Genomic DNA, 57,671 nt, shown 5'->3' on the forward strand with positions numbered 1-57,671 from the left:
ATTGAATGAAATAAAGCCAATGCTGGTAAAGAATTAGTTTTTGTAATTGTAACATTATCGAGTGCTGAATTACCTAAGCAAATGGAAGAAAGTTTTAACGAATATAAAATTTTTATAAAAAACGCAAATTTAAAAATAGAGAGAATTGAAAGTCCTTCAAACTTGAAAAGAACGGCAAAAGTTGATAAAAACTATGAATTTTTTGCCACACCTGATTCAGTTTTTATTATGGGTGGAGCATCTTTTAAATCAAATTCTATTTTACGTGAACAAGGATCAATTGAAGCATTTTTGTCTGAAATTAAACGAAAAGGGCAAATTCTTATTTATATAAGGGACGAGGCTCATATTGGTTCTGATATTAAAATTACTTCAAAAGACCAAAAGTTTGAAGAAAAAATGCAACTAAATGCATCATTTATATTGAAAATGACAGCAACCCCAAAAACTGATTTGCCATTAGTTCACCTATCTGAAAAGGATTTAAGTCAAGATGACGCTCAACTTTTAAAAACCAAAAAAAATCATAATCTTGACTTAGAAATAGGTAAAGATTATGACGATGAAGAAATTTTGGAAATAGCTTGTAAAAAATTTAACGAAATTAAAAAACAATATAATGATAATATTAAAGAGCCAGGTTTAGAGGGTATTAACCCCGCAATGCTAATTCAAATTGATAATAGTAGTGAAAAAGATGCCCAAAAAGCGGAAAAATTTGATGAAAATATTAAAAAAATAATTAAAATACTCGAAAAGCATAATCTTAGTTGGGTTAAATATTTTGATCAAAATAAAAAAGAAAGTAATTTGCGTCAAAAATCTAATTTTACATTACGTGATATTTCTAGAAATATGTCTTCAGTTGATGTAATAATTTTTAAAATTGGACCTGCAACAGGATGAAATATTCCAAGAGCATGCATGTTAGTCCAACTTAGAAATATTTCATCTTTTAATTTAAGTATTCAAACAATTGGTAGAATAAAAAGAAATCCTTGTCCTACGTATAATTTAAGACATAATTCCATTGCTCATGAATATTTTATTTATAGTAATGTTGACCCTAAAGATAAAAATGTGCTTAAACTTTTTTTGAAGAAAGAATATAAAAATGACATATTTATATCAGGACAAATCGAACTTCCTGGAACACCTGTTGAAAATAGAAGTAAAATAATTAATGATGAACAATATTGAAAAAATTTTAAACATGAATTTGACAATGGTGCTAAGAAGAAAGATGTTAAAAGAACTTTTGAAAAACGTTTGGGAGAATATGAAGAAGACTATAATGCCAATAAATTTATTTCTATCGACACTGAAGAATATGGTTCAGCAAGATTAATTAAATCAAAAATTTCCAACATTATTGAATTAGAATTAGCAATTATTAGACTTAAAAATAATTTAAAAAAGTATTTTACTTCTAAAATTTGAGACTTTTTTGCCCAAATGAAACAAGAATTTTTAGGAGATAAACAAAAAAATGAACAAATTTTAGATTTAATTATTTTGTTAAAATACGGTCAAGAACTTGCTAGAATTTATAAAAAAACGATTAAAGATCAAGTTGAAAACGCTCAGTATAAACTTATTTTTGAAGAACGTTTGCCTAAAGAAATTGAATTTAGTAGTTCTGAAAACGATAAATTGGTGAAAACTAATGATTCTTTTGCCTATGAAAAAATTGATGACAAAACATCAAAAGATAATCTTCCGTTAGATTCAGAAGCAGAAGAGTTTTTTGCAAAAGAATTAATAAGAATTAGTAAAACAAAGCAAAATATTCGTTTTTGAGCTAAAAACCCAGTCCATACTAAATTAGGTTTTCAATACATTAAGGGAAATGAAATTGCAAAATCATATCCTGATTTTTTGGTTAGCAAAAATGAAAATTATTTTTATTTTGAAATCAAAAATTATAAAGATTATGATTCTAAAAAAACCCAATTATTAATAAGTAGTTATAATCAATATTTCAAAGAAAATCAAATAAATCCAAAAAATTTAACCTTAGCTGTTTGCTGAGTTAAACCTGACGAGGGAAAACTTTATTTTGCTGGATCTTCTAATTTAGAGGAAATTCGAGATAAAATTGATTTTAATAAAATAACAAATAGCGATATTAACGACATTAACAATGAAGAATTTGAAAAAAATAGAGATCTTATTCCGTGAATGGATTTAACCGAGATCATAAAATAAATAATAAATGATCTTTCTTAATAATCAAAAAAACCTATAATTCATAGGTTTTTTTGTGTTTTCAAACAAAAAAATCTTAAATATTTTTTATTCTTCAAATATTAATTAAAACCATTTTCAAATTTGAAAGTAATTTGAAAATGGCTAAATTTATCTAACTTTGTGTAGAAATTTATTTTTAGGTTATTTTTTTTAAAAAAGATAAAAACCTGAAATTATAAAGACAAAAGAAAACACAAAAAATATAAAAATTACAAGTCTTATTATCTCTTTTTTAAAATCTGATCAGTTTTGATTGCGTTTCTTTTGGTAAAATCAAAGAAAAATAGCAATCAAAAACAGGAAAATGGCAATTAAAATTGAAAAAATTAAATATAAAATCATAAGATTTTATGATAATTCAAGGTAAAAAAGCACTTTTTGGATAATTTTTTCAATTCCTTTTTGATTAATTTTTCTAACGTCATAACTTTTAGGATTTTCTTGAAAATATTTTTCAACTTCATTAGAAAAACTAACTAAAAGGTCGGTGCCAACATTAATTTTGTTAATTCCAAAATTGATTGCTTTTTTAATTTCTTCTAGAGAAAGGCCGCTGGTTCCGTGCATAACAAGCGGGATTTTATAGTCTTTTTTAAAGTTTTTAACTAAGTCCCAATCTAAATTAGCCTTTTTTTTGTAAATTCCGTGCGCGGTTCCAAAAGCAATTGCAAGAAGATCTGGCTCTGTTTTTTGGTAGAATTTTTTAACACTATCAATTTCAACAATTTGTTCAGCATTTTCTTGATGACCAATTTCTTTGCCGCCAATTTGACCTATTTCTAGCTCAAGAAAAACATTTTTTTTATCAGCAATCGATTTAGCTTTTAGTGATTTTTCGATATTTTCATTAATTGGAAAATTTGAACCATCAAACATTGCAGAATTAAAACCAAATTCAAGGTATTTTTCAAAAAGATTTAAATCATCACAGTGATCAAGGTGAAAAATAAATTTACCAGTGGAATTTTGAATCGCCGATAAAATCATAGGCGCTAAAATTTCAATGCGTGAATATTTTATTGCCCCTTGGCTTACCTGAATAATTAAAGGTTTTTGGGAAATTTCCCCTGCTTTAATTACGGCCAAAAGTGTTTCTAAATTTAAAACATTAAAAGCAAAAATTGCTTTATTTTCTGCATTTAGTTTCAAAAATACAGATCTTGGATCAATAAGTGCCATTATTTTCCTATTATTTTGCGCACGTGATCGGCAACAAATTCAACATCAGTGCCAACTATAATTTGTAAACCTTTATTGCCAACACGAACGATTCCTCGACCACCAGCTGCAAGAATTTTTGCATCTAACTGTTCATCTTTTTTATTATCTTTAACAATAAGTCGCAATCTTGTTGCACAATTTGAGACTTCTTCAATGTTTTCTTTGCCTATAATTTCAATAAAGTTTAGCGCCATTTTTTCATACTGGTCACTAATTTTATCTTTGTTTTGCGTCATATTTTCATTATGCGGGTCTGTTTTTTTAGTGCTGTTAGTTTCTAAATTTTCATTATTAGTGCTTATTTCGGTTTCAATTTTGTCTTCGCGACCTAAGGTTTTAATATCAAACTTTTTAATGAAAAAGTAAAAACTTGAGCCTTGAATTAAAAACATTATTGCTGAAAATGCCCAAATTCATAGTGGATTTGCCATAATTCCAGCACTTTTTGCAAAGGCTCAAGAACGTGGGAAAGAGACAATATAGTCAATAAATCCGGCACTAAATCCAATTCCGATACTCATTCCAGTTCATGTTACGAACATATAAATTAATGAAGTAAGAAGAGCATTTAAAAGTCATAAAAGTGGTGAAATAAAAATAAAAGTAAAAATTAGGGGTTCATCAATTCCAGTAAGAAAACTTACAAGTGTTGCGCCTGCCAAAAAAGTAGTAATTGTTTTCCGATTTTCCCGTTTTGCGGCAAAAATCATTGCCACGGCAGCACCAGGAAGTCCACCTAAATATAAAGGAAAAAATCCGGTTGTAAATCCGCCAGAACCAATAATTCCGGCATTAAATGCAGTTATATCTCCATTTACAGTATGAATATCGCCAACATTTGCAATTGTATTTCCCACTGAATCAATAACAGGACTAATTAATACACCTTCAATTGGTAATTGGAATCAAACAAAAGTATTTAAAATATGATGAAGTCCAAAAGGCTGCAAAAGTCGATTAAGAAATGCATAAACTGAGACATAAAATCCCCGGGCATAACGATTGGCGCTTTGATCTGAAAGGGCTGAGCCAATTTTAATTAGTCCATATTGAGCCCAGGGTCAAATAATTGCAAAAAATAAACCAAGCGGAATTATTGATAAAATTCCTAACATTGGCACAAATCTTCTGCCACCGAAAAATGAAAGTGTCTGTGGTAATTTAACGTTTTTGTACTTATTGTACAAAAACGCAACAACAATTCCGACAACAATTCCGCCAATAACTCCCGAATCTAATTGGTAGACAGGCTTGCCAGCTTTTAGGAAATACAAAAGTTGTGTTAAACCTTTAAGTTCACCTGATTCGGCAACCAAAACTTTTGAATAAATTGCCTCAGCAAGTTGATTTTGTTTTAAAAGTGCCGTCATTCCGTATCAAACAACGGCTCCAACAAGCGCGGCTTCACCGCGATTATCTTTGGCAAAACCAAATGAGATCCCGATTGCAAAAATAATTGCCAAATTGTCAAAAACAATTCCACCTGGAGTTGAAATTAGTCGCCCGATAAATTTTTGTGCTTCCGAAATTCCGATAGAACCATTTGCCGAAGGATCTTGAATTAATGCGCCAATTCTTAATAAAAGTGCAGCAATTGGCAAAACTGCAATTGGAAACATAAGTGATTTTCCAAGTCGTTGTAATTGGTTTAAAATCCGATTAAAAACCGAATTTTCTGATTTATGTGATTTTTGTTTTGGAGTAATTTTTTTAATTTTACCAGAAAATTTAACGGTCATTTAACACCTTTCAATTTTTTTTAGTAAAAAATTGCTTTATCAAGTGTTTCTTTTGATAATTTAGAGGCAGCTTCTTTGTCTAAAATGAAAATACAATTTGGATGCAATTGTAAAAAAGAAGCAGTAATTTCTGAATTAGGCTTTTCTTCTAACATTTGTTTTGTAACGTTTGCTTTATGCAAACCAAAAGAAACCATAATTGCTTTTTTTGTGTGTTTTAAAATTGTTTGAACTCCCATTGTCATTGCTTGTTTTGGACACTGGTCAAAATTGGAAAATTTCCCTTTTTTAACCATATCAATAATTGTTTCATCTGTTAAATTAGTAACATGAGTTGTTGAATTAAAAGGTGTTCCAGGTTCATTATAGGCCATATGACCGTTAATTCCGATACTAATATATTGCAAATCAATCGGATTTTCAGCGATTTTTTGCTCATAAAGCTTTACTTCTTGTTCAAGATCGCTCGCTTTTGAGTTAGGAATATTAATCTGGGAAACTGGAACATTAACATGGTCAAATAAATTAGTTTTCATTTGTTTGATAAATGCTTCAGGATGATCTTGGTCAATTCCGACAAATTCATCAAGATTAAATGTTGTAATTTTATCCCAGGAAGTCCCGTTTTGGCGATGATCTTCAATTAAAAGTTTATAAGTTTCAATTGGCGAAACTCCGGTTGCAAAACCTAAAACTGAATTAGGTTTTGTTTTAATTTGTTCAATAAAAAGGTCTGCACAATATTTGTGTAGGTCGCTCAATTTTTCAAAAATTAATATTTTCATTTTAATGTCCTCCAGTTTAAAATAGCAAATAAAGGTTGTTATTATTATTTTGCTCTATTCTAATTTTATCAAATTTTAAACTCGGACAAAAAAACTTCCCTATAAATTTAATAAATTAGTAGAAAAAATTCAAGCAACTAGTTTTTTATCAGTGATTTTGATTTAGACACTTTTGTTAATTTTTCTACTAATTTTTTAAATAATGATACAATTATTTAAAAAATTCAAGTATTTTTAAAAATAACTTAAAAATAAAGGTAAATTTAAAAAATGTTATACAAAAATTTAAGAATTATAAGTCATTCAGAAGAATTTTTTGGCTGAATTGAGTTAGATGAGAGCGGCACTATTGTCAATTTAGGCCGTGGAAATACCGATTTTGAAGGTATTGATTGCAAAAATAACATTTTGTTACCAGCTTTTATCGATTCGCACACTCATGGTGGTTATGGTTTTTCATTTGATGATTTTTCTAGCTCAGATTGAGAAAAAAATTTTCTAGAATACAAAGAAAAATTACATAAATTTGAAGGCGTAGCAGCTATTTTTGGTGCAACAGTTACTCAATCTTGGTCTAAAATTCAACAGAACTCTGAATTTTTTAGTTTTTTATTTAAAAAACATCCATATTTTTTGCTAAATTGATATTTAGAAGGACCTTTTATTTCTATTGAAAAAAAGGGTGCTCATGATCCAAACCTAATTATTCCGGCTAAAAATTTTCATTTTGAATTTTTAGCAAAAAAATTTGCTAAAAAAATTACAGTTGTAATTGCCCCTGAAAGAAACTCGGCAAAATTAATTGATTTTTATCATAAATCAATTAATTTTGCAATTGGCCATTCAAATTGTTTTAACTTTGAAAAAGATCATGAATTAAAAAACTACCGCAGATTTACTCACTTTTTTAATGGCAGTTCTAACTTTGACCACAGAAGTCAATCACTTACTAACTTAATTTTTGAATCAAAATTACCTAGAAATTTTCTAGTTGAGCTAATTACCGACGGACTTCATATTAGAAATTCTACATTAAAATTCACAATAAAAAATCTTAAAAAGGAAAATTGAATTGCTGTTTCAGATTCACTTGCCCAAAAAGGACTTAAAGACGGATTTTATAATTTAGGAAACTTAGAAACTGAGAAAAAAGGCGATTTATTTTATTTGAAAAATTCAGAACAAATTGCAGGGAGCGGCATGAGTTATCTTAGTATTCTCAAAAATTTAAAGAAAAATCTTAAACTTTCATGACAAGAAATTGTTTTCTGCTCTTCGTATAACGTTGCAAAAGCCAACAATCTTTTAGATTATTTTGGGATAATTAAAGTAGGACAAAAGGCGAATTTTGTTATTATTGATGATGATTTTAATTTAAAAATGGTGGTAATTTTTGGACAAATTTACAGCCATTTTTAAAAAATCCGAGTTTCCCAGTTTGAGTGCAAACTTAGGAAAAATAACTATCAAAACAAAAACACTGAATTTTAAATCTAACACTCGCGAAAGAAAAACCTATTTATTAACCAAAAAAGCAAGCTAAAAAGCAAAATTATGAAATTTTTAAACTGCCTTTTTAGTTAAAAACCTAACAAAAATCATAAAAAAATACAACTACTATTTAAACTCAATGCAAATAGAAAACTCGTTTTTATTTGCGGCGAGCCTAAAAAAACATATGAAGTTTTGAAAGAACAATAACCAAAAGCCCTAAATTTATAGATTTCTAAACGGTCAAATTTAAGGTATTCCATCATATTTAAAAATACAATGGAAAATTCGCACTATTTGATTTTTTTATGACAAAAACATAACTAATTCCCCCTTAATTCAATATCAAAATTTATTAATTATTCTTAAGTGATGTTAATTATAACACAACTTCATTTTAGGCCAAGCATTTTTTTTTTTTTTTTGCAAAAGGTAGATTTTAAAATAATAAAAATTAAGGTTTGACCGTCAAAAAACCCGTATTTACTTGTGTTTTTGCATATTTGTATTCACTAAAAAGTGAATTTTTGCCATCAAGCTGCCAAACTCAGGAAAAATTGTAGTAATTTTTGGACAAATTTACAGTCATTTTTAAAACTTTTTACTTAAGAATAAATTTAGAGATAAAGAATTTAAATTTGATTTTAGAATTTTTAACTTTTTCTTTCTTAGAAATCAAAAAAACCTATGGATTCATAGGTTTTTTTGATTAACTTTAATAAAAACTATTTTTTAATGTAGGCGTCAATAAATGCATCAACTATTTCTTGACGAGCACTAGAGGTTTTACCATTTGTAAAATCAGGATGATCAAAAACAGCAAAAGCTTTTAATGTAATTGTAGATTGAGATTTGCTCTCAAGCGCTGGTTCTTTTGGAGTTGTAGGCGCTGGTTCTTTTGGAGTTGTAGGCGCTGGTTCTTTTGGAGTTGTAGGCGCTGGTTCTTTTGGAGTTGTAGGCGCTGGTTCTTTTGGAGTTGTAGGCGCTGGTTCTTTTGGAGTTGTAGGCGCTGGTTCTTTTGGAGTTGTAGGCGCTGGTTCAGCTGGTCCTATTTGATCTCAATCTAAATTAAAGTAGTTTGGGAAAGGATTTCAAGTTTTTGAAGGGTCGATATTATAAATAACATCGCCAACTTCTTTGTAATTTTTAGGATCCTGACTGTTTGAAGAATATAAACTTAAGGTTATTGAAAAAGGGGTTTTTATTATTTCTAATAAAAGATTTGCATCTTCTTCAATTAAATTTTTATTTTTTTCAATATCAGTTTCTTCTTTTGGTGAGTAAAAAGATTGGGTAAAATAGACGTTATTTGCAGTGTCATTTATTGTTGGAACTGTTGGTTTGGTTGTTTTGTCAACAAAAATCTCGGTTTTTTCAAAAAATATTTTTGGGGTTGGACTAGGGAATAAACCAAGTCCGTCTCATGAATCGTACAAGTATGAAGAAGGTTTTAATTGCGGATTAGTAGAACGGTTACTTCCGGTTGTAGTTTTGTTTCTAGAAATTCCTGATGTAACTAGAACTTGTTGTTTGTCAAGAGTTTTTAATAATTCAGCATAACCACCAAAAATTGACTGAAATGCGCTAAATTTGCCTTGTTTGCTGCCAAATTGTTGTTTTAAATAAACATAATTTGAAAGCTGTTTATAATCCATTCCGATGACATAAACCGGTTTTTGACCCTCACTTGAATCAAGTTTTTGGATAAAAATTCCTTTTCCGTCTTTGTCTGATAAAAGATAGTGTTGTTTTCCATCAGAAATACCTTTGGCGCTAAAAGCTAAATAAACCGCACCTGAATCAACACGTGAAAATGGTTTTGGAGTCACCGTTGGTTTAGCCGCTACTGTTTTTGTAGCTTCTGGTTTTGTGACAACAGGTTTTGTGGCTTCTGTTTTTGATGCTTCAGGTTTTGAAGCCACTGGTTTGGTTGCTACTGGCTTAGTCGCCTCAGTTTTTGTTGCTTCTGTTTTTGTCGCTTCAGCTCGAGTATTTTGTCATTTTAAAGGTTTTGTAAGCTCAAGTCCAGAAGTGGTTCTTCTTGCTTTTTCAGATTGGAAAGCTAATCTTCTGTTTTCAGGGTCAAATAAATTAACTTTACCATCTTTTTCATTAATTTCTAAACTAACTGGATCTAAAAATAAGGAAGGGTTATATTTTTTAATAATATCATAAGCTGATTTATCAGAATTAATAACATTATTAACAACCATTTTGGAAGAAGCAAGAACTTTTGATTCATCATTAGTTGAAACTAATTTAAAGTTAAAAACTAATTGGTGATCTTCTTGAGCTTTAATTTGGTATTCAACTTTTGCATCATTAAGACCATAAATTGAAGCTGTGTTTATTGTTGTCCAAACATTAGTCCCAATTTTTGCTGAATCAGGGGTTGAATTAGGAGTTGCAGTAGGTGCTGATTCAGAAGTTGTAGTTGAAGCTGAATCACCAGTACCTGAACCAGTAGCTGCAGTTGTAGTTTGTCCTTCTTCAGCAAAATTAGAAACATTTACAGATTGTGTGCTACTTGAATTAGCTTTTGATTTAGCTTCTTGTATTACTTTTTTAAGTTCTTCTTTTGATTTTGCAATTTCAGTACTTGTTGGGTATCTACCATTGTCAAGTAAAAATACATTTGTAACAACTTCATCGCTAGGATTTTCTAAATTGGTAGTAGTTTTTGCTAGCTCAAAAAGTTTGTCAACTATATCCGTAATTTCATTAGTTGAAAGTGTTCGTGAGCCGGTTTGATTTTTAAGGCTAAATTGTTGAACTGAATTAACTGATCCAAGAAGTTGCCCTAAGGCTTGCTCGTATTTATTTAAATCAACAACTACATCAAGATAAACACTTGTTTTTTGTGCTAATTCGTTGCCTTGACGACTAAAGTCAATATCAAATTCAAAGCGAACTTTTTTATCTTTAAGAAGTGTTTGTTGATCTGCTTGGCTAATTTTGGTTGTATCTAAAAGTTTTGGTTCTATTTTGCTAAGTTCAAAAGTCCCAAATTTTGTTCTTGGATTTAAGTGGCTTAAGTCAATTTCAAAAAGTTCACTAACTGGTTTTTTAATAACACTTGCAGTATTTGTTCCTGATTTTTGATTGTATAAAAAATCAACTAATGTGGTTTTGTCTTTGATTAGCGCTTCTTGAAGAGCTTTTTTCATTTTAATGTTTGAACTAAAATGATCTTGAAGTCAAGTCATAAGGGTTGATTTGAACTCTTCAGGATCAATTAAACCACGGATTTCAAGACTTAATTTTTTAGTTTTGTTATCTTTTTTATTAACTAAATTAAGTTCTAAAAATAATTTTTTATCTTTTTGTGAAAAAGATAATTGACTTTTAGAATCAACAACAACTTCAAGACTATAATCACTATCCAAGAAAATTGGCTCATCTAAAGAATTATAAAGACTAAGACTAGCTCCAGAAGAAGCCAGTGTGCTTTCAAGTTTTGAAAAATTATTGGAAATACTTGTTGAGTTTTGGAAATTTGTTGCTAATTTATTTTGGAATTCTGATTGTAAAAGATTGCTTCTTGATACATCAATAAAAGATTTTGATTCATCAACTTGAAATTTATCAAGATCACCACTAGCTTGATCGCTAGCTGCAAAACCTTTGAGTTCAATTTGTCTTGAGTAAGTTATTTGGTCTTTTTCTGAACGGGCAAAAACTACAACATTTTTAATTGAATTACCTTCAGCAACCGCATTTTCAAAATTAAAACTAATTTGATAGTTTTTTGATTTTAGATCGCCAAAATCAAAACTTGAACTTAAGTCAAATTGATAAAGTCTACTTTTGGCTGCTGCAAGAGCAGTTTTTGCGGAAATATTAGCAACATTTGGGTTAATTTTTAAATTTGCGACAATTGTATTAAATTGTTCGTTTGAAACACTACCTGTACTTGCAAGTGTGTGCTCGGTTGGACTTTCATTTAAAAATGAATAATAAGAATTATTATACGCTTTTAGACCTAATGGGATCCCAATAACAGCGCTTAATGCAATTGCTGATCCTAAAATTGTTGATACTAATCAAAAAGGCTTCTTTAATAGTTTCATTTTGTTCTCCTATTTTGAAAATTATTTAGCTGCTGCTACTGACAGTTGGTGTTGTTGTTGAAGCGGTAGTTTCAGATTTATTAATAGTAATTCTAACTTTTAGAGTTGATCTGTGTTGAGTACCTGTTGAAGATGAAGATGAAGATGAACTTGCGCCCGTACCAGAACCATCTTTTACTAAAACAAAAAGTAGACTTTTAGTAGTTTTGTCAAATGAGTCAGTAATTGATTCAACTAGGGTTTTATAATTTTTATCTTTAAAATGGGTTGAGAGGTATTGGTCAACTTGTTTTCCTAATTCAGGAAGATAACTTGTAAGGCTATTTGTGTCATCAGCTTTGCCTTGATTTTGCGCACCTTCAACTTTTTTACCTTGGTTTTGTGCTCCTTCGGCTTTTTTGCCTTGGTTTTGTGCTCCTTCGGCTTTTTTGCCTTGGTTTTGTGCTCCTTCGGCTTTTTTGCCTTGGTTTTGTGCTCCTTCGGCTTTTTTGCCTTGGTTTTGTGCTCCTTCAACTTTTTTACCTTGGTTTTGAGAACCTTCAGCTTTTTTTGGAAAAGTTAAACTTGAATAAGTACTTGAGTTAAGACTAGTTTCTCTAAATTGGCTTTGAAGTTGAACAACAGCTTTATCTAGTTCGTTAATTTCTTTTTTATTTTTATAGATTTCGTCATTCTCGAGTTCTAGAAATACTTTTATATCTGGAGTTTTAACATTTAATATACTTCCGTCGTTGGATTCGAGTTTGAAGCTAAATTTAACAGGTAAAACTTGCTCTTTTTTACCTTGATTCTGTGCCCCTTCAGCTTTTTTGCCTTGGTTTTGTGCCCCTTCAGCTTTTTTACCTTGGTTTTGTGCACCTTCTGCTTTTTTACCTTGGTTTTGTGCTCCCTCAGCTTTTTTGCCTTGGTTCTGAGCTCCCTCAGCTTTTTTACCTTGGTTCTGTGCACCTTCTGCTTTTTTGCCTTGGTTTGGAGTCCCTTCAGCTTTTTTACCTAATTCTTCAATTTGTTTAGAAACTGCATCTTTTTCTTGTTCAGCTTCTTTGGTAAATTCAAGTGTATATTTTAAATTGTCATCAAGTTTTGCTCAAGCCTTAAAGTTGTCAAACTGACCAGCTTTTAGGAAAAATGCTAATAAAACATCGCCAAATTTTTCAAATTTTGCATAATTTTCTGTATTAGTTGTAGACTCATTTGATTTAGTCATTACTTTTTGACTTTTTAGATAGTCAAAAATTGATGAGTCATCTTTTTTGTTTCCAAGTTCATTTTTAATACTTGTTGGCAGAACCAAAGTTCCATAAAAACCGATACCTTCGGTATCTCTTCATAAACTATTGAATGAAAGTTTTTTGATTTCGCCTGGAGTTGAAGTTAAACTAATTTTATTTGCTTCTTCAAAAATATTGTCTTTAGAATTTAAAAGACTTTGAGGTATTTGACTTTCTTCATCAATAAGCCCTCATCTTTTGGTTAGTTCAAAAACTGTTTCAAGGAGTGTTTTTCTATTTTTTGTTAGTAAATCTTGGAAAAAACTAGCAACTTGGTGTCCGTCACGGAAAAAATTACGAGATTCTATACTTGAAACTCCCGCAGTTCTAGTTGATTGAGTCTCGTCTTTAGTTAGTCTTTGAATGTCTGATAAACTTGGGTGTTTAATTTTTCCAACTCAAGAGTCTAATAAAGAAACATAAGATCCAAAGTCTAAATCGTAATTACTTTCTAAAATGTTGCGAATTTCATTGGTTTTTGGACTGGTTCCAAAAAGAGCTTCAATTTCTTCTTTTGCAACTTTACGTGAAGATGATCTGATTCCTAGTCCATATTGATCAAAAACTGCTTGTTTTTGTTTGTTTTCTTTTCCAAGTCCTTCTAAATAGCGATTTTTAAAAATATCGCTATTTAATTGACCTAAGTTTTCTAATTGTTTAAGTCCGCTAATTTCTAGAGTTCCAGTTTTTTGACTAATTTCGAGAGGAGTATTGCTTGGCATGAAAAATTGATTATTAACTGAAATTGAATAAGGAATTAAAACTTTAGTCTTATCAGTTGCATCAATTTTTGCTTCTAAAGGATCAAAAGAAACTTTAAGAGTGTCACTTGTGTTGTGGTTTTTAAATTTTTGACCAAACTTTCCAAAATCAAAAGGAATTTTTTTGTCAGTTAAAAGTTCTAAAATTTCTGACTTTGCACTTTCTGAGCGCTGAGTTGGATCACTAAAAAATCCAGATTTAATTTTGGCTAAAAACTCAACGGCAAGCTTGTTGCCCATAGTTGATTTTAAGTCAGTTTTTGTTAAATTTTTCAAATTTAAATTATCAAAAAAATCTGAGTAATCTAAAAAATAAGAACCATTATTGCTTTTTTCTAATTTAACTGCACTTACAACCGGTGTAAAACTTGAACTTGAGTCAAGCATTTGTCTAGCAGTTGAAGTAAGAGTTGCTTGTAAAAAGAATGAAGGAACTTGATTTTGAAGGCTAACAAATTGACCATTTGACCTATCACGTGCAAAATCAAAATCAAAAATTGTATCAATTGAATTTGGAAGTTTGTTTTCTTGTGAACTTTTGAGTTGAACTAATAAATTAGTAAGTGAAGGAAAATATGAGCTAATTTTTGCGCCAAATTCTTTTGAGTCTTTTGATTTATTTAAGTCATGTTGAAAATCAACTGGTCTAATTATGCTAGGATCTGTAGGATTTGAAGTAGTTAAATTTTGGTCGCTAAAATTTGAGACTCTAGCAGAAACTAAATTTTTAACTTGCTCACTAAGTCTGTTGGTAATTTGTTGTAAGGAAAAATTAAATTCGGCAATTAAAATAGTTGATTCTTTGACAAAAGAAACAACTTGTTCATAAATGTCAGATTTTGCAACATCGCCATTTTGTAATTTTTGAGTAGCTTGAAATTTGACTTTAAAATTTTGGTTAGCATCATCTGGGAGAATTTCTAGAATTTGGTAACTAATTTTTGCATCAGAAAATTCTGAGTCAGAAAAGTCTAGTTTTTCTAAATTCCCATCCTTTTTCTCAAAAAAAGAAAAGGATTCAAGAGCATTTTCGGCATTTTTAATTTTATTGTTTCCATCTAAAAGTGTTGTTTTTACAGCATTATAATCTGAGTCAGAGTGAAAAGCACCTAAATTAAAGGCCAAATTTGAAACTCGAGATGCAAACTGATTTACTTGAGTTCTTGGATTTTCGGCATTATATTTTATATTTAATGTAAGACCGATTGTCAGTCCGATAACACCAATTCCAATAAGTCCCGAAGTCCCCACCAGCAAAAGGGTCTTGGATTTTGATAATTTGTTCATAGAAACCTCCTATGTTGTGCTAAAAATAAAAAAACAAATAGTTTAAATTAAAAACTAAGTTTATTTTTATAATAGTATATAGTAATTATACTAATTTTCACCAAAAAAAATAAAAAAAGATAAAAACTAGAAAAAATCACGTTCTAGCTTTTATCTTTTTTTCCTGGTTTTGACAGTTTGATAGCAAAAATTCACTTTTTAGTGAATACAAATATGCAAAAATACCGCTAAATCCGTGTTTTTTGTACTAAAATCTTAATTTTTATTAATTTAAATTAACCTTTTGCAAAAAAAAAAAAAAAATGCTTGGTCTAAGAAAAAATTCTGTTATAATATGACTCACTAAGAATAATTAATAAATTTTGTATTGAATTAAGGAGGAATTAGTTATGTTTTTTGGCTAAAAATTAGATATTGCGAATTTTCCATTATGTTTTTAAATATGATGGAATGCCATAAATTTGACCGTTTAGAAATCTACAAATTTATGGCTTTTAATTATGGCTCTTTCAAAACTTCACATATTTTTTTAGGCTCAATTTAAATAAAAACGAGTTTTCTATTTAAATTGAGTTTAAATAGTAGTTGTTTTTTTGTTTTTTTATGATTTTTGTTAGTGTTTTAAACTAAAAAGTAGTTTAAAAATTTCATAATTTTACTTTTTAAGTTAAAATTTTAGCTTTTATCTTTTTTTGACAATATGCAAAAATTAAACGTCAATTTTTGCATATTGGGCATTTTCTTCGATAAAAATTTTACGCAAAGTTACATCTGTGCCCATTAGGGAGTCAAAAATTTGGGCTACTTCTTGGATATTATGAATTTGAACTTGTGTCATTCGACGGGTTTTTGGATCCATTGTTGTTTCTCAAAGTTGTTCAGGATTCATTTCTCCAAGCCCTTTGTATCTTTGTATATTAAATTTAGGATTTTCGCCACTAATTTTACTTAAAATAGCTTCTTTTTCGGCATCATTATAGGCATATTCGATCTTTTTATTGTAAGAAATTTTATATAAAGGTGGAATTGCAATATATACAAAGCCATATTCAATTAACTTTTTAAAATAACGGAACAAAAATGTCAAAAGCAATGAACGAATATGAGATCCATCTGAATCAGCATCAGTCATTATTATAATTTTTTGGTATCTAATTTTACTAATATTAAATTCAGGACCAACCCCAGTACCAAAAGCGGTGATCATTGAAATAATTTCTTCATTGCGCAAAACTTTTTCAAGTTGAAAACGTTGTGAGTTAATCACTTTTCCTCGCAAAGGTAAAATTGCTTGAAAATTACGATCGCGACCCATTTTGGCACTCCCACCAGCTGAGTTCCCCTCAACTATATATAATTCGGCAATTTGGGGATCTTTTGTTGAACAGTCAGCAAGTTTTCCTGGCAGCGTTCCTACATCAAAGGCTGATTTACGCTTTACTGCTTCGCGAGCAGACTTAGCTGCCCGCGCTGCTTTTTGAGCTAGCAGATTTCTTTTAATGATTTTATCGGCATTTTCTGGATTTTCGGCTAAAAACCGTTCAAGAACAGTGCTTAGAGTTTTGTTTACAAGTGGACGAACTTCTTTGTTATTTAGTTTTGCTTTTGTTTGACCCTCAAAAATAGGGTTTGTATGTTTAACAGAAATAATTGCAATTAGACCGTCTTTTATATCTTGTTTGTCGAATTTGTCCGCTTCAGATTTAATAAATTTATTATTAATTGCATAATTATTTAAAATTCTTAAAAGTGAGTCTGATAGTCCCAGTTCGTGAGTTCCACCTTCGATATTGTGAATATTATTTGTGTATGATTTAATTTGTTCGTGATCTTCACTTATATAATTTAGGGCAACTTCGACTTTAATAATTTCATCATTGTGCTCAAATTCACCTTCAGCATAAATTATTTTGTCACTAACTTTTTCAAAATCCTTGCTAAGATCAGAAACATAATCACGAATTCCGCCATTATAGCAAAAACTTTGATTAAATCCGTTTCTTTTGTCGTTAATTACAAACTCAATTCCTTGAGTCAAGTAGGCTGTGTTTTTAATACGATTTACGATTGTTAAAAGTTGAAAATTGTTTTTTTCCAAAATTTCAAAGTCGGGCTGGAAAATAATAGTTGTTCCTGTTTCATTTTTTTCTAAGTCAGCAATTGGGCTTAAGTCAGCAAGTTTTTGGCCACCATTTACATATTCTTGAAACCACAACTTGCCATCACGTTTAATATAAACTTTTAAATTTTTAGCTAAAGCATTAACAACAGAGGCACCAACTCCATGTAGTCCACCTGAAACTTTATAGGATTTTCCGTCAAATTTTCCACCTGAATGAAGAACGGTAAAAACAACTTCAGCAGCCGAAACACCGTGTTTTGGGTGAATTCCAACCGGAATTCCACGCCCGTTATCCTCAACGCTTATTGTATTATCATCTATAATTGTTAAGATGATTTTAGATGCAAAACCAGCAAGTGCTTCATCAACAGCATTGTCAACGACTTCTCAAACTAAATGGTGCAATTCGTTAATTCCAGTTCCACCAATATACATTCCAGGTCGTTTGCGAACAGCTTCTAAACCTTCTAAAACAACAATATTTTCAGCTTGATAATCTTTTGACATTATATTTTTTCTCCGACAAGTTACGTTAAAATTTTACCATAAAAAGCAAAAAACGTAAGTTTTTTTAACCTACTTTTTAATTAAAAATTTTAAAAATAGGTTAAAAAATAAGAAAAAATAGTATCAAAATCAGCTTAAAAATTCAAATTTAACTATAAAAAGAGGTGGGTACAATTAATGCTAAGCATACCACTTTTTATTTCAAAAGTTTGTAAAAATCTTGTATAAATATACAAAATCACTGAATTTTTCAGCGCTGAGACCAAAAAATTCAATGATTTTATCAGCGGAAATTCCTAAATTTAGATGCAAAGAAACATAATCAAAATAAGGATTATTGTACCTAACTCATTCGAAATCAATAAAATAAAGATTTGTTTTAGAAACAATAATATTTTTAAACTGTAAATCATTATGACAAATTACTTGAGGATCAAATTGATATTTTTGGACTAGTTTTTTGTATTTTTCATCGTTAATTTCGTTAATTTGTCAGTCAAATTTCGTAATTTTTTGATTGTTTTGTTGATGAAACTTTGAAAGTTCAGTAAATAACTTTTTAATATAAAAATCTAAGTTTTCTGAGTCTAAAATTTGTCCTTCAATCCATTTTTTAATGTAATTTCCCTTTTGATAAAAAAGAAAATTTGGATCATTTTGAATGAAATTTTTTTCATTTTGTCAATCAACAAAATTATTTTTTGCTATTCGAATTTGTACTTTTTGGCCTTGATAAAAAGCAATAAAAGTACAATTATGTAAACCACAGTAAATCAAGGTTGGATTTTTTATCAATGCAGTAATATTTTGTGGAAAAACGCTGAAATTCATAGGTTTTTTTGATTAATTAGAAAAAATTGACCTATTTTAATCATTATCAGATTCGCTTAATTCAAGGTCAAAATAAACCATTGTATGGTCTGAAATTCCCCTAATTCTATTTATATCTTTTGGATCGTCAAGTTTATATTTTACTGATCTGCCATCTTGCTTGCGCATTTTGTCATATTCTTCTAAATTGACTGTATTTTTCTCAAAAATTGAATACAATTCGTATTTTTGTGCATTTTTTGTTTTTAAATCGCCTTTATAAAAAATTTTGTCATAAGAATTTGCATATTCACCAAAATCTTTAGAAGATAAACTTGTTTTTTCATCTTTATCAAGGAGCAAACGGTATGACACTAATGTTGATTTAAATAATTTATCGGTGTTTTCAGTGCGAATGTTTGTGTCGCCCATGAAGATTATCTCATTATTTGGTCCATCTTTTTCGTCGATTTGAGCTAAAACATTAACTAAATCACGAGCTTCATTTGCTTCTTGTTCTCCTTGATTACGAGCTTCAGAATCGGCTTTTTCATTACGATTACTACTTGCTCCTGGGGCATCAAAATGACCGATTGCTAAAGTAAAATCATTTTTAATATTAGTTTTAGTTTGAAATTTAACAGCGGCAACTGGCCGAGCTCATGTCAAATTTTTTCCATCTTGAATTAAGTAAGGGTTAGAACTTCCCTCAAAATTTATTGTTTCAAGAAGCGAGGACTTATATAAAAAAGTGTATTTTTCTTGTTGGTTTGGTTTCCCATATTTGTCAGTAGTTATTTGTTTTCAACCAGCAGAGGGATTTAATTTTTCAAGTTCTTTTGCAATATCAGTCCCATCACCAGTTGAAGTAATTTCGGCAAGACCAACAACATCACTTCCGGAGGAATTTATAACATTAGCAAGAGCATAAGTTTTGGCGGTATTTGTATTTTTTTTTGATTTATTTGTGTAATTTAAAACGTTTCAAAAACCAACGCGAATTGATTGGATATTATCTTTTGCCTGATTTTTTTCAGGTTCTTGGGTTTTTTCTTGATTTTGGTTTTGTTTTTGTGTGTCATCAGTCGAAGTTGATAAGCCTTTTTGAGGTGATGTTTGATCACTATTTATAATAATTCCGGTTCCATTTTGATCTCCGGTAGATGAAGTATAAATAAAATATGCACCAGTACCAATAGCAGCGGCCGATCCTACAAGAATAAGCGGCAATAAAACAGTTTTTTTCATTTTAGATTAAATTTTTATTAATTAATTTCCTCTTTAGATAATTCAATTAGAACATCACTAACTTTTTTTAACTCAAGTTCATTTAAAATGTTTAGTAAATCAGGACAAATTTTGATATTTAAATTTTGAAGAATATCAAAATTAAATTTAGCACCATCATTCAATCTAATAAAATCTTTAAAAAACAATATTTTGTCCCTTTTTTCCTCGATTTGTCTTGATAATTTTGTAATAATTTTATCAAGATTTTCCAAAATGTTATCTACATTTTTATATTTTCTACTAATTTACTTGATAAAAAGCAATAAAAGTACAATTATGTAAACCACAATAAATTAAGTTTGGATTTTTTATCAATGCACTAATATTTGGACGAAAAACGCTAAAATTCATAGGTTTTTTTGATTAATTTTGAAAAAATTGATCTATTTTAATTTTTGTCAGATTCACTTAATTCAAGGTCAAAATAAACCATTGTATGATCTGAAATTCCCTTAATTCTTTTTACATCTTTTGGATCGCCAGATTTATAATTCATTAATCTTTTATCCTGCTCTCGCATTTGGTCATATCTTTCTAAATCAACTATATTTTTCTCAAAAATTGGAAATAAGTCGTATTTTTGTGCATTTTTTGTCTTTAAATCGCCTTTATAAAAAATTTTGTCAAAAGAATTTGCATATTTACCAAACTCAGAAGATAAGCTTGTTTTTTCATCTTTATGAAGAAGCGATTGGTATGACTCTAATGTTGACTTAAATAATTTTTCGGTGTTTTTACCATAAATATTTGTGTCACCCATGAAGATTATTTCATTATTTGGTCCATCTTTTTGGTCAATTTGGGTTAAAACATTAACTAAATCACGAGCTTCATTTGCTTCTTGTTCGCCTTGATTAGAAGCTTCAGAATCAGCTTTTTCATTACGCTTTTTATTAGACTTTTTATTATATGCACCTGGGGCATCAAAATGACCAACTGCTAAAGTAAAATCGTTTTTAATATTGGTTTTAGTTTGAAATTTAACAGCCGCAACCGGTCGCGCTCATTCCTTTAAGTTTATACCTTCTTGAATTAAGTAAGGGTTAGAATTTCCCTCAAAATTTATTGTTTCAAGAAGTGAAGACTTATATAAAAAAGTGTATTTTTCTTGTTGGTTTGCTTTACCATACTTGCCAGTAGTTATTTGTTTTCAACTAGCAGAGGGATTTAATTCTTCAAGTTCTTTTATAATATCAGTCCCATCACCGGATAGAGCAATTTCAGCAAGACCGACAATATCACTTCCAGAAGAATTTATAACAGCGGCAAGAGCATAAGTTTTGGCGCTATTTGGATCTTTTCCTTTATTTGTGTATTTTAGAATGTTTCAAAAACCTACGCGAATTGATTGGTTATTATCTTTTTGCAAATTTTTTTCAGGTTCTTGACTTTGTTCTTGATTTTGCTCTTGCTTTTGAGTCTCGTCGATCGGGGTCGACAATTCTTTTTCTACATTTTTTTCAGGTTGTTGACTTTGTTCTTGATTTTGCTCTTGCTTTTGAGTCTCATCAACCGAAGCGGTCAAGTTTTTTCCTACATTTTTTTCAGGTTCTTGGGTTTTTTCTTGATTTTGGTTCTGTTTTTGAGCCTCATTAACCGAAGTGGTCAAATCTTTTCCCAGATTTTTTTCAGGTTCTTGGGTTTTTTCTTGATTTTGGTCTTGCTTTTGAACCTCTTCAACCGAATCAGACAAGTCTGTTTCTACATTTTTTTCAGGTTCTTGGCTTCTTTCTTGATTTTGCTCTTGCTTTTGAGTCTCATCAACCGAAGCGGTCAAGTTTTTTTCTACATTTTTTTCAGGTTCTTGACTTTGTTCTTGATTTTGATTTTGAGCCTCATCAGTTGAAGCTGGCAAGTCTTTTTGAGGTGGAGTTTCACTTTTATTTATAATAATTCCCGTTCCATTTTGTTCTCCGGTAGATGAACTATAAATAAAATATGTACCAGCACCAACAGCTGCCGCCGATCCTGCGAAAATAAGTGGGAATAAAATAGCTTTTTTCATTTTAGATTAAATTTTTTTGTTAATTAATTTCCTTTTTCGATAATTCAATTAGAGCATCACTAACTTTTTTTAACTCAAGTTCATTTAAAATGTTTAGTAAATCAGGACAAATTTTGATATTTAAATTTTCAAAAATATCAAAATTAAATTTAGCACCATCATTCAATCTAATAAAATCTTTAAAAAACAATATTTTGTCCCTTTTTTCCTCGATTTGTTTTGATAATTTTGTACTTATTTTATCAAGATTTTCCAAAATGTTATCTACATTTTTATATTTTTCAAGTAATTTTATTGCGCCTTTTGCTCCTAGGCCATCAATTATCTTAATATTATCAGAACTATCACCCGCTAAAACTTTAAAATCAACAATTTGGTCGGGGTTAATCCCAAAATTTTGTTGAAAATTTTTCAAATTAATTGCATTAATAGAATTATTTTTAATTTTATTAATAATAGTTGTTTTTTTATCAACTAATTGTAGTAAATCTTGATCTGAACTAAAAATGAAAATTTCTATTTCAGGATCGGTATTTCTGATTATTTTTTGCATAGATGCAATTAAATCATCAGCCTCAAATTCGCTGTCCTGTGATCAAAAAAACCCTGATAAACTAAGGATTTTTTTGATTATATCTATTTGGAGAAATAAAGATTCAGGCGGTTTTTGTCTACCTTTTTTGTAATCAGGATAGCTTTGGTGACGATTTGTTGTTGAGCCAAAATCAAAGGCAAAATAGATATTGTTTGGCTCAACAAGTTTAATTAATTTAAAAACACTATTAAAAAAAATATGAACTGCAAAAGTCATATCACCTTTAGAATTAATTAGCTGATTCCCGTAGTATCCAGCAAAAAATGACTTAAAAGCAAGTCAATTTCCATCAATTAGCAAAATTTTTTTATTCATAATTGTCAACTTTATTCTTCAATTTATTTTATTATTTTATATTTTCCCTTATCTGTTAGAAATAATTTAAATTTATAATTTTTTCCTAACTCAAGGGAAGAATAATCTGGGTTGCTTGAATAGGCCACAATTGTCGTTTCTCCATCTGTTAGAGTTAGATAATAAAGTGTAAAGGCGTTATTTATAAGGCGTTCTTTTACTTTTTTCAACTCAAGATATAATAAATATTCATTATTAGGTCTTAAATCTTTAAGTGGAATTTGATTTGTAACAACTTGTGTCTGTTTTTTTTCAATAAAAGACATTCCCAGATATTTTATTTCATTTTTGTAGTTTTCATCTTCATTATAAGGTAGTTTTTCAAGCAAATTTGATTCAGTTTCGCTATTATTTTCAAGCGCAACCAAATTTCCGTCTTTGTCAGTTAAGACTAAAGTGGCATGATTTCAAAGTAAATCTAAATTATGAGCTAATGTTTCTTGATTTGCAAATTCTTTTAGTGAATTTGCAAAAATTAATTTTTCAATTGCAACTTTTGAAAAATTAATTATTTTCATTCGTCTTATAAAATCAAGGAAAGACTTATATTTTCCATTTTTTTGGCGTTCGTCAATAATTGATTTAATTGCGATTGTTCCAAGACCTTTTATCATTAAAAGTGGGAGGTAAATCGTGTTATTTTGTTCAGAATAAGTCGCCATGTGGGACGAAAAGTTAATATTTGGCTGCAAAATCTGAATTCCAAAATTTTGTGCTTCTTGGGCATATTTTTTAATATTTGCGTGAGCACCATTTTCATTTGAAATAAGTTCGGCAAAAAAATAAAGGGGAAATTTAGCTTTTAAATAAGCCATTTTATAGGCTAAATTTGCATAGGCAACCGCGTGGGCTTTATTAAAACCATAGTCAGCAAATTCATAAATTTTATCATAAATTTCAGAGACTAATTTAGGATCACGGCCTAATTTAGCACCTCCTTCAAGGAAGTGTTTCTTAATTTGTTCCAGTTTTGATTCATCTTTTTTGGAAATAGCAACGCGAATTATATCTGCCTGAGCCAAATCAAAACCTGCAACAACTTGACAAATTTCCATAATTTGCTCTTGGTAAATAATAACTCCAAAAGTTGACTCAAGAATTTTGTCATATTCCGGGAAAAACTTAGGTCAATTTCCACTTTCTTTGTTTTTTGCATAGGTCGGAATTTGCTTAATTGGACCAGGACGATAAAGTGAGATTATCGCAACAACGTCATCAATTGAATTTACGCCGATTTTTTTAATGCTTGTTGTCATTCCGGGCGATTCTAGTTGGAAAATTCCGCTTGTTTTTCCTTCAGATAAAAGCTTATTTGCGCTTTTATCATAGATCGGAAGCTGGTTAAATTGCAAATTGCGACCTTTTTTATTAATTTTGGCAAGAATATTTGCCACAATAGTTAAATTTTTTAAACCTAAAAGGTCAATTTTCAAAAGTGAAAAATCTTCAATAAATTCAGCAGAATACTGAATCTGATTAAGATTTTCCTTTGAATAATGAAGCGGCACTAGCTGAGATATTGGTGTTTTTGAAAGCACAATTCCTGCTGCATGAGTTGAGGACTGACGGGGCATTCCTTCCAAAAAGACACTGATTTCATAGATTTTTTTGTAAATTGCACTGTTGTCTTGGCCTTGAAAATTGTCGCCTTTTTGAATTAGTTTGTAAAATTCGGACTTAGTATTTTGATAAAGTTGAGCCAGTGTCATATTTGCACTAATTAATTTAGCATTTTTATTAATTTGAGCCTCTGGAATACCAAAGCCTTTTGAAATATCGCGAAAAATACTTTTGGCCGCAAGTGTCGAAAAAGTGATAATTGTCGCACAATGTTCAGGGCCGTATTTTTGGAAAAGATAATCAATTACCTCATTTCGACGAGTATCTTGAATATCAATATCAATATCGGGCATTGAAATTCGTTTAGGATTCAAAAACCTTTCAAAAATTAGGTTGTATTTTAAAGGATTAACGGCGGTAATATCTAATAAATAAGCAATAAGCGATCCAGAAGCCGAACCTCGACCTGGCCCAATTAGAATATTATTTTCTCTAGCTCATTTAAGTAAATCTCAAATTATCAAAAAATAGTTACTGAATTTAAGCTCACAAATTATTTTATATTCATACTGTAGTCTTGAGGATCAGTTGTAATTTTCAAGTTCGGATCTTTTTTTGTTTATTCCTTCTATTAAAACATTTTTTAAAATAATATCAGGATCACTTTGGCCTGTTGGATCTAAATTTGGCAAATTAATTCCAGATTTAGGAAATTCAATTTTAATATTTTCAACTAGGGCGTTTGTTCTCTTGATAATTTCAGGCTCAATCTCAACTTCTCAGTCATTAAAATCGTACAATTTTTGGCCAGTATCAAAAATTTCGCCTTTAATTTTGTAAAGCGCTTCTAGATAAATTTTCTCTGATGCATAAAGCACATTTCGCTCTTGGACATAAATTGCATTGCTAATTTTGGGATTATTTTCGACAATATAGTAGTTTTTTAAATTACTTTGTCCTAAAAGTGTTGATAATTGGACCTTTTTTTGACAGTAAAAACCTTTTTTGGGGTGGTCAATAATGATTAAATCATCTTGATTTTGTAAGTCCCCAAGAAAAATGTTCTCATTTTTTGTTTTTTTAGTCGAGATTTTTGACAAAAAAACATAACCTGAATAGTTTTTTGCAAGCAAAATAAAATGAAATTTTTCAATTTCAATTTCAAGACCAATTACAGGATTAATCCCATTTTCCTTGCATAATTTGTAAAACTTTGGAACCCCAAACATTGTGTTAAAATCTGTTAGCACCAATGTTTTTAAGTTATTTTTGAGCGCAAAATCAATTAGTGAGTCTAATTTGATCGTTGATGATAAAAATGTATATTCGCTTCTTGTGTGTAAATTTATTAGATTCATATTTAAAGTAATTTTATTTTAAATTTAAAAAAATTCATTTATTTTTTGAAAAAATGTCAAAAAATAAATGAATGTTCTTTGAAAAACTTTTTAAAATAGATAGTCCTGAGTTTGCCGGTTTAATGACAAAAATTCATTTTTAGTGGATATAAATACGTAAAAATACCGGTAAATCCGTGTTTTTTGACCTAAAATCTTAATTTTTATTATCTTAAAATTAACCTTTTTTTAAAAAAAAAAAAAAAATGCTTGGTTTAAAAAAATTTTGAGTTATAATAAGTCTCACTAAGAATAATTAATAAATTTTGATATTGAATTAAGGGGGAATTAGTTATGTTTTTGGCACAATAAACTTAGATAATGCCATTTTTTCCATTATGGCTTTAAATATTAATGGAATGCCTTAAATTTGACCGTTTAGAAATCTACAAATTTATGGCTTTTAGTTATTGTTCTTTCAAAACTTCATATATTTTTTTAGGCTCAATTTAAATAAAAACGAGTTTTCTATTTACATTGAGTTTAAATAGTAGTTGTATTTTTTTATGGTTTTTGTTATTTTATCCTTGAATTGATTTTTGCCAGTGTTTTAACTAAAAAAGCAGTTTAAATATTTTATATTCACTGAAAAATTTTTAAAATAGTTAGTTTTTGTCGTTACTTTCATCTTCAGATTTAATTCTGGCAAAAATTTTGTCCATTTCATCGACACGTTTTGCAACAGGATCGAGTTTAAAGTGTAATTCTGGAACTTTAAAGCCTTCAAGTTGATTTCCAAATTTGAGTCTTATAAATTTTTCAGCTTTAATAATTTCGGCTAGAAACTTATCTTCATCATATTCAAACTCTAAATAGACAAAAAGATGAGAATTATCACCTGAAAGACGGACTCAATTTACAGCAATTGGCATTCTTTCAGAAAAATTTGAGTCGATAATTTTTGAAATCAACTGGTGATAATAAGTTTGCCGTTTTTCATGACTAACAGACATAATTTTCTCCTTTAATTATCAATTTCAACTTCAATAAAAGATTTAAGTTCATCACCTATTTCGATGTCATCAAATTTGTAGATGTGTGTTCCAAATTCATTTCCAATTGTTACCTCTTTTACAGGATTTTTATCACGCTGAAGTGATTCAATTTTTCCTGAGTGAATTAATTTGGAATTTCTTCACAATTCAATTTTGCAATTTTCAACAAATTTTCCACTAACAACGCTACATCCGGCAATTGAACCGACTTTTGAGAATCAAAATTTAGCAATGATTTTAGCAGTACCAATATGTTGAAGTTCGTATTTGATTTCACGCATACTTCGAACTTGCTTTTTAATTTCATCAACTATTTTATAAATAATAGTGTGCTCACGAATTTCGACTTGAGCTTGTTTAGCTTGCGCTTTTATTGCTGGCGGAACTTGGAGGTTAAAAGTGTAAATAGTTGAATTTGAAGTTTGGGCTAGCAAAATATCAGCTTTGTTAATAATCCCAACTCCAGAGTGTAAAATGTGAATATGAACATGTTTTGAAGCAAGTTGTTCAATTGTTGAATGCAAAGCTTGAGCAATTCCAGTTACATCGGCTTTGATTATAATATTTAAGGTTTTTTCTTTTGTTTGTTGACTAGTTTGGGCTTTTGTTTTTGAAAGTTTTTCAGATTGTCTTCTTTCTAATGCAAGTTGTTTGGCAAATTTTTCCTCATGGAAGCCAAAAAATTTATCACCAGCTTCAGGAACATAATTTAGACCTGTGACAATAACCGGAGTTCCCGGAGGAGCAAATTTAATTGGCTTACCATTTGTGTCTTCAAGTGAACGAATTCGACCGTATTGACAACCAGCAACAATGAAATCTCGAACCATCAAAGTTCCATTTTGCACCATTAGAGTTGCAATTGTTCCTTTATTATGGTGAAGTTTTGCTTCAATAACGGTTCCAATTGGGTAGCGATTTTTGTTCGCCTTTAGTTCAAGTATTTCAGCAACTAGTAAAATAGACCGAAAAAGTTCATCAATTCCTTGTCCAGTTAGAGCCGAACCGTAGACAAAAATATTGTTTCCCCCTCATTCTTCGGTGACAATATTTAATGCTGAAAGTTCATTTTTGATTCGATCAATGTCTTTGTTAGGTTTGTCCATTTTATTAACAAAAACAATAATAGGCACATTTGCAGCAGTAGCATGACTGATAGCTTCTTTAGTTTGAGGCATAACTCCATCATCAGCAGCAACAACAAGCACGATAATATCGGTAACTTTTGCCCCGCGCGCGCGCATTTGTGTAAAGGCTTCATGACCTGGTGTGTCAATAAAATTGATAATATTGTCTTCAAAATTAACTTGATAAGCACCGGTGTGTTGGGTTATTCCGCCGCGCTCATTTTTTGCAACATTAGTTTTTCTAATAAAATCAAGAAGTGTTGTTTTTCCGTGATCGACATGACCCATAACCGTAATAATTGGAGGGCGGTGGCTGAGATGATCAGAATCGTCTTTAATACTTACTTCTTCCATGAAATTTGATGCATCAATTTGGACTTCTTTTTTAAAATCAAGTCCAAATTCAAGACAAACTTCGGCAATTTCATCTTCAGATAGACTATGATTTAAATTATACATTTTTGCTTGTTTGAAAAAATAAGTAATAATTTCATTAACAGAGACATTAATTTTTTCTGAAAGTTCGCTAATTGTCATTATTCCCGAAAAGAGAAAAACGCCGTTGTGAACTTTAGTTTCAACATTTTTTAGTTGAGCCTTAATGTCGCCTACATTTGAGATTCGTTTTTGCGGTTTTTTCATAAGTTTTCTACCTCGATTGCTAAATTTTGGTAAGCAAAAGGGGAAATATTTGTTTTAAAAGCGCGATTAAAAAGTTTTCTTTTAATCGCAAATTGAATTTTTTCATAATCATTGAAAATGTAAGCGCCCCTGCCACCAATTTTTTTATCAAAATGTTTATCAATAATTAATTTTTGATTAATATAAGTGAACCTAATTAAATTATTTATAGGATAAACTTTTTGATCAACTATACATTTTCTTGTGTGATTTTTCATTTTGCTACCTTAAAAGTCAAAATCGTCAATATCAATATCATCAACACCGGTGTATTTTACAAGATCATCATCTGATTTGAAATTTTTAATCTGTTTTTCATTTTCGATATATGATTCACTGTTTTCTTCGGTTTGAGAATTAACTTGTACTTTTGGAGTTTTTTGGTCTTGTTTTTTACCTTCTTCTTCTTCTAAATGTTGTTTGTCGATTAATTCATTTTCGCTAATTGCTTCATTAACGGCTGAATCAAACAAAGAATCGGCATCAAAAAATTTTTTTTGATTTACATTTGAAAAAGAATATGAATTTTCTACTGAATCTGATTGATAATTTGAGTAATTTGGTTTATTTTCTTGTTTATTAACGCCTTTGTTTGAAGGTTTATTTTTAGTTGCTGGTTGTTTCAAAGGACTAGCGGGTTTAGCAATTTCTGGCTGAATTTTAGTAGATTTTACTTTATTTCTAGGTATAAATTCATTCTCAACCCCATAAGGTTTTTCAAGTTCGAGAATATCAGATTCAAATTGCTGCAAAATTGAGTCAAAACTATTATTAGGTCGACTATATGAATTTCACTTATTTTGATATGCGCGACTTTGTTGACGTTGCATATATTCGTTTTTGAGATCGATTAGTTCTTGATGATCTTTGACATTTCCGTTTCACTCAATTTGGAAATTATTGTCTTTTAGAACTGCAGAATAAGGCAAAATTTGAAGTTGACTACGAGTTAAATCGGCTGTTAATTTTACATTTGAACCGTTTTTCCCAATAGCAAGACTATGTTGAAAATCAGGCACAACTACGGTAAAACGCCGTAATTTATGACTTATTTTGAACTCTTTTACGCAAATAACTTTTGAAGGTGACATTGCATTTACAATGAATTGAATTATATTGTCATCATATTTAATAACTTCAATTTTTTCGCCATCAAGTTCTTGGGTAATTGCAAAAATTCTTGAACCGGTTTCGCCAACAACTGAGCCAATTTCTGAAATGTCATTTGCTTCAGCATCATCAGTTTTTCGGATTGCAACCTTACATTTTTCACCAGGAATTCGCGCTATTGAAGCTATTTCAAGATATTTAGATTGTAATTCAGGAATTGCATCAATTATTTTTTTCTTAACAAGTTGAACTGATTTTGATGAAACGACAACTTGAGACTGTTTTGTATTTTTAGTTACATTTTCAATAACAACTTCATGACGTGAACCAATTTTTAAATTATTTCCAGTTGCATAATGACTTGGCATAAAAGCAGAAACTTTGTCATCATCAATTTCAAAAATGTAACCAGCTGAAATTTTGTTTGTTATTGTCGCAGAGACAACCTGATTTTTTAATAAAGAATATTTATTAAAAACATTATTACGAACAATTTCAGAAATTTTTTGTTTAAAAGTATGCATGATTGCTGTAAAAAGTCATTGTTCAAAAGCTGTAAGGTCAAGTTCAATTGAAAAAATGTCATCAACACGTGCATTTTCGTCGACCTTTTTTGCATCAGAAACTAAAATAAATGAAATAGATTCATTAATTTTTTCTTCATTTGTCAGCTCATCAAAATAAGTATCTTCAACAACAATTCCGTTTGTATTAAAAACTTTAAAATTTGAATCTTCCAGATTAGCTTCAATTACAATATGCGCGTCAGGGTCGATTTTTCGTGATATAACAAATTCAATAGCTTCTTGGAAAATATCAACAACTCTATCTAGCGATAACTCGCTGTTTTTAGCAACCTCCTTAATTGATTGAACAATTAATCTTGCATTATCTCTTGGGTTAATTTTAGTAACTTTTTCTTTTTTCCTATTCATCTTGGTAATCCTGCCCTCTTGAAAGCACTTCTAAAATAAAATTTTTTTCACTAGACTCAATTTTATCAATAAATTCAGAAATTTTTACAGAAATCTCTTCAACTTGATCAAGCGAATTATAATTTGTAACAATTCTTAAATAGTTCAGCCCGTCTTCTAAAACAAAATTAATTGACAAAATATCATTAAATTCATTTTTTAACCTTTGTATTAAATTCAAATTATCTCCTTTTTTTCGAATGTTTTCAATAAAGTTTGTTGGGTTTAAAACAAAAAAGTCGTCACAAGGACAACCTTTTATTGAAATGTTAATTTTATAAAGGTTAAAATAATTATACAACGTTTAAATTTTTTTAAAATAAAAAATTAAAAGTAAATGATTTTTAGCTGTTATGTTATAATTTAAAAATATGTTTTTTTAGCTCATTTATAGAAGTTTTGTATTTTTTCAACATAAGTATTATAACAACTTCTAGATTTATCGTTTATTTTAGCACTTTTTTGGGTTTTTATAGTAAATATGTTTATTAATTATGATACTGCTTTAATTAGAAAAAATTCGCGCGGTGAATCGTATTGAGGACCGCTAGGCTTAATTTTTAATTCAAACCGTTTTGAATTTTATTTATGATCACCTGATGCAACGCGGGTTCACTTTGCAATTTATGAAAATTTTCAAGACACAAATCCAACCGAAATAATCGCAATGACAAAGCGATCTGATGTTTGGTTTTGTGAAATTGACGAAAAATTTCACGGATATCTTTATAATTTACTAATTGAGCACCGTGATTCAAAAATAACCGAAGCGCTTGACCCTTATTCTTACAGCATTTGTCCTTTTGATTGAACTAAAAATGAAGTTCCAAAAAGTTATTTAATTGATATTTATTCACCTCAAGCTGGCACAAGTCCTTTAGAATTATCATTTCAAACCAAAAATCCGCTGAGTGATGCGCTAATTTATGAATTAAATATTCGTGATTTTAGTTCAAAAAATTCAAACATAGCAAATCCAGGAACTTTTCTTGGGGCTCTAGATCAGAAAATTTTTGATTATCTGTCTGACTTAAATTTTAATTTTTTGCAATTATTGCCAGTTCATTCTTGTTACACTTTTAGTCAAAAAAATATTTCAATTCTTAAAAAAGGTCAAGGAAAAGGTCATTTTACAAACTATAATTGGGGCTATGATCCACTTGGTTTTTTTTCAATTAATTCAAGTTATTCGTCAAACCCGGTTGACCCGTATTTAAAAATAAAAGAATTTAAGGCATTTATTGACTCAGCTCATAAAAAAAATATCGGAATTATTCTTGATGTTGCTTTTAGTCAAACTTTTCGAAAATCTATTTTAGATGATGTTGCTCGAGGTTATTTTTATCGCGATGAGGCTTTGTCTTTTCCTTCCCAATTTCCGCCTCTTGATTCACAAAAGCCAATGGCATTTAGGTTAATTTTAGACTCGCTTATTTTCTTTGTTAAATACTATAAAGTTGATGGATTTCGCTTTGATGCAGCTTCGTATTTTGATAAAAAATCGCTTGAAATTATAAGTATTGAACTGAAAAAAATAAATCCTAACATTATCTTGTTTGGTAAATTTTGTAAAAAAACTGATTTACAACATAAAAATCGAACGGAAAAAACTAGTCGTTCTAATAATTTTAATTTTGCTTATTTAAATAACGGGCTTTCTAATGTCATTCGCGGATCTAATGTTCCTGGTGATAAAGGTCTAATTTTGTCAAAAAATAGTTCAAAATTTGCTTCATATGTCTCATTAATTCCAGGTGGTATTTTTGATTTTAATTTTGGCGATTTTTTTCACTCAAGTAGAAGAGATGACCTTTTTGCAAACGATATTAGTATAAATGTTTCTTATATAACTTCATATGATGGTCCTACTTTGGCTGACAAAATTTTAACAACTGCTTCAGGGCTAACGAAAAACGCCTTTATCGAAACTTACCGTCAAGCATTAATGATGGTTTTATTTGTTCAAGGAAAAGTTCTTTTAAGTTCAGGAACTGAGTTTGGCTTTTCAAAAGTGTGTGATTTTTCGGGCGCTAGTTATTCAAATTGTCATCTTAATTTAAATTCAACAAAACCACCTTTTCCATTTCAGGCCAATAAATTTCTTGATTTTTATTCAAATAAAACTACTGATTTTACTAATGGTCTTGATTTTAGCCTTCTTGAAATTAACGAAATCAAAGCTAAAATTTTTAATTTTTTAGCAAAAATTAATGAATTTCGTCAAAAAACCCAGTTTTTTAGATTGCCAGATAATCAAGCAATTTGTGATTCTATAAAATTCGAAACTGTTGATAATAAAAAAGGACTAATAATTTTTAACATCCAAATTAAAAACGAAATTATTAAAGTGATTCATAATTTTTCAAGCAATTCTTATGACTATAATTTTGAAGATTTTGATGTAATTTTTAATTCTAAATTACAATTTAGTCAAAATATTATTCAAAAACGACAGTCAATCTTACTTATGAAAAAACACTAAAAAATTTAGCATTAGAATTTGCCTTGAATTTTAAAAAAACTAAAAAAACCAGATAAAACTGGTTTTTTTAGTCAATTTTTGAGGCAAAAACTTTATTTTTTATTGTAATTTAGGCCTAGTGCATTTAAAATTACTTGGATCACAAAATTAAATGGCTTATTGTAATGAGGCAAGAAGTAAAAATCTGAAAGAGCAATTTCTGGTAATTTTAGACCTTTTTGAATTGCTAGTGAAAGGAAATAAATTACTTCAGTGTGGTTATATTCTTTTCCATATGAACCAATTTGAGCACCAATTAATTTTAGACTTGGTTTGTCATAAGCAATTTTGATTCATACTTTAGATTTATTTTGCATAAATTCTGGGCGATCTCAGTCCTCGAGATATTCAACACCAACATTATCCAAGCCCATTTTTGGACAAGCATTTTCACAATATCCAGTTGAGGCATAATTAAATCCAAAAACAGAAATTGCATTTGTTCCAACATAACCTGGGAAAGGAATATCTTCACGTCCTGCAATGTGGAAGGCAGCAACTATCCCTGATTTTACGGCATTTGTTGCAAGTGCAATGTGAGCGTGTTGTTTAGTTACATTGTGAACCATTGAAGCTGAATCACCAATTACATAAAGATCTTTATCGCTTAAGCAACGTTGGAATTCATCAACTTTGACTGCACCATTAGCAGTTTTTTCAACGTCTGTTAAGATTTTAGTGTTTGGTGAAAATCCAATAGCTAAAATTACTAAATCAGCAGCATATTTACCTTTGTCTGTCTCAACAAAAGCAACTTTTTTTCCACTTTCATCGGCAATAAAGCGAACAACTTTTTGATTAAATTGTAAATTAATACCTTCTTCAACGATTTTATCCTCAATTTTTTGAGTAAATTCCTTATCAAAATAATTAGGGATAATTCTATCTTGCATGTCAATTAGTGTTGTTTTTTTGCCATATTTGTGAAAAGCTTCAAGTAATTCAATACCGATGTAACCACCACCGATAATAATTACATTTTTAATTGTTGGATCAACAGCTTTTGCTTTAATTTCTTGTGCGTGAGTAAATGTTTTTGAAACTAAAATGTTTTCAAGATTAATCCCCTCAAAAGGTGGAATAATCGGCCAAGTTCCGCCGGCAAAAACTAATTTATCATAGCTGTCTTTAAAAATTTCGCCACTAACTAAATTTTTAACGGTAATAATTTTATTTTCACGGTCAATTTCGAGAACATCATGCTGTAAATGAACATCGATTCCCATTGATTTTAATTGTTCAGGACTTGAATAAAAAAGTCCAGATGGATCACTAAATTCATCAGAAACTCAAAGTGCAATTCCGCAACCTAAAAAAGAAATGTCAGTATTTCTATCATATGAGACAAGTTCTGCTTGTGGGTAAATAGTTTTTAGGGTTCTTAAAAATGAAGTTCCGGCATGGTTAGTTCCAATTGATATTATTTTCATAAAATCTCCTATTTTTTGTTTTTTCGGGAGTAAAAAAAATTAAATTTAATTTTAATAAATTATACAATGTTTTTCCAATTTTTTATTAAAATTACGTTATAATTTACAAAGTAAAGATTAAGATAAAGGGTTGCTAAAAAGCATTAAAATAAAAAATCTTCGAAATTTTAGAAAAAACCGCTAAATTTCGAAGATTTTTCCACTTTTTTGCTAAAAAATTAATCATTTATGCATTTGCTTAATAAAAAAATAGCGGCTGTTTCAGAACGTAAAATTCTTTTGCCTAAAGACACAACTTCAAAATCAAATTTTTGGGCTAAATCTATCTCTGATTGGTCAAAACCACCTTCAGGACCGATTATTATAATTGTATCATTTTGTGATTGGTCTATTTTTGTCTGGTTTTTTTGGCCTTCAAAGGCGATTAATTTTTGACTAAAATTACTAGAATTTTTCAAAATATCACTGTAATTTATAGGTAAATTTATTTTTGGAATCAAATTTCGAAAACTCTGTTGTGCGCTGTGGAGACAAATTTGCTCTCATCTTTTTAATTTTTTTCTTAAGTCTCCTTCTAATTTTTGACTTACATTTTTACTAAAAAACGGTCAAATTTCACTGACTCCAATTTCAACAGCCTTTTGAATTGCAAATTCAAAGGATTTTGTCTTTAGAATTGCAAGTGCTAAAATAACCTTGTTTTTAGGTTCATTATTTATTTCAAGTTTTTCAATAATTTCAGCTTTGTTTGAATTTTGAACTAATTTTGTAAGATAAAATTCACCTTTGTAAACACAGATAAAATTTTCGTTTTTAATTCGCACAACTTTAATATGATTTAAATTTAAATCATCAAGAATAAAAAAATTTTCTTGTTTTTCACTAACAAAAAAACGGAACATAGATAAAATTTTATTATAAAATTTTACAAATCCTAAAAATTAAGTAAAATTATTATTATAAGGATATAACAAATGAAAAAATTATCAGCTAATGAAGTTCGTCAACTTTGATTTGATTTTTTTCAACTAAAAAATCATCTTCTTATAGAATCTAAACCCCTTGTTCCCCAAAATGATGATTCGCTTCTTTGAATTAATTCAGGAGTTGCGGCATTAAAAGATTATTTTATTGGTAAAAAAATTCCACCTTCAAAACGACTTGTTAATTCGCAAAAAGCACTAAGAACTAATGATATTGAAAATGTTGGTCAAACTTCAAGACATCATACTTTGTTTGAAATGTTAGGAAATTTTTCAATTGGTGACTATTTTAAACTTGAAGCGATTGATTTTGCCTTTGAATTTTTGACTAAATGATTAGAATTAGACCCTGAAAAACTTTATATAACATATTATGATAGTGATCTTGAGACTTTAAATAAATGGAAAAGTTTAGGTTTTCCTGAAAATAGGCTCATTCCTGGTGGAAAAAAAACTAATTTTTGAGACTTAGGTCAAGGTCCTTGTGGTCCATGTACCGAAATTTATTTTGACCGTGGTGAAAAATTTGATGCTCGTGGTGATGAATTAATAAGAAATGACATCGAAAATGACCGTTTTATTGAAATTTGAAACATTGTTTTTTCAGAATTTAATAACGACGGTGCGCAAAATTATTCACCATTAATGTCAAAAAATATTGATACTGGTGCAGGTTTTGAAAGAATCGTCTCAATTTTGCAAAATGGTCCAACTAATTATGACACAGATCTTTTTTTGCCAATTATTGCAGAAATTCAAAAGTACACTGATTTTAAATACGATATTGAAAATTATTTTAAAAAAGATGCAAAACAAGCACAAATTAATAAAAGTTTTAGACTAATTGCTGACCACATTCGCGCAATAAGTGCCGCAGTAAATGATGGAGTTATGCCATCAAATTTACACCGAGGCTATATAATTAGGCGTTTAATCAGAAGAGCCTATTGAAACGGGAAAAAATTAGGAATTTCAGAAGAGTTTTTACACAAATTAGTTCCAATTGTGGCTAAAACACTAAACTCTAATTTTGACATCGAAAAAATTGAGTCTGTGATTTATCATGAAGAGAAAAATTTTATAAAAACTCTTGAAATTGGTCATGAACTGTTAGAAAATGAGATAAAAAAAACTGAAGGTCAAATTTCTCCAGAAATTGTTTTTAAACTTTTTGTTACTTACGGTTTTCCTCCTGAACTAACTCAGGAAATCCTTCAAGAAAAAAATATTAGTTTTGACCTTAAATCATTAGAAGAATATCGCGAAAAACACGCTCAAATTTCCCGGGCAAATATTAAAAAAGGCATGGGAAAGGTTATTGATTCTTTAAATCAAGTTACATCACAAATTTCAGAATTTATAGGTTATGAATTTCACAAAACAGAAACAAAAATTGCTTTTTTAGCAAATCAATTTAGTGAAATTGACCAAAGTAACGAAGGTGAAATTTCATATGCAATTTTTGAAAAAACTCCATTTTATGCAACAGCAGGTGGTCAAAAACATGATCAAGGATATATAATTCAAAATGGCAAAAAAATTGAAATTATTGATGTTTTTAAGGATAAATTTTTAAACAATGTCCATGTTTTTGAAGGTGAACTATCAAAAAATTTACCGGTAATTTTAGAACTAAATTCAGACAATCGCTTAAAATTAGAGCGAAACCATTCGGCAACTCACCTTTTATTTGCTTCACTTCGGGCAGAATTTGGTCCTCAAATTAAACAACTTGGTTCTGATAATAACGAAGAAAGATTGACTTTTGACTTTCCTTGTGCTCAAAAACCTTCAAAAGAAGAAATAAAATCTGTTGAAAACCGTGTAAATTCATATATAAGTCAACAAGTTCAGCGTGAATATTTGGTAACAAACCTAGAAAAAGCCCAAAAACTAAATGCAATTATGACATTAGAAGAATCAGAATACATGGATCCTAATGCGCTTCGGCTTGTGGTTTTTCCTGGAATTACAACAGATTTATGCGGTGGAACTCATATTCAAAACACTAAATTATTAGAAAAATTCACAATTTTATCATGCCAAACTAAGGGTTCAGGAATTTACCGAATTCGTGCTGTTAGTTCTTTTGCCAAAAATGTTGAGTTTTTAGAACAAAATATTGAACTTTTGAAGTTTCAAATTACTTCATTAGTTAATAAAATTGCAAAAATTAGTCAAGATTTTACCTTTGATTTTCCAAGTTTTACTGATTTAGATTCAGAATTTGAGCACTTGACAAAAATTGAAGAAGACCTTAAAGAACAATATAAAAAAATCTTAAAAAATCAAGACATCTCTCAGTCATTAGAATTAAATTCAGAAAATTTTGTTGACATTAACCAAAATAAGTTTTACATTGATTTAGAATTTAATTCCAAAAACTTAAAACAATCAGCAGCTACTTTTAGGCAAAAAAACCCAAAATCAACATTTATTTTAGCTACAAATCTCGAAGATGAAAATCATTTAATTACAGTTGCATCTTTTAACTTAGAATCAAATATCATTCTTGAAAAAATTCTAGAAATTTACGATGGTGCAGGAGGTGGAAATTCTAAAATAGCTCAGGCAAAAATCAAGAAAAAACCTATAAAAGACGATATAATTAAGCTTTTATGAGCATTAGACCCAGAGTTTTAGCACTTGATTTAGGGGTTAAGTCTTGCGGCTTTGCAATTTCTGATTCAGATTGGAAAATTTCACTACCCCTTGAGCAATATAATTTTAATAGGTATGATTTTGCAAGAGTTATCGCGCGAATTGGTTTTTGATTGGATCAATATTCTATTTCTACTCTTGTTTTAGGTTATCCTTTAACTTTATCAGGTAAAATTTCTCCAAGAACAATTATGGTCGAAGAATTCGCCCAATTAATAAAAAAACACTATCAAATACAACTTTTTTTTCAAGATGAGCGACTTTCTTCCAAGGAGGCCAACTCAATTTTAATTGACTCAGGTTTGTCCTTTAAAAAAAGGCAAAAAATTATTGACAAATTAGCAGCTCAAATTATACTTGAAAGATTTTTACAAACACAAAATGCATATGAAAAATAAAAAAACTTTAACTCAAGAACCAATAAACCTTTCAGATCCACAGCGAGTAATAATCGCAAAAGAAATTTCAAATTCAACAAATCCGGGTTACGAAAAACTTTATTCACTTTTCTATACTGAATTTGAAGATTTAAGAATTTTTTCTGTTGTTTTTGATGAGAAAAAAAATATTCTTGCCTTTGAAATTGATAGAAATACTTGAGAAACTACAAAAACTTTTGTTGAATTTGACGACCAAACAATTGAAATTCTAGAGATGCAAATTAATGAATTTTTTGATACAAATAAGTTCATATTTGAAGGCAAGCCAATTGATCCTTTTACTTTTTTTAATAATTTCTCGCCTGAAACCGAATATGATGATATAATTGAGGAACTTAGTGATAAAGAAGCAATTAGAGTTCCTGAAGTAAAAAATAAAACAAAAAAAGCTATAAAATCAAAGGTAAATTAAGATGAAACTAATTGTTGGACTTGGTAATCCAGGTGAAAAATATGCTCAAACAAAACATAATGTTGGATTTTGAGTTCTTGATTTGTTAGCTGAAAAACTCGGATTGACCTTTGATCAAAAAACTGAAAATGGCGTTTTTTGTAAAACAAGTGATTTTATTCTTGCAAAACCAACAACATATATGAATAAATCAGGTGATTTTGTCTTTGAATTAGTTCAATTTTACAAAATTAATATTTTGGATGTGATAATTGTTTATGATGATATGAATTTTGAAATTGGCCAGGCACTAATTAGAGCAACAGGAAGCGCAGGCGGGCAGAGAGGTATGGAAAATATTATTGAAAAATGTGGTACTAAAGATATAAAAAGACTTAAAATTGGTATTTCCCGTGCCGAAAATTCTAAAGAATACGTGCTTAGTCCTTTTGAAAATCAAGCCAAAATTAAAGTTAAACAAGTTATTGACCAAGCTGCTGACATTCTTATTTTTTATTTATCAAATAGTTTTATGACTACGGTTCAAAAATTTAATGCTAACAAAAACAAAGCCTAAAGAAAAATTTTTAATTGCAGTTTCTGGCGGCTCTGATTCAATGTTTTTGCTTGACAAATATAAAAATAAAGATATAATTGTTGTTCATGTCAATTATAATTTGAGGCCACAGGCTATTTTTGAAACTTTATTAGTTGCAAAATTTTGCCAAAAATATAATTTAATGCTTAAAATTTTATCCTTTGATAGTTTTTCTGTTTCGGGAAATTTGCAGGCAAATTTAAGAAAGGTTCGTTACGAGTTTTTTTACCGAGTTTATACACATTTTAAATGTACTAAGTTACTTGTAGCTCATCACTGAAATGATTTTGTTGAAACAATTTTTTTGCAAAAAGAACAAAAAAAGCTAGTAACATTTTGGGGAATTCGCAAACAAAATTTCCTTTTTGGAATGCAAATCTCAAGACCACTTTTGTATTTTTACACAAAAAAAAGAATTCTTAATAGTTGTAAAAAAAGAAAAATCCCTTATCTTGATGATGATTCAAATTTCACAGACAAATATAGAAGGAACGCGATTCGCTTTAAATTACAAAAATTAAGCACTTTTTCTTTGTTTTTTACTTTTTCTGTTCATTTCATTGCAAATTTTTTTAAATTAATAGAACTAAAAAAAAATTATAAAACTCTTGAAAAGTGAAAAAAAACAGAATACCATGCTTATTTTTTCCAAAAAGTTCGAAAAAAACCAGAAATTATCTTTTTATATTTGCACCAAAATTTTGACAATATTAAATTATCAAAGGGAAAAATCAATTCAATAATTGACTTTATTAGTTCTAAAACACCCAATGGATCGTTTTTAATAAAAAAAAATAACTATATAATTAAAAAAAAACTAAAAATATATGCAAAATCTAGTAAAATTTAGTAAGATTTGTTGAACTAGAAAGGAAAATCATGCAAGTAAAACAAAAAAGGAAAGCATCGGCCGGTTGAATTGTTCTTTTAATTTTGGCTTTAGCAGGAATTGCTTATCTTATGTATTATTATTTGCAACCCAGGCTTACTGTTAAAAGCTTATCTCATTTCGAAGAACAGCTAATTAAAAATGCCCAAAGCACAACCGATAATAATTTCTTTTACTCAATTATTTTTGATATTAATGCTTATCGAATTCGTGTAGTTGAATCTGAAGGAGGAAACGCAATTGCTTATTCGGTAATAGCAAATCCTGCTGTTATTACAAAATTCCAATCTGGTGCTGCTGAACTTAGCCCCGTGATTAAAAATCAACTTCAAAATTCGAATATTACAACATATTCAGAATTAGTTTCACTTTCAGTTAAAACAGCTGCGTCAAATTATACAAATCTTACAGATGCAACAAAGAGTCTTCTTAATAGTCTTTATAATTCAATTGGCGCAACAGTACCCGATAATAATATCTATTTGCCTTCTTTTTCTTCAGCCGATAGACCATCTACAACAGTTTTACAATATATTCTCTCATTTCTCCCAGCACTTTTACCAGTTTTATTATTTGCTTTTTTATTTTTCCGTGTGAACAAAAATTCTCAAGGAGGTTCAGGATTTTTCAATCCAGGGAAAAATCAAGCAATCCGTATTAAATCTGATAAAAAATACACTGATGTTGCAGGAAATGTCGAGGCCAAAGAGGAAATTTCTGAATTTATCGACTACTTAAAAAATCCTGGGCGTTATTCTAGCGCTGGTGCAAAAATTCCACGTGGAATTTTGCTAGGAGGTCCTCCGGGAACAGGAAAAACATTACTTGCAAAAGCAACCGCAGGTGAGGCAAATGTACCTTTTTTCTTCATTTCTGCATCTAATTTTGTGGAATTATATGTTGGAGTTGGAGCAAAAAGAGTGCGTGAATTATTTAGAGATGCACGAAATGACTCTCCGGCGATAATTTTTATTGATGAGCTTGATGCAATTGGACGCTCCCGTGGTTCTGGAATTGGCGGGGGTAATGACGAAAGAGAACAAACACTAAATCAACTTCTAGTTGAAATGGACGGTATGGTTGAAAATACCGGACTTTTAGTAATAGCAGCAACAAATAGAACCGATGTTCTTGATCCAGCCCTCTTACGTCCAGGTCGTTTTGACCGTTCAATAATTGTTGGACTTCCTGACGTTAGAGAACGTGAAGAAATTTTAAGATTGCATGCAAAAGGCAAAAGAATTTCTAAAAATATCACACTTGCAAATATTGCCAAAAGAACTCCTGGATTTTCAGGAGCCCAATTAGAAAATGTTATAAATGAAGCAACACTTTTATCAGTTCGTGAAAAAACTCAAGTCATTACAAGTGAGCAAATTGACGAGGCAATTGATCGAGTAATTGGTGGACCTGCCAAGAAAAATCGCGTAATAACTGAAAAAGAAAGAATAATGGTTGCTTATCACGAAGCTGGTCATGCCGTTGTTGGTTTAAAATTAAGATCCGGAGTAAAAGTCCAAAAAATTACAATTGTTCCTCGCGGAAATACCGGTGGTTATAATTTAATGCTTCCTGAAGAAGAAAAATATAACAGTACAAAATCAGAACTTTTAGCAACAATTGCGGCATTTATGGGTGGTCGAGCAGCTGAAGAAATAAAATATGGCGAACAAGAAATTTCTACTGGTGCTGGTAATGATATTGAAAAAGCTACAAAAATTGCCCGTAAAATGGTTACCGAACTTGGAATGTCATCACTTGGACCAATTCAGTATGAGCAAGATCAATCATCGCCATTTTTAGGAAGAGATTATATAAAAAACACATCATTTTCTTCAAAAGTTGGGCATGAAATTGACATTGAAATTCGCCAAATTATTTCTAATGCTTATAAACAAGCTTCTGAGACAATTAAAAATAATTTAGATTTACTTGAATTAATCAAGGATACTTTATTAGAAAAAGAGACAATTGTTTATGAAGAAATTCAACAACTAGCCGAAACTCTTGAGCCGCTTCCAAAATCAGACCCAGTTCAAACTAGTGCTGTAAAACCTTCTGATATTTTGAATGAACTTTTATCAGTAGACCCAGATCCTGAAGAAAATTCAGAAAATCTTCAACAAAATTCAGAGCAAAATTCTGAACAGAAATCAGAAGAAAATCTTGAACAGAAATCAGAAAAAACCCCTGAACAAAACCCTGAACAAAACCCTGAACAAAATCAAGAAGAAAATTCAGACTCTACCCCAAATCAAGACTAATTAAAATTTTCTTCATTTTTATTTAAAATTTAGAAATACTGAAAATAGTTTCAGAATTAAATTGACGTTTTAAGGAATAAGACTATGTCAAAATTAAACGACCAACAACAATTTCGCCTTGAAAAACTTAAAAATTTACAATCCAAAGGATTTAATTATCCAAAATCAATTTTCTTGCATGATAATTTGGAAGAAATAATTAAACAATATCAAGAAAAAAACCATGATTTTTTTGTTGAAAACCAAATTAAAGTCGCTTTTGCAGGTCGTCTTATTCGCCAACGCTCCCCGTTTTTCATTATTTATAGTCAATCATTAGAATTTCAAGTGTATGCAAATAAGGATTTTCAAACACAAAATCAGTTTATTTTTTCAAATTTAGACCTTGGTGACATAGTTGAAATTTCTGGATATTTATTTAAAACTAAAACAAATCAAATAAGTCTTAAAGCAGAAACTTTTTCAATTTTAGCAAAATCACTCCACCCATTGCCTGATCAATATTATGGAATTGAAAATGCTGATGATAAATATCGTAAGCGATATTTGGATTTATTAGTAAATGAAAAATCAAGGCAAACTTTTATTGTTAGAAGCAAAATTATCTCCTTAATTCGTAAGTTTTTTGACTTACAAGGATTTTTAGAAGTTGACACTCCTGTTTTGCAACCAGTTTTAGGTGGCGCTTCGGCTAAGCCGTTTGTAACATTTTATAATTCATTAAGTCAAAATTTTTACTTACGAATTGCAACTGAATTGCCGTTAAAAAAATTGTTAGTTGGCGGAATTGATGCTGTTTATGAAATTGGCAAAATTTTTCGTAATGAAGGTTTTGATACAACTCATAATCCCGAATTTACCTCAATTGAATTTTACCAGGCCTATTCAGATTTAAACAGGATAATGGATCAAACTGAGAATTTAATTCGTTTTTTGTTTGAAGAACTTGGATTAAATCAATCAGATCACTCATATGGTGAAAATAAAATTGATTTTTCACAAAAATTTGCCCGATATGATATGGTTCAAATTACCTCTGAAAAAATGGGCTTTGATCTAAAAAGTGCAAATTTTTCTGAACTTGTTGAATTAGCTAAAAAAAATGCTATAAAAATCGAGCCCTTTTTTACAAAAGGACACTTAATTAACGAATTTTTTGAAAAATTTGTTGAACCTACACTAATAAATCCAACTTTTATAACCGGTCATCCTATTGAAATTTCGCCTCTGGCAAAATCTGATCCAAAAAATCCAAATTTCACACTCAGAGCCGAGCTGTTTATTGCTACAAAGGAATTTGCAAATATGTTTGACGAATTAAATGACCCTATTGACCAACTAAGCCGTTTTCGTGCTCAAATGGCTGAAAAAGAACAAGGAAATAATGAAGCTAGTGAAATTGACTATGAATTTGTTCAAGCCCTTGAACATGGAATGCCTCCTGCGGCTGGGTGTGGAATTGGAATTGATCGTCTTGTAATGCTTTTGACAAACAATGTGTCTATTCGCTCTGTAATTTTATTCCCGCAACTAAAATCTAAAAAGGACTAAAATGAAACTATTTTTTGCTTTTGATCTTGATGGCACACTTTTGCGTTATGACAATACAATTCACCCTGAAAATGTTAAAATGCTAAAAAAACTCTATGAATTAGGGCATATTTTGGTTGTTGCAACTGGAAGAGGACTTTCAGCCTGCATAGATTTAGCAAAACAATATCCATATTTTCACTACCTAGTTTCGAATAATGGAACATTAGTTTATGATCTTGCAACTAAAAAAACAATAAATAACGGGACACTAAAAAAGCAAGTTGTCTTTGATTTATTTCAAGATTGTCAAGAATCTAATTCAATTTGTGCATTTTCTACCCCACATCGTCTTTTTGAATATTCTTCGCAAAAAAGTTATGACTGGCTAAAAAATCAACATATAATGGATTTGAATTATTACACTAAAGTAAATAATTTTGAAATTTTAGAAATTATTGAAACTGATCCCATAACTCAAATTGCTTTTCGAAATGATGAAAAATTAATAAAAGATTTGTATAAAAAATGGTCTAAAAAACTGGAAAATCATTATAAAGTAACAATAACTAACAGAATTTTTCTTGATATAAACCCATTGAACGTTGATAAAGCAAGTGCAATTTCAGATTTATTAGTTAAAAATGATCTAACAACTGACCATTTAGTTGCTTTTGGCGATAGTTCAAATGATTTTCAAATGATAAAACTAGCCCGATACGGTTTTGCTATGCAAGATGCAACTCCTGATTTAATTGAGGTAGCCTCGAGAAAAATTGGCAGTTGTAAATCTGACACAATCGCAAGAACTATCGATATTCTTTTAGAAAATCAAGACAAATTATTTTCTGCCTAAAATTTATGAAATTAAAAAAAAGCTTCTTGAATTAATTAACAAGAAGCTTTTTTTTAAATAGAGTTTAAATTCTTAGTTAATTTCTTTGCGAATTTTATCAACAAAAAATTTAGTGATAACATAAGGTCGAGTTATCATCGAACCAACAACGACTGAATGTGCGCCTATTTTAAAAGCATCAATTACATTTTGAGGCTCATTAAAGCCACCTTCAGCAACAACTTCTATACCGGTATTGCGCACTTTTTGAACCATTCAGCGTAAAAACTCGTAATTATTTTCAATATTATTGTGGTTTTTTGTTGCTTCTGTATAACCGCGTAAAGTTGGGGCAACATAGTCAAATTTTAATCTAATTGCATTTTCAACATCTTCATAGTCAGCACAATCTGCAAGTAAATATTGGTTCTTTTTTCGATTTTTATGAAAAAAATCAACAATTTCATCAAGATTTTCTGCCGGTCTATCGCGCAAAGTTGCATCAATTGCTATTATTTGGTTGTCAAATTGCATTAATTCTTTGAGTTCACTCAAAGTTGGAGTAATAAAAACGCTTGAATTTGTGTATGTTTTTTTAATTAAGGAAATTAACGGTACTTTTTGGTTTAACTCAAAAAAATCTTTGACATTGTCAATTTGTGAAGTTCTAATACCATCAGCCCCACCTAAAAGCGCAGCTTTCATCATTTTTTGCATTATTTTTGCCCCAAAAAGCGGCTCATCTTCGAGCGCTTGACATGAGACAATAAAACTATTTTTTAAAAGACGCATTTTTTTACCTTTTAATTAGTGATTTTTGCTAATTTTTCTTTTATTTTTTCATATTCATCTAATTTTTTATCTTGAACTTTTTGAATTTGAGAAAATTCTTGATTTGATTGGATTGTCTCATTTTCTCTATAGTTAGGATGTCCAAAAATTAGAATTTGATACCATTTTGGCATTAAATTTGGAACAGTTTTTGCAACTTTTTTTGCAACTTTTTGCAACTTAGAATCATTTTTTGCAATTTGCTTTTCTAAGGCAATTAGCTGATCAAATTCAGGTGTTTTTGTTCAAATTGTTAAATTTGTTAAGTTTTTCTCTTTTTTACTAAAGAAAGTATAAACTAGAGATCCAAAATAACCAAAAATAATTGTAAGGAAAAAGGAAATTAGCGCTACATATTCGCTAGCAAATTGAATTACTAAATTTTCGGGAACAAGTCTTTTGTTTGTAAAGATTCATAAAAATAAAGCAGTAATAAAAGCAACACTAATTCCAAGAACAGCGCCAAAAGAATTTGTTCTTCGAGTTAGAATTCCTAACATATAAACAGCACCAATTGGCACACCAAAAAGTCCAACTATTGCAAGGAAAAGGTCAAATAAATTAGTTTGTCCTGAATATGTCAAAAGAAAAGCGACTAACATTCCTTGAATTCCGAAAAATGTAATTAAAATTTTTGAAATAATCAACATTATTCGGTCTTTTATAGGTGCTTTTTTCCTGAATTTACGAATTGGTTGAATAAAATCGCTAACAATAACATTAACTAGCGAGTTCATTGAAGATGAAATTGTTGATTGACTTGCGGCAAAAACTGCGGCAATAATCAAACCAGAAAGTCCCGTTGGTAAGACTTTTATGATGAAAAATGAAAGAAGTTGATTATTTGCCGCGCCTTCGCGACCAACAATTTGGTCAATTGCGTTTTTGGCATCAACATCAAATCCTTGGGACTTAAAGTAACTATATAACATAGAACCAACGCCATAAAACACAAAAATAGTAATAAAAGTTAAAATTGCGTTAATATAGATAGTTTTATTAGTTCCTGAAATGAATTTTGAGGTTTTATATCTTTGGACAATATCTTGAGATGCTGTATAAGAGAAAATAGTTTCAACATATTTTCCTAGAAAAAGAAGGAACATACCACCACTAGCGGCACTTATTTTTCATTGATCTGCATTAAAAACTGACTGATAAATACCGTCTTTACTTCAATCAGTTTGAACTAAACCAAAAATGAGGATGCAAATAATTCCTAAAAGTAAAACGAGACCTTGGATTGCATCAGTTCACAAAACACCTTTAAAACCACCTAAAAAAGTGTTTAAAATTACGACTATTGCCATAATTCCGATGATCAAATAAATGTCTAAATCAACAAAAAGTGACAAAGTCAGTGCAGGAATATATAAAACAATTGCAATCCGAAAAATGTGAAAAATAGCAAACAAACCGCCACTTAAAGCCCGAATTAAATAATTATAACGACTTTCAAGATAAGCATAAGCTGTATTTGCAGTAATTTGTCGATAAAAAGGGATAATTCATTTAATTAAAACTGGGCTAATCAAAATTATTGCTACTTGGCCGACAGATCACATTCACCCTGTTTTGAAAGCAAGTCCGGGGAGACCTAAAAATGTAAGTGAAGAAAGCCCGGTAGCCCAAATTGAAAGAGCAATAACAATTGATGGAACTTTAATTGACTTGGCTACTAAATAAGAATCAGTGCTTTTTTCCTTATTATTTTTTTCTTGGTACCAAAAAAATAATCCAAGCAATAGCATTGAAAGCATATAAATTGCTAAAATAATTCAATCAGTTGTTGAAAAACTTGATTTAGTTTCTTCCATATTTTCCCCCTTTCTCAACTTTTTATAATTAAAAATTTAAAAAAGTTGAAGCTAGTCTAAAAATTTTTCCTTAATTTCAAGCGCCTTTTGATTCAGTGTTTTGCTGTCAATTTTTTTAAAAGGAAGGCGATTATAACCAGCATCAACACCATAAAGTTGCATAATTGCTTTGATTGTTTGCATTAGTCCAACTTCCAAAAGTGATTGAATATAGTCATTATAAACATGAATTTCATTTTTAAAGGCTAGTAAATCACCTTTTTTTGCCAAATCAAGAATTTTTCTTGCTTTAATTGCGTTTGTATTATAAGTTGAACCGATAAATCCACGAGCTCCTAAAAGGTAAGCAAGTCCAAAAGCTTCATCAAAAGCATACATTCAAATTTTTTCTGGATAAGTTTTGATTAGCCTTTCGAACAAAAAGATGTCGTTTGACCCAAATTTGCAGCCAATAACATTTTTAAGATTTAAAATGCTACCAAATTGTTCAATGTTAATTTTTGAGCCTGCAAGTTGGGGCAAGTAATAAATAAACATCGGTAAATCAACGTTTTTTGCAATTTCTTCGTAGTAGTTTTTGATTTCATCAAAAGAAAAATTATAATAAAAAGGTGTGATTGCGCTGATTGCATCAAAACCAAGTTCTTTAGCTTTTTTTCCTAGTTGAATTGCTTCTTCAAGATTTAAACTTCCAATCTGTGCAATTAAAGTTACCTTATTTTTTGCTTTTTTAGCTACAATTTCATAAATTTTTTGTCGCTCTTCAACAGACATTAACAAAAATTCGCCTGTTGATCCAGTGACATAAAGACCGTCAACTTTTTGGACATCAATTAAAAAATCAAGAATATCTTCAAGATTTTTAGTCATAAGTTCGCCTTTTTCATTAAAAGGACTTATTAAAGCGGGGAAAAATCCATGATATTTTTCCATATTAGTCTCCTTTTTATAAGAAAATCTTTTATATTGATTTTCCTATTTTTTGTATATAAAATAATTATATATAAAAAAACCCGTATTTTTTTCAAAACGGGATTTTTCTTTATTTTTGTTAATTTTTGTTAATTTATCTATTAAAGATTAAATTCTTGCCTTAAAAGGTAAAAAGCACCGAGCATACCGGCATTATTTTTGGATTCTGCGATCAAAAGCTCGCATTTATAAGGAGTTTGTTCTAACATTTTTAGGAATTTTTGCTGAATTTTTGCAAAGTATTTCTTATTTATATAGGAAAAACCGCCTCCAATAAAGATTTTTTCTAAATTTTGAAAAATTGCAAGTTGATAGGTAAAGTCAACAACTTTTTGGAAATAGTCATCAATCATTTTTTGAAAATTAACGTTACTTTTGTATAAATTATCAAACTTTTCATATTCAGAAATTCTAATATTATAAAGTTTACTAATTTCTTTGTCAAGCAAACTAAAAGAAAGTCAATCATCAAGCCGTTGACCATCATAAATTAGATAACCAAATTCACCAGCAAGAAAATTTTCACCTCGAATTAATTCATCCTTGACAATTCCAATTCCAACACCAGTCCCTAAAGTAACTGTTGCGTAATTTTTTAGGTTTTTGTGATAAAATTTTTCTGAAATTGCAGCGGCATTTGCGTCATTTTCGACAACAACAGGCAAATTAAATTTTTTTTCTAAAATAGAAAAATCACTGCCAAAATATGGTAATGTTTTATGATTTACAAAAATAATTTTCTTTTTTTCAACATCAACTCCGCCCATTGTAGCAATAGCGATTCCTTTTATGTCTTTCGAAAAATCTGACTTTTCTAAAATTGAGTTGATAATTTCCTCTAAATCCTCTAGAACTGAACTGATATTGGTTTTAAAAATTTTTGTTTTGTGAAAAAAATTGTTACTATCAATAATTCCCATTTTAATATTTGTACCACCAATATCAAAAAGAATGAATTTATCCATTTTGCCTCTCTTTTTTAAAATAACCTTTGTTTTTATAGCATTTTTTAAAATCTTGCTAGTATAAATTTGGTTGTTTCTTTTAAAAATTATAACTTATAAAAGCAAAAATAAATTAGAATAATAATAAATTAGTATCAAAAATTTCTTAAAATATCACGATATAAAAGTCTGATTTTGATACAGAAACTTTAATTTTTACACAAAATATTTATAAAAGAATGGTTTTAACGCTTTAAATTAGCAAAAAAATTTGCTCGTGTGATCGAATTTAGCGTACATTTATTCATTATTAAAGATAAAATGCTGTCATATGATCATGCTAAAGTGGGAAATTTTTATTATTTTCCTAGACAAAACCGTGAAAAAATTGAATCAAGCAAGTTTTCATCGTCTGTTCTGCCAAAAATAGTTTGCAATTCTCTTCAAGCGTTACGTAAATCTACAATGGCAATTTCAGGTCCGAAACCAGATTCTAGACTATTTTTAGCTTCGAAAATTGCTGTTTTTGCCAGTTCTATTTGTGAAATTTGGAATGAATTAGCGACAAATTGATTTTCTTTTCCCAAAAAGGCAAAAATAGTTTTAATTTTTTCAATTAAGCTATCAATTTGTTTGTTTTTAGCACTAATTAATATTTTATCAGTAAATTCTCCCTTATTTTCAATTAGGTCAGATTTGTTATAGACTTGTAAATATACTTGATTTTCGCTAATTTTTTCACTTAAATCAAGATGTTTAGATTTTTTTTGACTTGCATCAATAACATGTAAAATCAAATCAGATTTTTCCATGTTTTCAAAAGTTTTATTAATTCCAATTTGCTCAATTTTTTGTTTAGTTTTTCTAATTCCGGCAGTATCAAAAACTTTAAAAAGCAAGTTGTCAATCACAAAATTACCTTCGACAATATCGCGAGTTGTTCCAGGAATTTCACTTATTATCGCCTTATTTTCGTTAATTAAAACATTTAGAAGCGAAGACTTGCCGCTATTGGGTTCGCCAATTAAAGATGTCCTTATTCCTTCATAAATTAGTCTTGAATTATCGGCTATTTTTATTAATTCATCAAAATTTTTTATTAATTCATCAATTTTAGGAATAAGAATCTGATTTGTTAGAATTTCTACATCATCATATTCGGGATAATCAATATTTACCTCAATAGTCCCGATAATTTCCTCGATTTGTTGGATTAATTTTTTAATAAAATTTGAACTTGCACCAGAAAACTGTTTGAGAGCAACATTGTGTTGTGATTTAACTTGAGCATGAATTAAATCATTAATTGCTTGTGCTTTAACTAAGTCAATTTTCCCATTTAAAAAAGCACGCAAACTGAACTCTCCAGGATTTGCAAGTCTAGCGAGTTTAGTTTTTAAAATAGTTTCAAGAATTAAATTTGTATTTAAAACTCCGCCGTGCGCATTTATTTCTACAGTTTCTTCACCAACAAAATTTTTATTTCCAGCAAATCATAAAACTAAAACTTGATCAATTTTAGTTTGATTATCATGAATCCAGCCAAAAGTTATTTCCATGGAATTACCAATTTTCCCGGTAAAAATTTTTTCCATGATCTTAAAGGCGTTTGGTCCTGAAATTCTAATGATCGAAATTGCTTGATTTATTGCTCCTGAAGCAATCGCACAAATAGTATCAAAAACCATTTAATATATTCCTAAATTAAACTTAAAAGCTAAAAAAAATACTTTTATACACTAAATTCCTATTTTTTTCTCATATTCAGCCAGTGTGCCTTGAAAAAACACAGCTGAATCTTGCTTAATATCCAAAATCGCATTTGCAACTTCCCTTATTAAGGCAAGATTATAAGTTGTAAAAATTGCACCTGAATCATAAAGTTTTAAACCTTCAATAAAAGAATCAATTGATTCAGAATCAAGATGATTAAGTGGCTGGTCAAAAATTAAAAAATTTGATTCACTTAACATCATTTTTGAAAACATTAGTCGAACTTTTTCACCACCAGATGTAACATTGACTTTTTTAAAAACTTGATCACCACTAAAAAACATCCTTCCTAAAAAAGCACGCATTCTATGGGTTGAATTGTCTTTATTTTCATCTTGTGTGTTAAAAATTGGCCACTGTGAAATTCAGGAAATTAAATCTAAATCTGAATTAAAAAAATCATCTGTGTTTGCTGGCAAATAATCAAATTTTATTGTCGAGCCTCAAGTAATTGTTCCTGAAGTTGGGGCTTCTTTTCCGGCAATAATGTCAAGTAATTTAGTTTTTATCAAATCATCATCAACAAAAACTACCATTTTTTGACCTGGTAAAAGTGTAAAAGACACATTTTTAAATAAAAACTCGCCAGTTTCAGGATTTTTATAACTCAAATTTTCAACATTTAATATTTGTTTTCCAGGTCTTGGAAAAACATTAAAACGAATGTAAGGGTATTTTCGTGATGAAGGTTTAATTTCCTCGAGCTGAATTTTCTCAAGGGACTTTTTTCGTGAAGTTGCCTGGGCAGATTTAGAAGCATTTGCAGAGAATTTTGCTATAAATGCCTCTAATTTTGCAATTTGCTCTTCTTTTTTTGCATTAGCATTTTTTTGAAGTTCTTTTAATAACTCAGAAGATTGTTTTCAAAAGCTATAGTTTCCAGTAAAAATTTTAACTTCACCATAATCAATATCAACAGTATGAGTGCAAACTTGATCCAAAAAATCGCTATCATGGCTAACAACCAGAACAATATTTTTATAATTAATCAAAAATTCTTCAAGTCATTTAATAGCTTTAAAATCTAAGTGGTTAGTTGGCTCATCCATTATCAAAATATCAGGATTTCCAAAAAGGGCTTTTGCTAAAAGTACTTTGACTTTATAGGAAGATTTTAATTCTGACATTTTTGAGTATCAAAATTCCTTAGGAATTTCAAGTGCAGAAAGTAAAATTTGAGCATCATTTTCAGCACTTCAACCACCTAAAAGTCCAAATTGTTCTTCAAGTTCTCCAGCGCGGTTATAATCAGCCTCAGTTGCATCCGGGTTTGCATAAATTTGATCTTTTTCTTGTTGAATTTCGTATAATTTTTGGTTTCCCATTATTACAACATCAGTAACAATAAAATCGTCAAATTCATAGTGATTTTGTGATAAAACCGAAATTCTTTGATTTTGTGATGTTTGAATTGATCCTGATGAAGGTTCGATAAAGCCAGCTAAAATTTTTAAAAAAGTTGATTTTCCGGCTCCATTTGCGCCGATAATTCCATAAGTATTTCCTTCTGTAAATTTTAAATTTACATTTTGAAATAAAACTTTATCAGCAAAAATTTTTGATAAATCCTTAATTTCAATCATTTTGAGTCTCTTTAAATTATAATTTAATAAAATATCTAAAAATTATATTACAATTTCTATTAAATTAAAGTAAAAACCTGATAAAAATAACTTCTAAAATTTAATATTAGACCTCTAATTTTCAAAAAAGATTGAAAAAGCTAAAAAATGATTAAAAAGCGAGGTTTTGGTGGCAATAAAAAAACATATTTATAAATTTTTCAGTGGGTTAGCAATTTTGCCAATCTTTTTGATTTCCTGTTCTCAACCAAAAACAGAAACAGATGTTCCTTCTATTCCATCAGTGATTATTCCAATTCCAGAAAACAAGGATGAATTCCAAAAACGTAAGCCACGTTCATTTGATCTTTATGTTTCGGAAGTAAATGCTATTAGGTTGAAATGATTTTTAAATAAACCTAGCTTAATTAATCTTTTGCCCGAGGAAAAAAGCAAAATTTACTCTTCTAATGTTGTAAAAAGTTTTGTTTTTGACAATAAAAATCGAATTTTAGCTTTTCAGGACAACTTTGACTCATCTGAGGAAACTAATCCAAATTTTTTGCAAAATATTTTTCAAAAAACATCCGCAGTTTATTCGGGTAAAAAAATAAATGACGAAAATACCAACCTATTAAATGATTCTGATCAAGATAATTTTGAAAAACATAAAATAATTTCAAAAATTTTTCCCCAAAATTGGCGCTATATTGAAACTAAGTTATTAAAACCAAATATTATTCAAAAAGACAATAAGAATTATCTTTTAATTAATGCCTATAAATTTATTTTTTCATCCCCTCTTAGCAGTTCAAATCTTCAAACTAATGAAAAAACTTGCACAAAATCTGATAAAAAATGACAATTAAGCGCCCCAAACACAAATCCAACCCCTATTTTAAGGCTTCACTGACACAATCAAAGTTTAGAAAATCCATTCAGAATTAGACTTAATTCAAAAGATAATTTAAATTCTGAGTATGATTTACAGCTAATTAATAATATTGACCAACCTGAATCTGTTGCTGATTATAGTTTTAATTTTTCTGATTCAAATCCAAAAATACCCGAAAGTCCGCTTCAAATTTCACACGTAGACCCTATTTTTCGAGTTGTTATTCAAAGTTTTGCTATTCCATATCAAGGCAGTGTTGCTGATTTTGAAAGTGATAATTTTAAATTTGATTATGAATTTAACTAATCAAAAAGCTTTTGCAAATACGAAAATTAGGTTTTTTACATAAGACAATCATTTTTGTAAAAAAAAAAAAAAAAAAATATTTTGATTAATTTTTTACTTTTTGTGTTAAAATGTTAGTTGTATTTTATGTAATAAGGAAATTAATATGCAATTCACTTTAAATATCTTTAATATGTGACAGTTTAGATCAGTGATTTTTTCTAAAAAAATCAGTTTTTTTGCATATTCTTTTTTCAATGTTTTTTATAAATCCATTAATTCATACAAAAATAAAAATATTTTTAAAAATATTAAAAACTCGCCCATTTCAAATTTAATTTTGTAAAATTTTAAAAATTATATTAAATTTAATTTGAAAACGGGCCAAAAACCCGTTTTTTTATTTAAAAAATATTTAAAACTAAATAATGAGGAAAAAAATGACGCTAAAAAATGATGGTGAACATCGCAGAGATCTGTTAAAAATAGGTGCAAGTCCTTCAATCCAAGGCATAAGCACAAAAAATATTGATTATAATTATATTTATACTATTCCGCCAACAAAGAAAAAGAAAAATCCACTATTAAAGTATATGGGTTTTGACTCGTTTTTTTTCCGTTTTTCGAAAAAAATTGTAAAAATTTTTTTCGAATTTATAATAGTGGCTTGAATTGTTGCAACCCTAGTTTTTCTTTTGATTGACTCAATTCCAGGTGAGCCAGGTTTTCTTGATGGTCTAAATGAGGCTCAAAAAACAGCGGAAAAACAACTTTATGGACTTGATTTGCCCCAAGCGCAAAGATATTTCAACTACCTTTGAAATTTTATCAATTTTGATTTTGGAATTTCATATAGTCTTAGACCCCGTGTAGAAATTAGTGATTTTATTTGGCAAAGGTTTTTTACATCCTTTTCAATAGGTATTGTTTCAGTTATTTTGACACTTTTAGTTGGAGTTCCACTTGGGATTGCTGTTGGAAAAAATCCAGGAAAGTTTCTTGACAATTTAGCGACAGTCTGAATAGCGATTTTTTCTTCAATTCCTTCGCTAGTTTTTGCAATTTTTCTTTTAATTTTTGGTCAAAAAGCCGGAATTCCTTATATTTTTGATATACAGGATTTTTCAACTTTTGTTCTACCTGCAATCGCCCTTTCAATTGGATCTGTAATTAGTTATGTGCGATACATTCGATTTGAACTTAATAATGAGTTAAATTCTATGCATGCAAAATTTGCATATTTAAAAAATTTAACAAGAAATCGTTTTGTTTGAACTCACGCACTTAAGGCATCACTTTTCCCAATTGCAACCTTTTTCCCTTTAGTTGTTTTAGGTTCTTTCATTGGATCAATTTTTGTTGAAAAAATCTTTTTAATTACAGGATCTGGGGGAATCATGATTGATGCAATTCAGTCAAAAGATAACAATATTATTCTTTTCTTAGTAATTATTTACTCACTTTTGACAATAATTTCTTATACATTACGTGATATTAGTTACGAATTGCTTGATCCGCGAATTAGAAGGAGGGCAAAATAATGAATCAATTTCCGTCAATTGAAAAATATATTGACCAAAACTTAAAACCTAATCCATTTTTGCAACCCTTTTCATACCAAATGTGAAAATTAATGGTTGCTCAGTCAAAAAGTTTTGATCGTAATTATTTTGGCAAGCCGCGTAATAATTTTTATGAGGTTTTTCTCAGATTTTCCCGTTCCTTTTCAGGTGTTTTTGGAATTGTTACTATTATTTTCATGCTAATTTTAGCGATTATTATTCCTTTTACAACCGGATCGCCAACTGAACTTCGACCTAATATGAAAAATTTAAACTATTTTACACAAGGATTTATTTTAGGTACTGATTCTCAAGGTCGTGATGTTTGGGCATTTTTATGACACGGATTGCAATTTTCATTAATTTTAAGTTTTATTGTTGCGCTTTTTGATGTTGCACTTGGAACTCTTTTTGGAACACTAATGGGTAATTTTGACCTTTTTGACAAAATTTTTACCTTTATTATTAAAATAATTTCAAATATACCGACAATTTTAGTAATTATTTTGATGACATTAGTTTTACGCCCGAGCTTTTGAGTTTTAGTTTTATCATTTTCACTTACTGGCTGAATCGGTCTTGCAAATCAAGTTCGTGCCCAAATAAAAAGAGCTAGAAACTTTACATGAGTAATTGCCTCACGTGTTTTAGGGACTCCTTCTTACAAAATTCTCCTTAATTTTGTGCCAGTAATTATTCCGCTTTTAATTACAAATATTGTTTTTGTAATTCCAGGTACTATTCTTGGTGAAACTGGTCTTGCTTTTATTGGTCTTTCATTACCGAATGTTCCAACTTTAGGAAATGCAATTAATTCAGGAATTCCAATTGTAACCTTGTATCCTCGCTATGTTTTAATTCCTTCATTCTTTTTAATTTTGTTAACTTCGTCAATTCAAATGATCGGAAATTCAGTTCAAGACGCTCTAAGGAGGCAAAGATAAATGATTTCTTATTTTTTGGCCAAATTTTCTGATTGCAAAAATGCCGAGAATCCAGCATTGTGTTATAAATTAGCAAAAAATTTAGAAAAGTTTAAAAAAGATTTAGAACTTTTAGAACAAAAAAAATTGGATAAAAAACAATATCAAGAAAAATTCCTTGAACTTAAAGAAGAATTTTTGGCTTATGAAGTTAACATAAAAAAACATTATAAATCAAAAAAATCCTATAAAATCCAAGCTATTTTAAACAGAATTCAACAATATTGACACACAAGTTTTAACCGTTCGCATTTTGATTTTGAAGCTTTTTCTAAAAATGTTCTCTACAAACAAATTGGCGATAAAAAGTACAAAATTGTTGCGCAAATTAAAAATTTAAATTTATCCTTTGTAAATCCAGCTAATCCTTCAATCCGAAATATTGTAATTCGTAATGCTTCAATTGATTTTTATGAAGGAAAAATTCATGCAATAATTGGCGAGTCTGGTTCAGGAAAATCGGTAATTACTTCTTGTCTTTATGGGCTTGTTGGTGAAAATGCTGTTGTTGAATCAGGAGAAATAAGATTATTTAACAATCCAGTTCACAATTTTGACTTTCGTGCTTGAGAACTTTCAAATTATCGGGGCAAAATAATTTCTGCTGTTTTCCAAAATCCAATGTCAACTTTGAATCCAACCAAAAAAATTGGTAAACAAATAATGGAAGGAATGCTGTTAAATAAAATTGTCAAAAATAAAAAAGAAGCCTATGAAAAAGCACTTTTATACTTAAAAATGACAAAAATTGTTAATCCTGAAATGGTTATGAAATTATATCCTCATGAACTTTCAGGTGGGATGATTCAACGAATTGTCATTTCAGCAATTCTTTCACTTGAGCCCAAAATTATTGTTATGGACGAGCCGACCACAGCACTTGATACAACAGTTCAGGCTTTGGTTCTTGATATTATCCGTGATTTGCAAAAAAGACTAAAAATTACGATCATTTTTATAACCCATGACTTAGGAGTGGTTGCTTCACTTGCAAATTACATCACAATTATGTATGCTGGTCAAGTTGTTGAAGAAGGAACAAGAGACGAAATTCTTTTAAATCCAAGACATCCTTATACTTGAGGGCTAATAACTTCAATGCC

At 29.5% G+C, this 57,671-nt stretch carries 40 protein-coding genes (2 of these 40 running past the window's edge); 15 read left to right on the plus strand and 25 right to left on the minus strand.

Going from position 1 to position 57,671, the window contains the following annotated elements; translation table 4 throughout:
• Positions 1–2,208, plus strand: partial view of a DEAD/DEAH box helicase family protein gene (locus U3G01_RS00730; protein WP_255030761.1) — the 3' portion only. The gene continues 207 nt to the left of window position 1, outside the view; the window shows 2,208 of its 2,415 coding nt (coding positions 208–2,415); its start codon lies off the left edge, out of view; the stop codon is at positions 2,206–2,208.
• Between the two features lie 390 nt (positions 2,209–2,598).
• On the opposite strand, the gene U3G01_RS00735 is transcribed toward U3G01_RS00730, so the two are convergent.
• From U3G01_RS00735 to U3G01_RS00745, 3 genes are read right to left on the minus strand one after another with little or no spacing between them, the layout of a single operon-like run.
• A complete protein-coding gene (locus U3G01_RS00735) occupies positions 2,599–3,429 on the minus strand; it encodes a class II fructose-bisphosphate aldolase (protein ID WP_255030763.1) in 831 nt (276 codons plus the stop codon).
• Entirely contained in the window at positions 3,429–5,210 is a 1,782-nt protein-coding gene (locus U3G01_RS00740; RefSeq protein WP_255030764.1) for a PTS transporter subunit EIIC, read from the minus strand. Before U3G01_RS00740 ends, U3G01_RS00735 begins: the two co-directional genes overlap by 1 nt.
• A gap of 20 nt (positions 5,211–5,230) precedes the next feature.
• Complete coding sequence (locus tag U3G01_RS00745; protein WP_069098766.1) at positions 5,231–5,995, minus strand: glucosamine-6-phosphate deaminase; 765 nt, start codon at positions 5,993–5,995, stop codon at positions 5,231–5,233.
• Between the two features lie 270 nt (positions 5,996–6,265).
• Here U3G01_RS00745 and U3G01_RS00750 point away from each other — a divergent pair, with 270 nt between their 5' ends.
• Positions 6,266–7,414, plus strand: a complete 1,149-nt coding sequence (locus tag U3G01_RS00750; protein WP_255030765.1) for an amidohydrolase family protein — start codon at positions 6,266–6,268, stop codon at positions 7,412–7,414.
• Between the two features lie 797 nt (positions 7,415–8,211).
• On the opposite strand, the gene U3G01_RS00755 is transcribed toward U3G01_RS00750, so the two are convergent.
• The 14 genes from U3G01_RS00755 to U3G01_RS00820 all read right to left on the minus strand — a co-directional run bounded on the left by U3G01_RS00755 (position 8,212) and on the right by U3G01_RS00820 (position 30,583).
• Entirely contained in the window at positions 8,212–11,556 is a 3,345-nt protein-coding gene (locus U3G01_RS00755; RefSeq protein WP_326564850.1) for a P110/LppT family adhesin N-terminal domain, read from the minus strand.
• Positions 11,557–11,581: 25 nt separating this feature from the next.
• The gene (locus tag U3G01_RS00760; protein WP_255030769.1) at positions 11,582–14,875 is read right to left on the minus strand and encodes a P97 family adhesin; all 3,294 of its coding nucleotides are present in this window, start codon (positions 14,873–14,875) and stop codon (positions 11,582–11,584) included.
• A gap of 709 nt (positions 14,876–15,584) precedes the next feature.
• Positions 15,585–17,504 (minus strand): DNA gyrase/topoisomerase IV subunit B, encoded by a 1,920-nt coding sequence (locus U3G01_RS00765; protein ID WP_069098065.1) that lies wholly within the window; start codon positions 17,502–17,504, stop codon positions 15,585–15,587.
• A gap of 180 nt (positions 17,505–17,684) precedes the next feature.
• On the minus strand, positions 17,685–18,335 hold the full coding sequence (locus tag U3G01_RS00770) for a phosphotransferase (protein ID WP_255030771.1): 651 nt from the start codon (positions 18,333–18,335) through the stop codon (positions 17,685–17,687).
• A 36-nt stretch (positions 18,336–18,371) separates the two neighbouring features.
• Positions 18,372–19,562 (minus strand): endonuclease/exonuclease/phosphatase family protein, encoded by a 1,191-nt coding sequence (locus U3G01_RS00775; protein ID WP_255030773.1) that lies wholly within the window; start codon positions 19,560–19,562, stop codon positions 18,372–18,374.
• 17 nt (positions 19,563–19,579) lie between these two features.
• The gene (locus U3G01_RS00780) at positions 19,580–19,816 is read right to left on the minus strand and encodes a hypothetical protein (RefSeq protein WP_255030774.1); all 237 of its coding nucleotides are present in this window, start codon (positions 19,814–19,816) and stop codon (positions 19,580–19,582) included.
• A gap of 176 nt (positions 19,817–19,992) precedes the next feature.
• Positions 19,993–21,609: an endonuclease/exonuclease/phosphatase family protein gene (locus tag U3G01_RS00785; RefSeq protein ID WP_255030775.1), complete on the minus strand. Its 1,617-nt coding sequence runs from the start codon at positions 21,607–21,609 to the stop codon at positions 19,993–19,995.
• 19 nt (positions 21,610–21,628) lie between these two features.
• Entirely contained in the window at positions 21,629–22,519 is an 891-nt protein-coding gene (locus U3G01_RS00790) for a 5'-3' exonuclease (protein WP_255030776.1), read from the minus strand.
• 23 nt (positions 22,520–22,542) lie between these two features.
• Positions 22,543–25,476 (minus strand): DNA polymerase III subunit alpha, encoded by a 2,934-nt coding sequence (dnaE, locus tag U3G01_RS00795; protein ID WP_255030778.1) that lies wholly within the window; start codon positions 25,474–25,476, stop codon positions 22,543–22,545.
• 644 nt (positions 25,477–26,120) lie between these two features.
• Entirely contained in the window at positions 26,121–26,468 is a 348-nt protein-coding gene (locus tag U3G01_RS00800; RefSeq protein ID WP_255030779.1) for a ribosome-binding factor A, read from the minus strand.
• Between the two features lie 11 nt (positions 26,469–26,479).
• Positions 26,480–28,279, minus strand: coding sequence for a translation initiation factor IF-2 (gene infB / locus U3G01_RS00805; protein WP_010321492.1), 1,800 nt, complete (start codon positions 28,277–28,279; stop codon positions 26,480–26,482).
• Positions 28,246–28,536 carry a YlxR family protein gene (locus U3G01_RS00810; RefSeq protein WP_010321493.1) on the minus strand — a complete coding sequence of 97 codons (291 nt, stop codon included), beginning with the start codon at positions 28,534–28,536 and terminating at the stop codon, positions 28,246–28,248. Before U3G01_RS00810 ends, infB begins: the two co-directional genes overlap by 34 nt.
• Positions 28,537–28,545: 9 nt before the next feature.
• Entirely contained in the window at positions 28,546–30,363 is a 1,818-nt protein-coding gene (gene nusA, locus U3G01_RS00815; RefSeq protein WP_255030781.1) for a transcription termination/antitermination protein NusA, read from the minus strand.
• Positions 30,356–30,583, minus strand: coding sequence for a hypothetical protein (locus tag U3G01_RS00820; RefSeq protein WP_029513127.1), 228 nt, complete (start codon positions 30,581–30,583; stop codon positions 30,356–30,358). The genes nusA and U3G01_RS00820 overlap by 8 nt, the downstream gene beginning before the upstream one ends.
• Positions 30,584–30,883: 300 nt before the next feature.
• On the opposite strand from U3G01_RS00820, the gene U3G01_RS00825 reads away from it, so the two are divergent.
• A complete protein-coding gene (locus U3G01_RS00825; RefSeq protein WP_255030783.1) occupies positions 30,884–32,884 on the plus strand; it encodes a pullulanase in 2,001 nt (666 codons plus the stop codon).
• 92 nt (positions 32,885–32,976) lie between these two features.
• On the opposite strand, the gene U3G01_RS00830 is transcribed toward U3G01_RS00825, so the two are convergent.
• Together U3G01_RS00830 and U3G01_RS00835 are read right to left on the minus strand one after the other, a co-directional pair.
• Positions 32,977–34,353 carry an FAD-dependent oxidoreductase gene (locus tag U3G01_RS00830; RefSeq protein WP_010321034.1) on the minus strand — a complete coding sequence of 459 codons (1,377 nt, stop codon included), beginning with the start codon at positions 34,351–34,353 and terminating at the stop codon, positions 32,977–32,979.
• Between the two features lie 218 nt (positions 34,354–34,571).
• Positions 34,572–35,255, minus strand: coding sequence for a 16S rRNA (uracil(1498)-N(3))-methyltransferase (locus U3G01_RS00835; RefSeq protein ID WP_255030791.1), 684 nt, complete (start codon positions 35,253–35,255; stop codon positions 34,572–34,574).
• Between the two features lie 72 nt (positions 35,256–35,327).
• Between U3G01_RS00835 and alaS the strand changes: the two genes are divergently transcribed.
• From alaS to U3G01_RS00875, 8 genes are all read left to right on the plus strand, one after another.
• Positions 35,328–37,979 (plus strand): alanine--tRNA ligase, encoded by a 2,652-nt coding sequence (alaS, locus tag U3G01_RS00840; RefSeq protein WP_255030792.1) that lies wholly within the window; start codon positions 35,328–35,330, stop codon positions 37,977–37,979.
• Positions 37,955–38,395, plus strand: a complete 441-nt coding sequence (ruvX, locus tag U3G01_RS00845; protein WP_010321037.1) for a Holliday junction resolvase RuvX — start codon at positions 37,955–37,957, stop codon at positions 38,393–38,395. The genes alaS and ruvX overlap by 25 nt, the downstream gene beginning before the upstream one ends.
• Entirely contained in the window at positions 38,385–38,849 is a 465-nt protein-coding gene (locus U3G01_RS00850) for a hypothetical protein (RefSeq protein WP_255030794.1), read from the plus strand. Before ruvX ends, U3G01_RS00850 begins: the two co-directional genes overlap by 11 nt.
• A gap of 1 nt (position 38,850) precedes the next feature.
• Positions 38,851–39,405 (plus strand): aminoacyl-tRNA hydrolase, encoded by a 555-nt coding sequence (pth, locus tag U3G01_RS00855; RefSeq protein ID WP_255030795.1) that lies wholly within the window; start codon positions 38,851–38,853, stop codon positions 39,403–39,405.
• On the plus strand, positions 39,383–40,276 hold the full coding sequence (gene tilS / locus U3G01_RS00860; protein WP_255030797.1) for a tRNA lysidine(34) synthetase TilS: 894 nt from the start codon (positions 39,383–39,385) through the stop codon (positions 40,274–40,276). The genes pth and tilS overlap by 23 nt, the downstream gene beginning before the upstream one ends.
• A gap of 29 nt (positions 40,277–40,305) precedes the next feature.
• On the plus strand, positions 40,306–42,579 hold the full coding sequence (gene ftsH / locus U3G01_RS00865; protein ID WP_326564851.1) for an ATP-dependent zinc metalloprotease FtsH: 2,274 nt from the start codon (positions 40,306–40,308) through the stop codon (positions 42,577–42,579).
• Positions 42,580–42,663: 84 nt separating this feature from the next.
• On the plus strand, positions 42,664–44,130 hold the full coding sequence (gene lysS, locus U3G01_RS00870) for a lysine--tRNA ligase (RefSeq protein ID WP_255030801.1): 1,467 nt from the start codon (positions 42,664–42,666) through the stop codon (positions 44,128–44,130).
• 1 nt (position 44,131) lies between these two features.
• Positions 44,132–44,965: a Cof-type HAD-IIB family hydrolase gene (locus tag U3G01_RS00875; protein ID WP_255030803.1), complete on the plus strand. Its 834-nt coding sequence runs from the start codon at positions 44,132–44,134 to the stop codon at positions 44,963–44,965.
• Between the two features lie 72 nt (positions 44,966–45,037).
• Here U3G01_RS00875 and U3G01_RS00880 read toward each other — a convergent pair whose 3' ends face one another.
• From U3G01_RS00880 to U3G01_RS00905, 6 genes are all read right to left on the minus strand, one after another.
• Positions 45,038–45,736, minus strand: coding sequence for an N-acetylmannosamine-6-phosphate 2-epimerase (locus U3G01_RS00880; RefSeq protein ID WP_255030804.1), 699 nt, complete (start codon positions 45,734–45,736; stop codon positions 45,038–45,040).
• A gap of 11 nt (positions 45,737–45,747) precedes the next feature.
• Positions 45,748–47,592 carry a sodium:solute symporter family transporter gene (locus U3G01_RS00885; RefSeq protein ID WP_255030805.1) on the minus strand — a complete coding sequence of 615 codons (1,845 nt, stop codon included), beginning with the start codon at positions 47,590–47,592 and terminating at the stop codon, positions 45,748–45,750.
• A 51-nt stretch (positions 47,593–47,643) separates the two neighbouring features.
• The gene (locus U3G01_RS00890; protein ID WP_255030806.1) at positions 47,644–48,525 is read right to left on the minus strand and encodes an N-acetylneuraminate lyase; all 882 of its coding nucleotides are present in this window, start codon (positions 48,523–48,525) and stop codon (positions 47,644–47,646) included.
• A gap of 140 nt (positions 48,526–48,665) precedes the next feature.
• A complete protein-coding gene (locus U3G01_RS00895; protein ID WP_255030808.1) occupies positions 48,666–49,529 on the minus strand; it encodes an ROK family protein in 864 nt (287 codons plus the stop codon).
• 338 nt (positions 49,530–49,867) lie between these two features.
• On the minus strand, positions 49,868–51,196 hold the full coding sequence (gene mnmE / locus U3G01_RS00900; protein ID WP_255030810.1) for a tRNA uridine-5-carboxymethylaminomethyl(34) synthesis GTPase MnmE: 1,329 nt from the start codon (positions 51,194–51,196) through the stop codon (positions 49,868–49,870).
• Between the two features lie 51 nt (positions 51,197–51,247).
• Positions 51,248–52,864, minus strand: a complete 1,617-nt coding sequence (locus tag U3G01_RS00905; RefSeq protein ID WP_069098248.1) for an ABC-F family ATP-binding cassette domain-containing protein — start codon at positions 52,862–52,864, stop codon at positions 51,248–51,250.
• A gap of 169 nt (positions 52,865–53,033) precedes the next feature.
• Between U3G01_RS00905 and U3G01_RS00910 the strand changes: the two genes are divergently transcribed.
• From U3G01_RS00910 to U3G01_RS00925, 4 genes are all read left to right on the plus strand, one after another.
• Positions 53,034–54,044: a hypothetical protein gene (locus tag U3G01_RS00910; RefSeq protein WP_326564852.1), complete on the plus strand. Its 1,011-nt coding sequence runs from the start codon at positions 53,034–53,036 to the stop codon at positions 54,042–54,044.
• 419 nt (positions 54,045–54,463) lie between these two features.
• Positions 54,464–55,564 carry an ABC transporter permease gene (locus U3G01_RS00915; protein ID WP_255030814.1) on the plus strand — a complete coding sequence of 367 codons (1,101 nt, stop codon included), beginning with the start codon at positions 54,464–54,466 and terminating at the stop codon, positions 55,562–55,564.
• Positions 55,564–56,529, plus strand: coding sequence for an ABC transporter permease (locus U3G01_RS00920; RefSeq protein ID WP_010321053.1), 966 nt, complete (start codon positions 55,564–55,566; stop codon positions 56,527–56,529). Before U3G01_RS00915 ends, U3G01_RS00920 begins: the two co-directional genes overlap by 1 nt.
• On the plus strand, positions 56,530–57,671 hold the 5' portion of the coding sequence (locus tag U3G01_RS00925; RefSeq protein ID WP_255030816.1) for an ABC transporter ATP-binding protein. The gene runs 268 nt beyond the window's last position; 1,142 of the gene's 1,410 nt are visible here — the first part of the coding sequence; its start codon is at positions 56,530–56,532; its stop codon lies off the right edge, out of view.

This window comes from Mesomycoplasma ovipneumoniae, assembly GCF_035918255.1.
GTDB lineage: Bacteria > Bacillota_I > Bacilli_A > Mycoplasmatales > Metamycoplasmataceae > Mesomycoplasma > Mesomycoplasma ovipneumoniae_A.